The organism is Chitinilyticum piscinae, assembly GCF_015223195.1.
Taxonomy (GTDB): Bacteria; Pseudomonadota; Gammaproteobacteria; order Burkholderiales; family Chitinibacteraceae; genus Chitinilyticum; species Chitinilyticum piscinae.
Window position 1 is genome coordinate 169,623 of record NZ_JADFUA010000002.1, and the last position, 55,928, is coordinate 225,550.

At 61.2% G+C, this 55,928-nt stretch carries 58 protein-coding genes (1 of these 58 only partly in view); 40 read left to right on the plus strand and 18 right to left on the minus strand.

Annotated elements, in window-relative coordinates; translation table 11 throughout:
* Window positions 1-25: 25 nt before the first annotated feature.
* From INR99_RS04645 to INR99_RS04710, 14 genes are all read right to left on the minus strand, one after another.
* Complete coding sequence (locus INR99_RS04645; protein WP_194115161.1) at window positions 26-478, minus strand: hypothetical protein; 453 nt, start codon at window positions 476-478, stop codon at window positions 26-28.
* A gap of 73 nt (window positions 479-551) precedes the next feature.
* Complete coding sequence (locus tag INR99_RS04650; RefSeq protein WP_194115162.1) at window positions 552-995, minus strand: tellurite resistance TerB family protein; 444 nt, start codon at window positions 993-995, stop codon at window positions 552-554.
* Between the two features lie 356 nt (window positions 996-1,351).
* Complete coding sequence (locus INR99_RS04655; RefSeq protein ID WP_194115163.1) at window positions 1,352-2,098, minus strand: metallophosphoesterase family protein; 747 nt, start codon at window positions 2,096-2,098, stop codon at window positions 1,352-1,354.
* Window positions 2,099-2,104: 6 nt separating this feature from the next.
* A complete protein-coding gene (locus INR99_RS04660) occupies window positions 2,105-3,037 on the minus strand; it encodes a 2OG-Fe(II) oxygenase (protein WP_194115164.1) in 933 nt (310 codons plus the stop codon).
* 130 nt (window positions 3,038-3,167) lie between these two features.
* Complete coding sequence (locus INR99_RS04665) at window positions 3,168-3,899, minus strand: LytR/AlgR family response regulator transcription factor (protein ID WP_194115165.1); 732 nt, start codon at window positions 3,897-3,899, stop codon at window positions 3,168-3,170.
* Between the two features lie 81 nt (window positions 3,900-3,980).
* On the minus strand, window positions 3,981-5,060 hold the full coding sequence (locus INR99_RS04670; RefSeq protein WP_194115166.1) for a sensor histidine kinase: 1,080 nt from the start codon (window positions 5,058-5,060) through the stop codon (window positions 3,981-3,983).
* A 2-nt stretch (window positions 5,061-5,062) separates the two neighbouring features.
* Window positions 5,063-6,349 carry a hypothetical protein gene (locus INR99_RS04675; protein WP_194115167.1) on the minus strand — a complete coding sequence of 429 codons (1,287 nt, stop codon included), beginning with the start codon at window positions 6,347-6,349 and terminating at the stop codon, window positions 5,063-5,065.
* Between the two features lie 30 nt (window positions 6,350-6,379).
* A complete protein-coding gene (locus INR99_RS04680) occupies window positions 6,380-7,147 on the minus strand; it encodes an outer membrane lipoprotein-sorting protein (protein WP_194115168.1) in 768 nt (255 codons plus the stop codon).
* Between the two features lie 3 nt (window positions 7,148-7,150).
* Window positions 7,151-7,333 carry a LiaI-LiaF-like domain-containing protein gene (locus tag INR99_RS04685; protein ID WP_194115169.1) on the minus strand — a complete coding sequence of 61 codons (183 nt, stop codon included), beginning with the start codon at window positions 7,331-7,333 and terminating at the stop codon, window positions 7,151-7,153.
* Window positions 7,334-7,348: 15 nt separating this feature from the next.
* Window positions 7,349-8,737 carry an ABC transporter permease gene (locus INR99_RS04690; protein WP_194115170.1) on the minus strand — a complete coding sequence of 463 codons (1,389 nt, stop codon included), beginning with the start codon at window positions 8,735-8,737 and terminating at the stop codon, window positions 7,349-7,351.
* Complete coding sequence (locus tag INR99_RS04695; RefSeq protein ID WP_194115171.1) at window positions 8,734-9,435, minus strand: ABC transporter ATP-binding protein; 702 nt, start codon at window positions 9,433-9,435, stop codon at window positions 8,734-8,736. Before INR99_RS04695 ends, INR99_RS04690 begins: the two co-directional genes overlap by 4 nt.
* A 406-nt stretch (window positions 9,436-9,841) precedes the next feature.
* On the minus strand, window positions 9,842-10,798 hold the full coding sequence (locus INR99_RS04700; RefSeq protein WP_194115172.1) for an alpha/beta fold hydrolase: 957 nt from the start codon (window positions 10,796-10,798) through the stop codon (window positions 9,842-9,844).
* 52 nt (window positions 10,799-10,850) lie between these two features.
* Complete coding sequence (locus INR99_RS04705) at window positions 10,851-11,282, minus strand: GFA family protein (RefSeq protein ID WP_194115173.1); 432 nt, start codon at window positions 11,280-11,282, stop codon at window positions 10,851-10,853.
* Window positions 11,283-11,408: 126 nt separating this feature from the next.
* Window positions 11,409-11,765, minus strand: coding sequence for a hypothetical protein (locus INR99_RS04710; RefSeq protein ID WP_194115174.1), 357 nt, complete (start codon window positions 11,763-11,765; stop codon window positions 11,409-11,411).
* A gap of 180 nt (window positions 11,766-11,945) precedes the next feature.
* Here INR99_RS04710 and INR99_RS04715 point away from each other — a divergent pair, with 180 nt between their 5' ends.
* The 8 genes from INR99_RS04715 to INR99_RS04750 all read left to right on the plus strand — a co-directional run bounded on the left by INR99_RS04715 (window position 11,946) and on the right by INR99_RS04750 (window position 19,944).
* Window positions 11,946-12,515: an MFS transporter gene (locus INR99_RS04715; protein WP_194115175.1), complete on the plus strand. Its 570-nt coding sequence runs from the start codon at window positions 11,946-11,948 to the stop codon at window positions 12,513-12,515.
* Between the two features lie 60 nt (window positions 12,516-12,575).
* Window positions 12,576-13,457: an Hsp33 family molecular chaperone HslO gene (hslO, locus tag INR99_RS04720; RefSeq protein ID WP_194115176.1), complete on the plus strand. Its 882-nt coding sequence runs from the start codon at window positions 12,576-12,578 to the stop codon at window positions 13,455-13,457.
* A gap of 75 nt (window positions 13,458-13,532) precedes the next feature.
* Window positions 13,533-14,246 carry an AzlC family ABC transporter permease gene (locus INR99_RS04725; protein WP_308431442.1) on the plus strand — a complete coding sequence of 238 codons (714 nt, stop codon included), beginning with the start codon at window positions 13,533-13,535 and terminating at the stop codon, window positions 14,244-14,246.
* On the plus strand, window positions 14,243-14,560 hold the full coding sequence (locus INR99_RS04730; RefSeq protein ID WP_194115177.1) for an AzlD domain-containing protein: 318 nt from the start codon (window positions 14,243-14,245) through the stop codon (window positions 14,558-14,560). Before INR99_RS04725 ends, INR99_RS04730 begins: the two co-directional genes overlap by 4 nt.
* A gap of 167 nt (window positions 14,561-14,727) precedes the next feature.
* A complete protein-coding gene (locus tag INR99_RS04735; RefSeq protein ID WP_194115178.1) occupies window positions 14,728-15,906 on the plus strand; it encodes an efflux RND transporter periplasmic adaptor subunit in 1,179 nt (392 codons plus the stop codon).
* Window positions 15,906-17,858, plus strand: a complete 1,953-nt coding sequence (locus INR99_RS04740) for a MacB family efflux pump subunit (RefSeq protein WP_194115179.1) — start codon at window positions 15,906-15,908, stop codon at window positions 17,856-17,858. Before INR99_RS04735 ends, INR99_RS04740 begins: the two co-directional genes overlap by 1 nt.
* A gap of 59 nt (window positions 17,859-17,917) precedes the next feature.
* On the plus strand, window positions 17,918-19,285 hold the full coding sequence (locus INR99_RS04745; RefSeq protein ID WP_194115180.1) for a TolC family protein: 1,368 nt from the start codon (window positions 17,918-17,920) through the stop codon (window positions 19,283-19,285).
* Window positions 19,286-19,452: 167 nt separating this feature from the next.
* Complete coding sequence (locus INR99_RS04750; RefSeq protein ID WP_265588305.1) at window positions 19,453-19,944, plus strand: CinA family protein; 492 nt, start codon at window positions 19,453-19,455, stop codon at window positions 19,942-19,944.
* Window positions 19,945-19,968: 24 nt separating this feature from the next.
* Here the strand turns inward: INR99_RS04750 and INR99_RS04755 are convergent, their stop codons facing one another.
* Together INR99_RS04755 and INR99_RS04760 are read right to left on the minus strand one after the other, a co-directional pair.
* Complete coding sequence (locus tag INR99_RS04755) at window positions 19,969-20,346, minus strand: hypothetical protein (protein WP_194115181.1); 378 nt, start codon at window positions 20,344-20,346, stop codon at window positions 19,969-19,971.
* Window positions 20,347-20,419: 73 nt separating this feature from the next.
* Window positions 20,420-21,328, minus strand: coding sequence for a recombination-associated protein RdgC (locus INR99_RS04760; protein ID WP_194115182.1), 909 nt, complete (start codon window positions 21,326-21,328; stop codon window positions 20,420-20,422).
* A 166-nt stretch (window positions 21,329-21,494) separates the two neighbouring features.
* Here INR99_RS04760 and INR99_RS04765 point away from each other — a divergent pair, with 166 nt between their 5' ends.
* From INR99_RS04765 to INR99_RS04870, 22 genes are all read left to right on the plus strand, one after another.
* The gene (locus INR99_RS04765; protein WP_194115183.1) at window positions 21,495-22,481 is read left to right on the plus strand and encodes a Fe(3+) ABC transporter substrate-binding protein; all 987 of its coding nucleotides are present in this window, start codon (window positions 21,495-21,497) and stop codon (window positions 22,479-22,481) included.
* A 138-nt stretch (window positions 22,482-22,619) separates the two neighbouring features.
* Window positions 22,620-23,597 carry a DUF2157 domain-containing protein gene (locus INR99_RS04770; RefSeq protein ID WP_194115184.1) on the plus strand — a complete coding sequence of 326 codons (978 nt, stop codon included), beginning with the start codon at window positions 22,620-22,622 and terminating at the stop codon, window positions 23,595-23,597.
* Entirely contained in the window at window positions 23,594-24,604 is a 1,011-nt protein-coding gene (locus INR99_RS04775; RefSeq protein ID WP_194115185.1) for a DUF4401 domain-containing protein, read from the plus strand. The genes INR99_RS04770 and INR99_RS04775 overlap by 4 nt, the downstream gene beginning before the upstream one ends.
* Window positions 24,601-25,107, plus strand: a complete 507-nt coding sequence (locus INR99_RS04780; protein WP_194115186.1) for a GDYXXLXY domain-containing protein — start codon at window positions 24,601-24,603, stop codon at window positions 25,105-25,107. The genes INR99_RS04775 and INR99_RS04780 overlap by 4 nt, the downstream gene beginning before the upstream one ends.
* A 112-nt stretch (window positions 25,108-25,219) precedes the next feature.
* Window positions 25,220-26,824 carry an ABC transporter permease gene (locus INR99_RS04785; protein ID WP_194115187.1) on the plus strand — a complete coding sequence of 535 codons (1,605 nt, stop codon included), beginning with the start codon at window positions 25,220-25,222 and terminating at the stop codon, window positions 26,822-26,824.
* A gap of 87 nt (window positions 26,825-26,911) precedes the next feature.
* Entirely contained in the window at window positions 26,912-27,403 is a 492-nt protein-coding gene (locus tag INR99_RS04790) for a low molecular weight protein-tyrosine-phosphatase (RefSeq protein ID WP_228098086.1), read from the plus strand.
* A gap of 263 nt (window positions 27,404-27,666) precedes the next feature.
* Window positions 27,667-28,242 (plus strand): TMEM165/GDT1 family protein, encoded by a 576-nt coding sequence (locus tag INR99_RS04795; RefSeq protein WP_194115188.1) that lies wholly within the window; start codon window positions 27,667-27,669, stop codon window positions 28,240-28,242.
* 44 nt (window positions 28,243-28,286) lie between these two features.
* Window positions 28,287-29,597 carry an NCS2 family permease gene (locus INR99_RS04800; protein WP_194115189.1) on the plus strand — a complete coding sequence of 437 codons (1,311 nt, stop codon included), beginning with the start codon at window positions 28,287-28,289 and terminating at the stop codon, window positions 29,595-29,597.
* Between the two features lie 78 nt (window positions 29,598-29,675).
* On the plus strand, window positions 29,676-30,242 hold the full coding sequence (locus tag INR99_RS04805) for an adenine phosphoribosyltransferase (protein ID WP_194115190.1): 567 nt from the start codon (window positions 29,676-29,678) through the stop codon (window positions 30,240-30,242).
* A 49-nt stretch (window positions 30,243-30,291) separates the two neighbouring features.
* Window positions 30,292-30,846, plus strand: a complete 555-nt coding sequence (locus INR99_RS04810) for a hypoxanthine-guanine phosphoribosyltransferase (protein WP_194115191.1) — start codon at window positions 30,292-30,294, stop codon at window positions 30,844-30,846.
* 193 nt (window positions 30,847-31,039) lie between these two features.
* Window positions 31,040-32,080 (plus strand): GMP reductase, encoded by a 1,041-nt coding sequence (locus INR99_RS04815; protein WP_194115192.1) that lies wholly within the window; start codon window positions 31,040-31,042, stop codon window positions 32,078-32,080.
* Window positions 32,081-32,220: 140 nt separating this feature from the next.
* Window positions 32,221-33,861, plus strand: coding sequence for a hypothetical protein (locus INR99_RS04820; protein ID WP_194115193.1), 1,641 nt, complete (start codon window positions 32,221-32,223; stop codon window positions 33,859-33,861).
* 176 nt (window positions 33,862-34,037) lie between these two features.
* Window positions 34,038-35,285 (plus strand): serine hydroxymethyltransferase, encoded by a 1,248-nt coding sequence (gene glyA / locus INR99_RS04825; protein ID WP_194115194.1) that lies wholly within the window; start codon window positions 34,038-34,040, stop codon window positions 35,283-35,285.
* Between the two features lie 146 nt (window positions 35,286-35,431).
* A complete protein-coding gene (gene nrdR / locus INR99_RS04830; protein WP_194115195.1) occupies window positions 35,432-35,887 on the plus strand; it encodes a transcriptional regulator NrdR in 456 nt (151 codons plus the stop codon).
* 6 nt (window positions 35,888-35,893) lie between these two features.
* Window positions 35,894-37,033, plus strand: a complete 1,140-nt coding sequence (ribD, locus tag INR99_RS04835) for a bifunctional diaminohydroxyphosphoribosylaminopyrimidine deaminase/5-amino-6-(5-phosphoribosylamino)uracil reductase RibD (protein ID WP_194115196.1) — start codon at window positions 35,894-35,896, stop codon at window positions 37,031-37,033.
* On the plus strand, window positions 37,030-37,218 hold the full coding sequence (locus INR99_RS04840) for a YfgJ family double zinc ribbon protein (protein ID WP_194115197.1): 189 nt from the start codon (window positions 37,030-37,032) through the stop codon (window positions 37,216-37,218). The genes ribD and INR99_RS04840 overlap by 4 nt, the downstream gene beginning before the upstream one ends.
* Complete coding sequence (locus INR99_RS04845; protein ID WP_194115198.1) at window positions 37,219-37,830, plus strand: riboflavin synthase; 612 nt, start codon at window positions 37,219-37,221, stop codon at window positions 37,828-37,830.
* Window positions 37,827-38,930: a bifunctional 3,4-dihydroxy-2-butanone-4-phosphate synthase/GTP cyclohydrolase II gene (gene ribBA, locus INR99_RS04850; protein WP_194115199.1), complete on the plus strand. Its 1,104-nt coding sequence runs from the start codon at window positions 37,827-37,829 to the stop codon at window positions 38,928-38,930. Before INR99_RS04845 ends, ribBA begins: the two co-directional genes overlap by 4 nt.
* Before the next feature lie 63 nt (window positions 38,931-38,993).
* Window positions 38,994-39,467, plus strand: coding sequence for a 6,7-dimethyl-8-ribityllumazine synthase (gene ribH, locus INR99_RS04855; protein WP_194115200.1), 474 nt, complete (start codon window positions 38,994-38,996; stop codon window positions 39,465-39,467).
* The gene (gene nusB, locus INR99_RS04860) at window positions 39,464-39,955 is read left to right on the plus strand and encodes a transcription antitermination factor NusB (protein ID WP_194115201.1); all 492 of its coding nucleotides are present in this window, start codon (window positions 39,464-39,466) and stop codon (window positions 39,953-39,955) included. Before ribH ends, nusB begins: the two co-directional genes overlap by 4 nt.
* A 12-nt stretch (window positions 39,956-39,967) precedes the next feature.
* Complete coding sequence (gene thiL, locus INR99_RS04865; RefSeq protein ID WP_194115202.1) at window positions 39,968-40,921, plus strand: thiamine-phosphate kinase; 954 nt, start codon at window positions 39,968-39,970, stop codon at window positions 40,919-40,921.
* The gene (locus tag INR99_RS04870) at window positions 40,921-41,454 is read left to right on the plus strand and encodes a phosphatidylglycerophosphatase A family protein (protein WP_194115203.1); all 534 of its coding nucleotides are present in this window, start codon (window positions 40,921-40,923) and stop codon (window positions 41,452-41,454) included. Before thiL ends, INR99_RS04870 begins: the two co-directional genes overlap by 1 nt.
* 66 nt (window positions 41,455-41,520) lie before the next feature.
* Here INR99_RS04870 and bamC read toward each other — a convergent pair whose 3' ends face one another.
* Together bamC and dapA are read right to left on the minus strand one after the other, a co-directional pair.
* Window positions 41,521-42,693, minus strand: a complete 1,173-nt coding sequence (gene bamC, locus INR99_RS04875) for an NlpB/DapX family lipoprotein (protein WP_194115204.1) — start codon at window positions 42,691-42,693, stop codon at window positions 41,521-41,523.
* Window positions 42,694-42,756: 63 nt separating this feature from the next.
* Window positions 42,757-43,632, minus strand: a complete 876-nt coding sequence (gene dapA / locus INR99_RS04880) for a 4-hydroxy-tetrahydrodipicolinate synthase (protein ID WP_194115205.1) — start codon at window positions 43,630-43,632, stop codon at window positions 42,757-42,759.
* Between the two features lie 671 nt (window positions 43,633-44,303).
* Between dapA and nagE the strand changes: the two genes are divergently transcribed.
* The 10 genes from nagE to tilS form a co-directional block, all read left to right on the plus strand.
* A complete protein-coding gene (gene nagE, locus INR99_RS04885) occupies window positions 44,304-45,791 on the plus strand; it encodes an N-acetylglucosamine-specific PTS transporter subunit IIBC (protein ID WP_194115206.1) in 1,488 nt (495 codons plus the stop codon).
* A 23-nt stretch (window positions 45,792-45,814) separates the two neighbouring features.
* Window positions 45,815-46,318 carry a PTS sugar transporter subunit IIA gene (locus INR99_RS04890; RefSeq protein WP_194115207.1) on the plus strand — a complete coding sequence of 168 codons (504 nt, stop codon included), beginning with the start codon at window positions 45,815-45,817 and terminating at the stop codon, window positions 46,316-46,318.
* Between the two features lie 171 nt (window positions 46,319-46,489).
* Window positions 46,490-48,190 (plus strand): glutamine--tRNA ligase/YqeY domain fusion protein, encoded by a 1,701-nt coding sequence (locus INR99_RS04895; protein ID WP_194115208.1) that lies wholly within the window; start codon window positions 46,490-46,492, stop codon window positions 48,188-48,190.
* Complete coding sequence (locus INR99_RS04900; protein WP_194115209.1) at window positions 48,190-48,594, plus strand: hypothetical protein; 405 nt, start codon at window positions 48,190-48,192, stop codon at window positions 48,592-48,594. Before INR99_RS04895 ends, INR99_RS04900 begins: the two co-directional genes overlap by 1 nt.
* A gap of 73 nt (window positions 48,595-48,667) precedes the next feature.
* Window positions 48,668-50,386, plus strand: a complete 1,719-nt coding sequence (locus INR99_RS04905; protein WP_194115210.1) for an ABC transporter ATP-binding protein/permease — start codon at window positions 48,668-48,670, stop codon at window positions 50,384-50,386.
* Window positions 50,387-50,458: 72 nt separating this feature from the next.
* The gene (hemE, locus tag INR99_RS04910) at window positions 50,459-51,511 is read left to right on the plus strand and encodes a uroporphyrinogen decarboxylase (RefSeq protein ID WP_194115211.1); all 1,053 of its coding nucleotides are present in this window, start codon (window positions 50,459-50,461) and stop codon (window positions 51,509-51,511) included.
* A gap of 327 nt (window positions 51,512-51,838) precedes the next feature.
* Window positions 51,839-54,016, plus strand: a complete 2,178-nt coding sequence (locus tag INR99_RS04915) for a primosomal protein N' (RefSeq protein WP_194115212.1) — start codon at window positions 51,839-51,841, stop codon at window positions 54,014-54,016.
* Window positions 54,017-54,109: 93 nt separating this feature from the next.
* Entirely contained in the window at window positions 54,110-54,526 is a 417-nt protein-coding gene (gene fliW, locus INR99_RS04920; protein WP_194115213.1) for a flagellar assembly protein FliW, read from the plus strand.
* A gap of 211 nt (window positions 54,527-54,737) precedes the next feature.
* Window positions 54,738-55,706 (plus strand): acetyl-CoA carboxylase carboxyltransferase subunit alpha, encoded by a 969-nt coding sequence (locus INR99_RS04925; protein WP_194115214.1) that lies wholly within the window; start codon window positions 54,738-54,740, stop codon window positions 55,704-55,706.
* On the plus strand, window positions 55,675-55,928 hold the start of the coding sequence (gene tilS / locus INR99_RS04930) for a tRNA lysidine(34) synthetase TilS (RefSeq protein ID WP_194115215.1). The gene runs 1,129 nt beyond the window's last position; only the first 254 of its 1,383 coding nucleotides appear in the window; it begins with the start codon at window positions 55,675-55,677; its stop codon lies off the right edge, out of view. Before INR99_RS04925 ends, tilS begins: the two co-directional genes overlap by 32 nt.

Consider the following 55,928-nt stretch of genomic DNA (forward strand, 5'->3'; position numbering starts at 1 on the left):
CCACCATCTGCCGGTGTGCTTCGGTTTACGCGCGCGCTGCGCGCTGGTAGTGCAGGCACAGCGAGCTGTAGGTGTCCGGCTTGATCGCGGGCAGGCCAAAGGCATGCACATTGCCGTCGAGATCGCGAATTTCGATGCGGTAGCCGACAACAATGCCGGCGTCGGATTCGACCGGAATGATCTGGTTGCTGTGGACCGCGTGCCAGTTGAGCAGCGACCCGTCGCGCAGCTGAATGCCTTGCCCGGACAGGCTGAGCATCGGGCGAGTGCTGGCGAGCAGTTGCGGCAAGATGGTGAGTAGCGGGTAGGCAATGCAGCTGCCGCCCATCAGCAGGACCGCCAGACGGGCCAGCTGGTTGGGGGTGTCGCTGCCGATGCCGATGGCGAGGATGGCACTGCCCAGCAGTACGGCGCAGACCAGAATCAGGATGCGCTTGCCGCGGGCGGGGTAGATGTGGGTGGTATTGGGGATTGTCATTTTGATACTGGGGTGTGTATCGCCCCGTAGCCCATATGAGATAAGGATTCAAGGGCGATACATGTGGTGCAATTTACATCTTGTTCTTGATCAGCATGACTTCGATGATCGATACGGCTGTGGCCTGATCAAGTTCCAGTGCGGTCACGATGCGCTCCAGCACTTCTTTTTCGTCATCTTCCAGCTCGCCATCGGCCAGCACAATGTCCGCCACGCAGGCAAAGGCGGTCGGACGCAATTCTTTCGGGATGCCGCCAGCGCCAAGCTTTACCAGCTCCAGTGCACCCTTGCTTTCCAGGGTGGCGAAGGCTTTGTCGAACAGCTTTTCCAGCTTGCCATCATTGATTTCGTCGAACATTTTCAGACGTGCGATGTACGTCATGATCGAGCGGCCTTCCTGATTGGATACGCAGCCATCCGCACCGGCAGCGGCGATACACAGGTTGACGAATGCGCCCTGAACGCTTTCATCATTGGTTTTGGTAACCAGACCGAAGGCTTTGTCGAGCAGACCCATGAATTCATCTCCGAGGTAGTAGTTTTGGAGCGCACAGAATCACCCGACTTGGTGATGTAGTAAAGTGACGTTGGTTACATGTTGCTTAAATGAAATATTTAAGTAAGCAAATTAGTGTTTGCTATTGGATTTTTTCCGGGATTTGCGGGTTTGCTTGGGTGCCAACTGTCTTAATGTTGGATGCAAATCTTGGTTTCAGGAGTTTGGTTGGGGATGGCCCAGGCCTGCTGCAAGAAAAATGGAAGCCGGCGGCCTCCCGCGCAGGATGAGCTATGCATCCAGGCTTGTCCCCCCGCTTCAGGTTCGTGCTGCGACCAGTCCGAGCAATTGCCGGTTCATTTTACGCGGATTGCGCTTCAGCGCGGCATTCGCCCGGTGGTCAGCGCCACCGCCCAGTCGTTGCGACCATTCATGGCTGCCAGATCGGACATGGCCTCGTGGTCGTAGTCCACGGCGCGAAGCTCGGCACGCCAGAGGCCGTCGTATTGCTCCAGAATGGCGTAGCGGGCCGCCGGGCTGCCGGTTTCCATGCGGTGAAAATAGGGGCGGGCATCGTCGTAGGCCGGCAGGCCCACGCTGCCGGGATTGACCAGCAGCAATCCATCCAGCTCGACAATACGGGGGGTATGGGTATGCCCGCAAGCTATGACTTTCAATGGCTGTAGCTTGATACCCCCGAGTCGCTGGCGAATTTCATCGGGAGTGGCGGTGCGCGCCCCATCCGGATCGACGCTTTCCAGCAGGTAGTCATGGTCACTGGTCGGGGTGCCGTGGCAGAACAGTACTTCACCGACACGCTGGCTGGGTTTCAGCGAGGCCATCCAGCGCAAGTGTGTCGCGCTCAGTTCGCGCAGCGCGTATTCATCGGATGCGCCGTCCGCGTTCGGCACGTAATTCAGCAGTTGCCGCTCGTGGTTGCCGGCGAGCTGCAGCCAATCCTGCTGCAGCAGGAAATCCGCGGTTTCCGCCGGCAGCAGCGGGCCGGATACGCTGTCGCCCAGATTGACCACGCGGTTGGCCCCGCATGCACGGGCATCTGCCAGCACCGCCTGCAGTGCCGGCAGATTACCGTGAATATCGGAAACCAGCGCGATGCGAACCATGGGTGATCAGGCGCCGTTGCGCTGGGCTTCCTGCTCCAGCAGGTGCGGGAAGGGGCGTTCGCGTAGCCACTTGGTTGCGATCCATTTCTCGCCCTTGCGCACCGGTGCACCACCGTGCAGCGTCAGCGGGTCTACCTGGCTGCGACTGTTGCAGTATTCGAAATACACCGCCGAGCCCTTGCGCGGCGGAACAGCGACCCCCAGCTCGGGGAAGACCGTCTCGCCGCCTTCCTCCACGTCGTTCAGGTACATCACCAGGGTGGACACGCGCTGGCCGGCTGTACTCAGGTGCTGATTGCTGCCCGCGTCCTGCGGCGGGAAATAATCGTAATGCGGCTTGTATTCGGCACCGGGCTGGTAATTCAGGATCTGCATGTCCTCGGCGTGCGTGATCGGCCAGTGCATCAGCGCGGCCAGCCGCTCGTCGATGCGGGCGATGAAGTCATCTTCGCGCAGCCGAAAGAAGGTGCCGTGGCTGCTGCGGTCAGCAATCACCATGTCCTGCCCGGTGGTCGGGTCAACCGTCGCCGAGCGGGTCAGCTTGCTGCGCGACAGCGCGATCAGCTGGTCGCATTCCTCATGGCTGAGCACATTGTCAAACACCACCACCACCGGCTTGTCCATGCGCAAGGCCACGCGCACATCGCGATCGCCGGCGCGGATCACCGATTGATCCATGGGAATGCGCGGCTTTTCGTAGCGGTAGCCACTGGCCTGCGCCCGCTGCGCCGCCGCCGGGGCACCAGCCTGCGGCGCCACCGGCGCGCCGTCGATGCGGCCGGCTGACTGCAAGTAGTGATAGACGATCGCCCCGGCAAATAACGGATCGAACTGCTTGGCGACCATCGCATCGACCAGCGTCTGCGAGTTGCAGCCACGCTCGATGTTTTCCATGAGCCAGAATTCCCACTCCGGCGTCAGATGCGTAATCGTGTTCATCGGCAATCCTCCAGCAATGCTGTTTTGGTTTTGTGCCGCTATTGAACACCAGCCGCCGTAAACACGCACTTGCTTTCGATTTTGCAGTGCGCAAAATGCAGCTCGGGAGGCTTATCCTGGGATTGTGCTTTTACATCTGCCGGAACTGAGCTGCATAACTGCGACTGAGTGGTAGCGCGTCGTTGCGGTTTTTCAGATACACCAGCTGCCGGCCGAGCAGATCGCGCTCGATGCGGGCGATGGCTGCAAGGTTGACAATGGTGGCGCGGTGGATCTGGGCAAAGCGGCTGGCATCAAGCTGCGGCAGCAGATGCTTGAGCGGCGTGCGGATCAGGTGGCGCTCCTGCGCGGTGACCACTTCGGTGTATTTGTCGGTTGCCTGGAAAAACAGCACTTCATCGATGTGCACCAGCCGCGTCGTATCGGCAAGGCCCACGGACAGCCAGGTCAGCGGCGTCGGGGCATGTTGCTGCAGCTGGTCGAGCACGGCGGGCAGGTTGCTGTTTGCCGGTTGCTGTTGCTGCAGCTTGCTGATGCACTGGATCAGTCGCGCATCGCTCACCGGCTTGAGCAGGTAATCGATGGCCGAGGCTTCAAAGGCTGCCAGTGCGTAATCATCGTAGGCCGTCACGAATATCACCCGCGTACGCTGTGCGGCCTGTGCCACCTGCAGGCCGGTGAGCCCCGGCATGCGGATGTCCAGAAAGGCGTAATCCGGCTGTAGCCGGTTCAGTTCCGCCAGTGCCGCGACCCCATTTCCCGCTGTTGCGAGAATCTGCAGCTCGGGCCAGAGCTGTTGCAGGCGTTGCTGCAGATGGCAGCACAGGTGGGGTTCGTCGTCGGCAAGCAAGGCGGTTGGCATGGCTGAATCACAATGAAAGAATGCAGGATTGGCATCATCGCGCGTGGCGTCGGCCACGGCAAGCCGGCGGCTTCGCGGGTGTTACTGCATCACTTCACGCCGGTAGGGGACTTGCAGCTCGGCGCGTACGCCACTGGGCGCGTTGCCGAAGAGCTGCAGTTGCCCGGCCGTGCCGTACAGATTGGCCAATCGCTCGCGGATATTGGCCAGCCCCACGCCCTGGCCAGGGGCTGGGCTTAAGCCTATGCCGGTGTCGGTTACGCTGAGCCGCAGCAGGCCGTTGTCCTCGCGCGCCTGCACCGTGATCGTGCCACCGGCCAGTGCCGGCTCGATGCCGTGCTCGATGGCATTCTCGACCAGGGGTTGCAGCAGCAGTGGCGGCAGACTGGCATCGCGCAGGTGGTCGGGTACGTCAATCTGGTAGCGCAGTCGCTCGCCCAGCCGGATGCCGATAATCCCCAGCAGCGCTTCCAGCAGTGCTACCTCGTCACCCAGCGTGGTGCGTGCGCTGCGCGTGCGCCCCAGTGTGGCCCGCAGGTAATCGTTGAGGTGTTCGAGCATGATGCGCGCCAGTGCGGGGTCGCGGTCGATCAGGCTTTGGACATTCGCCAGCGTATTGAACAGGAAATGCGGCTCGATCTGCGCCTGCAGCATTGCCAGCTGCGCGGCCGTTTCGGCCTGTTTCAGTTCGGCGGCACGCTGCTGTTCGATTGCCAGTGCCAGCGTCGAGGCATGCAGCCGGTACAGCAGCACGAAAAAGGCGGTAGCGGCCAGCCCGATCAGCAGCGAGGAGCCCAGATTGCGCCACAGCCGCTCCGGGGGGGCGCTGTGCAGCGAGAGTAGATCCGGAGCCCCCAGTGCCTGTGAAAGCAGCAGCCCGCAGATCACGCCGAGCGGGGCAATCAGCAGCAGACGCCACAGCAGCAGCGGTCGTTCACCGACCAGCCGGCTGAAGCCGATATTCAGCGCCCATAGCGACAGGCCGATACTGTGTGACAGCAGCATGGCATCGTGCAGCGTGATGTGCGGATCAAGCAGCACTTCCAGCGCGCCGATCAGCGTATTGACCACCAGCAGGATGCCGAAATTGCGCAACCAGTAGCGCCAGTCGTGATGCGGCGGGCAGGGGGGCAAGCCAGAGAGGGGAGAGGAGGTCGTCATGGTCAGAAATAGTAGCGCAACATGGCCTGAATGGTCTGGCTTGCCGGCGACGCCCCGTAAACGCTGAACGCATCCCCTGTGCCGTATTGCCACTGGACAATCAGGTCGGCGTGTTCCAGATGATACATCGCCTGCAGCCAGACGAGGCTGCTCTGGTCGGTGAGGTCGTGGCGGATCATGGCCGCCAGTTCGCTCTGCGTGACCGGGAAATCCTGCCAGCTGGCATAGGTAAACAGCGCCTGCTCGGTGGTGAGTGCCTGCATGGTGCCTGCCCATGCGCGGTACATGCCGTAGGCCTGCCGGTCGTGCTGCAGCGCCTGCCATGCCTTGGCATCCGGCGCCGCGCTGCTGTACTGGTATTCGACGGTGACACTGAGCTTGTTGGCAAACGTCTGTGTCAGGCCGGTGGCGAGCTGGGACTGGAAGCGCTGCGGGCCAGCCACGCCCAGTGCCTGATCGATCTGGCTGGCAGCGCGCCCGCCGGCGTATTCGACGTAGAGCACCGTGGCATCGCTGGCGAGGAGGCTCAGGTTCATGCCAAGCTGCGGAGCCGCCCCCGATTCGGCGTAAATCAGCCCTTGCGGATTCAGCCAGTCATTGATGGCCTGGCTGAACACCAGCAAGCCGCGGTCGCTGGCATTGCTGGCGCCGAAATCCGCGCTGAATGGCGCCGTACTGCGCTGGTCGGCCAGTCTGGGGGAATACAGCGCGCTGACGCTGCCGCCATCCCACAGCCATTGCCCGCGCAGCATGCCGCTGCCGAGCCGGTTTTCGCGCAGGCTGGCCGGCGCGATCGAGGTGACCGAGCGTAATGCGCCAGCCTTGAAAAAATCGGTCGGGTTAAAGCCCGTCGCCACGCCGCTGCGCAGGTTTATCCGTCCCAGATCGTAGATTTGCGCCGGGTCGGGCTGCCAGCTCAGATAGGCTTCGCGCAGCGTATTCACCTGATTGTCTTCGTTCAGCCAGCCGCTCCAGCCCAGGTCCAGCCGGTCGGACAGCACGGCCCGCCAGTCCGGCGCGAAGCGCACGTCGGCATTCAGATCCAGCGACAGGCGTTGCTCTGCCTCCCAGCCGCTGGTGCGCTGATCCTGTCCGCCCGCCATCAGCTCGGCGAAGAACTGCCAGTCACGCGCCGGCGCGGCACTGGCCGTGCTGTTGTCCGCCAGTGCCAGCGCATCAAGCTCGCCGGCGGCCTGGGCAAGCGCAGGCCTGCCGGGCAGCAGTGCCAGCAAGAGCAGTGCGATGTTTGATACGTGGTGGCGTATGGGCTTGGGGTTTTTATTTTGCATGGCTTTCGGCTTTATACCCTGCTTTTTGGTTTAGTCCGGTTTGAAACGTGGCAGGTAGTCACGCTGCAGCCAGCTTTCCGGTACCTCCCGCCAGGCGTAGTCGGAAAAGCGCATCACCGTCACCCAGTTCGGGTCCAGTCCGTCGATGATCACTGTTTCGGTCGGGCGCTCGCGGCCGAGCTGGGACTGGTATTTGCGGTAATAGGCCGTTTTCAGCAGTTGCCCGCTTTCGGCGTAGAACCTGGCCTTCAGCGGACGCTGGTTGCCCGCATCCAGCCACATCTCGATGCGGTGGTAAGTGACATCCGCCGTTCTGGCCGTGAGATCGAGTTTGTGGCTCGCGCGGATCTGGCGATCGCCATCCTGGATGCTCTCCTCGCCGCCGTACTGGGCGCGATAGTCCAGCGCCAGATTCACCGTTACCACGTCGCCGTTGGCCGCCTGGCCCAGCAGGCGCTGCTGCGGCGAAATGCGGATGGTGCCTTTGCTGGACGGGTCGTAGAACCATAGTTCGTTGCCGTTTTTCAGCAGCAGCTTGCCGGTATCGCGAACCGGTGCGACAAAGCGCAGCAGGCTGCGGAACTGGCCACTCCGGTCGTCGGCGCGCGAGTAGATCGCCAGTGCGCTGGTGTCGATCTGCTTGCCGTTGCGGTATTCGATCAGCGTGGTCGTCAGGCCGAAGGGCTTGTCCGGATTGCGGATGGCATCGCTGGCAGCCAGCAGTTGCTGCGCATCGGGGGCGGCCAGCGCGCCGCCGGCGAGCAGCAAGCCGGCACACAGGGTCAGAATGCGGCGCATCGCTCATTCCTCCTTGTGCGAGTGCCGGCAGTGGCCGCGGCGCCACAGGCTGGCGATGCCTACTGCAATCAGGATCAGTGGCCAGCCGCGGGCGAGTAGCGCCGTGGTCCACCAGTCGAGTTCGGCGCCGAGGAAAAAGACGCCCAGTGCGATCAGGATGAGGCTATGCAGGGGAAAGCGTTGCATGATGGTTCTCCTTGTTTAGACATGACGCAGGGCGTCGACGATGTTCAGTTTTGCGGCGCGACGGGCCGGCCACCAGGCCGAGAGCGTGGCGACCAGCATCAGACCGAGTGCGGTTCTGCCGATCATGGCCGGCTCGCCCCACACGCGGATGGTCAGCGGCACCGGATCGACATTGCCCGGCGGCAGCCAGGTCAGCCCGGAATGGTTGACCGCGTAAGCCACTAGCAGCGCCAGCACGATCCCGCACAGGGCACCGACGGCCCCCAGCAATGCACCTTCGCAGACAAACAGCCGGCGGATGCCGCTGCGGCGCAGCCCCAGGGCGCGCAAGGTGCCGATTTCCACGGTGCGCTCGACCACCGCCATGCTCATGGTGTTGCTGACGGTAAACAGCACGATTGCACCAATCAGGATGGCGATAAAGCCGAGGATGGCCGCGAACATGCCGGTGATCTGGCCGTACTGCGGGTTGAGCGTGGCGAAGTCATGCACCTCCAGCGGCATGCCTTTGAGCGGGCCGGCCAGCAGCTCGGTCAGCCGGGCGCGTGCTGCCGGCATCTGCCCGGTGTGTTTCAGCTGCAGCACGATGGCGGTGACCTTGGGCGCGTCCTGGCCGTAGATCAGCCGCTGTGCCTGTTGCAGATGCAGCTGCACGGCCATATCGTCGTATTCCTTCACGCCCATGGCCTCGGCCTTGATGACATTCAGCCTGGCCACATTCGGCGCGCCGTGCGCATTGGCCGCGAGCAATTCGATCGCCGTGCGGCTGGCACTGCGCTCGGCCTGCGGCTGTTCCTGGGCCGATAGCGCCGTAATGTCCGCGGGGGCGGCAGCGCCGTCTGTTTCGCGGCGTTGAGCGCCCGGGCAATTCTGCACCTGCAGGGGCTCGCACAGCTGCAGCACGCGGGCAACGCCGGTGCCAATCACGGCGGCATCGCTGCGGCTGCCGGTCAGTGGCGAGGTCTTGGCGACACCGGGAAAGTCGTAATCGTTCCACTGCAGCATGGCGTTCTGGCCAGCGATATCGACACCGGCGCCGAACACGGTGCGCGACACACCGGCATCAAAATTGCCGGCAATCCCGCCCAGGCTTAGCCGGGGCGTAACCACCGTGAGCATGGGCGCCAGCACCGGGTCGTTCTGCAAGGTGGCGATGATGCGCGGGTAATCGGCAATGCCGTAGGCGGCCGGGTTGCCCGAGCCGTACAGGAAGTAATCGGTGTGCTGGATCTGCAGATGGCCGCTGCCGCGCACGAAGTCGGTCTGCAGCCCCAGATTGATATTGCGGCTATAGCCACCGAACAGCAGGATGGCCGAAACACCGATCATCATGGCCAGCAAGGTGGTGAGCGAGCGGCGACGGTTGCGCAGCAGATTGCGCAGCGCGAGCGAGAAGGCATTCATGCGGCAAGCTCCGGAGTGCGTTGTTCGATGCCGGTGATGCGCCCGTCGCGGATGAACACCGCGTCATCGGCCATCGCCAGCACATTCGGGTCATGCGAGGAAAACACGAAGCTCATCCGCCGCTCGCACTGCAGATTGCGCATCAGCTCCAGAATCGCCGCGCCGGTATGGCTATCGAGATTTGCGGTCGGCTCATCGGCCATCACCAGCGCCGGATTGGTCGCCAGCGCCCGCGCAATCGCCACGCGCTGGCGCTGCCCGCCGGAGAGCTGGCCGGGCAGATTCTTCGCGCGGTCGGCCAGCCCCACGGCATCCAGCAGATCCTGCACGCGGCGCTGGCGTTCGCGGGTGTCCACACCGGTCAACAGCAGCGGGTATTCGATGTTCTCATAGGCATTCAGCACCGGAATCAGATTGAAATTCTGGAAAATGAAACCGATGTGGCGCGCGCGGAAATCGGCCAGCGCGTCGTCTTGCAGCGCCAGCACATTCTCGCCGGCTACCGTCAGCGTGCCGGAATCGGGTTGGTCGATGCAGCCGATCAGATTCAGCAGCGTGGTCTTGCCGCTGCCCGAGGGACCCGAGAGCACGGTAAAGCGCCCGCTGGCGATGGTGAGGGTAATTTCGGACAGCGCCGGAACCTCGACGGCATCCAGCCGGTAATGCTTGCTGACCTGTTTGAGAATGACGGAAGACATGCGAGCCTCGCGGATGGGGAATGAGGCCACTGTATGCCGGTCGGGTAAAGCCGTCCGGGGCTTGCGATAAGCTGCCTGCAGAGCGGATGAAGTGCATGGTGGCGGGATGAGCTGCAGCGGCCAAGGCTGCTGAGACCCCGTCAACGCTGAGGCGCCGAGGGCGCCTTAGTGCGGTCAGCACAAGCGCTTCAGGAGCTGACGCACGAAAACCGCCATCGCGTACATATGTCCCGTTTTTACCAGATCAGGACCGACCTATCACGGCAGCGGCCTGCGGTGGCACCGCTGCCGCTCGATTCGCTGCAGAGCCAGATCAAGGCTGGCCCATATGTTCATCGCCGGCCGGATGGTGGATGGCTAGGCCAGATTGCCGGCGCTCACCTCGGAAAATTGCGGTGGACCCGGACTAGGGGGCTGAATGCCCCGGGCGCTCCGCCAGAAAGTCCAGCAACAAGCGGTTGACCTGCCCGGCACATTCTTCATGCACGGCATGACCGCAGCCCGGGAATACGGCCAGTTGTGCCCGGGGCAGTTTCTGCTGGATGGTGGCGGCCTGCGCGACAGGCAGGTAGCGATCATCCTGCCCCCAGATGATCAGCGTTTCGCTGCGGGTCGAGGGCATGGCGGCCATGGTGAGCATCCAGTCCGAATCACGGACCAGATGATATTGTGCGCGCCGGTTTTCCCGGAATGTCAGTGGCACATGGGTCTGCCCGACCAGCGCGTCGCTGACGTACTCCGGCCGGGAATATGCTTCCTCGATGCCTTTGCGCACATCGCTTTGTCGCAACAGCTTGGAGAACACCTCGCCGATCACCGGGTAGGTCATCAGCTGCCATTCGGTCTTGTAGGGGGTGTCGAGTGCCCGGGGGGCCAGCAGCACCAGCTTCTCTACCCGTTCGGGGTAGCGCTGGGCGAAATACAGCGCCCAGCCGCCGCCGAAGGAATGCCCGACCAGGCTGACTTTCTCCAAATGCTGCTGGTCAAGGTATTCGCGGATTGCTTCGGCCATCAGTGGCAAATCGTAGCGTTCCGGTGGCTGTTGCACCTGTGTATAGCCATGCCCGGGCATGTCGAAGGCATATACCGCATGCTGCTGTGCCAGCGCCGGTATGGTATCGCGGAAGCTGTTGAGCCAGGTGCCGGCGCCATGAATCAACAGCACGGGCGAGCCGCCGCCCGTCTGCACCTGATTGAAGATGTAGTGCGGGGCTGTCAGCGACTGCGCGCCGAGCTGGCGAAGGTATGCGATTTGCGGGGCCTCTTCGGCGGGATGGTAGGCAAAAGCGATCAGCAGTAGTGCGGCGACCAGCAGCAGCAGCGCAGCACCGCTCCCGCGCAACAGTATGCGTACGATGCTCATGATGAACACTCCGGATCAGGGGGCGGGAAGAGAATAGGCGGGGCACTGGGGCTTAGGTCGCCGCAGCCGGTGCTTTCGGCGGTTGCGGCTGCTGCTCGATCCGTTCCAGCTGCGGATCAAGGCAGGCCCATTTAGGCGCGCTGGAGGCCCAGATATTCATGGTTGGCCGGATGCTGGATGGGTCATCCAGATTGCCTGCGCGCACTACGGCAAATTGCGGGCGGGCCGAGGAGCGGGCAAATAGCTGCGTGCCGCACGCCGGGCAGAACTGGCGGGTGATCTGGTTGCCGCTGTCGGCCGTCTTGACGTAGCCCTTTACCTCGCCGGTGATCTGCAAGGCATCACTGTCGACCATCAGGTTGACCGAGCCATTCGCGGCCAGATGCTGGCAATCGCGGCACCAGCAAATCCGGGTTGCAAGGGGCTCGCGCGTCAGGGTGAAGTGTACTGCGCCACACAGGCAGCGACCGCTGCGTTCGCTCATGGTTTGCTCCACGAAGGATTGGGGTAAGCAAACAGTCTAAAGCAATCGCCGCTGCCGGTGATGACCGTTCTTGCGCTTTTCTGCCGTTTGTTCCGGATGCGGGAGTCGTCTTCAGGAACCCTGGTGTCAGCCCTCTGGCCCGATCCGCCCGCGCGCTTTCAGGCGCTCTGCGTGCACCCAGCCTGAAGCATCCTCGCCGGTTTTCGGGTTGACGTACATCACCGAGAACCAGCCTTGTACGGCGGAGTAGGCGATGAGTTCATCGCCCGGAATGACAAAGAGGGTCTTGCTGCGGCACTGCGCATCCGGTGCCGTGTGGAAATACAGCCGGCCTTGACCCGTGACGGCGAAGCTGAGTGGCGGGCGGATGTAGCCTTCATGTTCGCTGGCCGCTTTGGCCAGACGGGCACAATCGGCGGCCAGTGAGGGGGACATTGCACCAAGGGCGGTGATGAGCAGCAGGGCTCGGGGCAGGGTTTGCATGGAAAGTCTCGCTGGATAACGTACTTAAACTGAACGTCGTGCGTGGGGATTAGTGCCCGTTCTGCTCTGGTCGGTCAAGCACCGGGATGGACTGAGCGATGCTTTGTGGTTCAGAGAAGACCGGATGCGGATAAAATGGGAGGTGCCGGTGCATGCTGCCCGGCTGTTTCGGGGATTGCCGTGACTACCATTGTTATCGTCAGAAAGGCCGGCCAGATTGCGATTGCCGGCGACAGCCAGTCCACGTTTGGCGATACGCGCTTGTCAGCCGGAGATGACTGCCACTGGGACAAGATTTTTGCCGCGCAGGGCGGTTTTTTTGCGATTTCCGGCAGTGCCGCGCACGATCTGGTGCTGAAATCGCTGCTGGCCAAGAGCCGGAAGCTTGATTTTTCCAGCCGGCCCGCCATCTTCGAATCATTCCGCAAGCTGCATCCCAAGCTCAAAGACCAGTTTTTCCTCAAGCCCGACGTGGATGAGGATGATCCGTATGAATCCAGCCAGATGACCGTGCTGGTGGCCAACCCGCATGGCATTTTTGCCGTGTTCAGCATGCGCGAGGTGTACGAATACCAGCGCTTCTGGGCGATTGGGTCGGGCGCCGATTTCGCCATCGGTGCGATGAGCGCGGTGTATGACAACCCGCAGCTCGATGCCGAGGCCATTGCGCGAATCGGCGTGACGGCGGGCTGCGAGTTCGACATCAATTCGAGCCTGCCGATGAGCTGCCATGTTTTACACGGGGTATGAGGCTGTAGTTATTTTGAATACTGATTTGCGTGGCTATACGTCATGCTGTATGGAGCTGTAATGCACGACATTCTGGAGCGTTTCCTGTTCGACCATGCCGCGGTGCGCGGTGAGACCGTGGTGCTGCGCGAGTCCTATGCCGAGGTGCTGGCGCGTCACCCGTATCCGCCAGTACTGGCTCGCTTGCTGGGTGAACTGCTGGCGGCCGGGGAATTGCTGGTGGCCACGCTGAAATTCGACGGTACGCTGATTCTGCAACTGCACGGCAAGGGGCATCTGAAGCTGGCGGTGGTCGAGGTGACCGGCGAGAAAACGCTGCGCGCCACGGCCCGCTGGGATGGCGAAATTCCGGATGTGTCGCTGGCCGAGCTGCTGGGGCAGGGCGGGCGTTTCGTGATCACCATCGATCCCAAGGACGGCGAGCCGTATCAGGGCATTGTCGGTTTTGATAAGGGTGAATCGGTGGCGACCATCATCGAGCATTACATGCAGCGTTCGGCCCAGATCGACACCCGCGTGTGGCTGGCTTGTGACGGAACGACGGCCAGCGGGCTGATGCTGCAGAAAATGCCGCTGGAAGGCGGTTCGGGTGCTGAAGACGAAGATGCCTGGCCGCGCGTGCAGCGTCTGGCCGAGACCATTACCAGCGAGGAATTGCTGACGCTGGCGCCCCGCGAGATGCTGCACCGACTGTTCCACGAAGAAACCGTGCGCATGTTCGATCCGAGCACGCCAACCTTCAAATGCACCTGCTCGCGCGAACGGGTGGGCAGCATGATGGAAATGGTCGGCCGCGAGGAAGTCGATGGCGTGCTGGCCGAGCGCGGCAATGTCGAGATCGTCTGTGATTTCTGCGGCAAGCATTATCATTTCGACGCGGTCGACGTGGCCCAGCTGTTTGCCGGGGAAGGCGTCAAGCCGGGCAATCGCCGTTTGCAGTAAGCCCGGCTGCCATCGCGGCCAAGACAGCCGCGCTTGGCCCTGTTACAGTCGTCCTCCTGTTTTCGGGGAGTGACCGTGACCAATCGACATCATCTGTTTGCCGGCATGCTGGCAATGCTGCCGCTGATGGTGGGTGTGCTGCCCTTTGGCCTTTTGTTCGGCACACTGGCAGTGAATGCCGGACTGACGGGCTGGCAGGGCTTTGGCATGTCGGCAATTGTGTTTGCCGGATCGGCGCAATTCATCGGCGTCACCCTGCTTGCCAGTGGCGTGAGTGTGCCGGTGCTGCTGGCCACTACGCTGGTCATCAATTTGCGCCATGTCCTGTATTCCGCCAGTGTGCAGCCGGGGGTACAGCACTGGCCGCGCCGCTGGCGCTGGCTGTTGAGCTTCATGCTCACCGACGAACTGTTTGCCGTATTCAACCTGCGTCTGCAAAACCACGGTGGCGGTGCTGATACACGCTGGTTCCTGCTGGGGAACAGCATCGCCATGTACGGTACCTGGCTGGCATCCACCGTGCTGGGCATCGTGCTTGGCCAGCAGATCCCCGATCTGTCGCACTGGGGGCTGGAATTCGCGATGGTGGCAACCTTCGCCGCCATTGTGGGTACCCAGCTCACCCAGCACAGCATGGTGGCGGCAGCGCTGGCGGCCGGGGCGGGGGCGATGCTGCTGCGCGGCATGCCCTACAAGCTCGACCTGATTCTGGCTTCGCTGGCTGGTATCGTGGCCGGTCTGCTGGCCGAGCGTCTGCCTGCGCGCACTGTGACGGAGGTGCAGCCATGACCATCTGGCTGATCCTGCTGGCGATGGGGCTGATCACTTTTGCCCTGCGCGCATCCTTTGTGCTGCCTGGCGACCGGCTGCGTCTGCCGCCGCTTTTCAAGCGCGCGCTGCGCTATGTGCCGGTGGCCGTATTGACGGCGCTGATCGTGCCGATGGCGCTCGCTCCGGCTGGCGCCCTGATGCTCGACTGGCGCAATCCGGCGCTGGCTGGGATGCTGGCCGCGCTGCTGATTGCCCGCTACACCGGCCGCACGTTATTGGCGATGCTGGCCAGTTTTGCACTGTACCTGCTCTGGCTCAGGCTGCTGGCCTGAAGCGCAGTTCACGCGCCGAGTGTGACTATGACACGGAAATGCTGCGCCAGGCGGAGTAAATTCCGGTAAAGCGTGCTGCCGCACCCGGTGGGTGGGCGGCTTTGCGCTTACCATGCTGCAGTATGACCGTCTTGGCCGGAGTTCCCGGCCTGCTTCGCGAGGGTGAAATGGGTGTATTGAGTCGAATCCGCCGTGGCTGGCAGAAACTTGGCCGCTGGCGCTGGGTGTTGCTGGTTATGGTTCTGCTGGCGGGCTGGTGGGGGTTCGGGCGCAGCAAGCAAGATCCGGCCAGCCAGGTGATTACCAGCCCGGTGGCGCGTGGTAATGTCGAAGTCAGCGTGCTGGCGACCGGCGTGGTCGAAGCCGAGAAAACCGTCGAGGTCGGTGCGCAGGCCTCGGGCCAGATCAAGCGTCTGGCTGTACAACTGGGCGATCGGGTGAAAAAGGGCGACCTGCTGGCGGAAATTGATCCCGAAGTGTCACAGAATGCGCTGGATGAGGCGCTGGCCAATATCGACAGCCTGAAAATCCAGCAGACGATCAAGCAGCTGTCGGTGGAGGAGGCGCGCCAGGAATACGAGCGCCAGCAGCTGATGATGAGTGGCGATGCCACGCCGAAAAAAGACGTGGATTCGGCGCTGACCGCCTTGAAAACCCGCGAGGCCGAGCTCAGGCAGCTTGCCACGCAGTTGCGGCAGGCCGAGCTCAAGCGCGCCACCGCGCAGGCCAATCTGGGTTACACGCGGATTGTCGCGCCAATGGATGGCGTGGTGGTCTCGATTGCCACCAGGGAAGGTCAGACGGTCAATGCCATTCAGACTGCGCCCACGATCCTGACACTGGCCAATCTGGATATGATGAAGGTGAAAGCCCAGGTGGCCGAAGCCGATGTCGTGCGCCTCAAGGCCGGTACACCACTGTACTTCAGCGTATTGGGCGCCCCGGAAAAACGCTTCGAGGCCAGGGTGCTCGGCATCGAGCCGCTGCCGCAGACCATCAATAATGCCATTTTCTACAACGCCCTGTTCCAGGTGCCCAACGAGCAGGGTCTGCTCCGCCCGCAGATGACGGCACAAGTGACCTTTGTGCTGGATGCGGCCAAGCAGGTGCTGACTGTTCCGGTGGGGGCGCTGTCGCCAGCCAAGGGTTCGAAGGCGACGGTCACGGTATTGGGGGCGGACGGCAAACTCGCCAGTCGTCAGGTCGAGGTTGGGCTGCGTGGCAATGTCACAGCCGAAATCCGCAGCGGCCTCAGGGATGGCGAGCGGGTGGTGATTGGTGGCGGTGATGCTGCTACCGGTTCGCAGGGCAGTGGCCGGCCGATGCCGGGGCCCGGGGTGCACTGATGAGTGCCGTGCTCATCGAGCTGCGCGGGCTGTGTCGCAGCTTCCCTGCGGGTGATGAAGATATTCTCATCCTTGATGACATTAATCTGAGCATTGCCCGCGGGGAGATGGTGGCCATCATCGGCCAGTCCGGTTCGGGCAAGTCGACACTGATGAATATTCTGGGCGGGCTGGATAGCCCCTCCAGTGGTTCCTACCGCTTTGCCGGCCGTGAGGTCGGCGAGCTGGCGGCAGACGAGCTGGCTGCTTTGCGTCGCGATCATTTCGGTTTCATCTTCCAGCGCTACCACCTGCTGGGCGCACTAAGCGCGACTGAAAACGTGGCCGTGCCGGCTGTCTATGCCGGTCTGCCGCAGTCCGAGCGCAAGGCGCGTGCCGCCCAATTGCTGACACGGCTGGGGCTGGCCGAGCGGCTGGAGTACAAGCCGCGTCAGCTCTCGGGAGGGCAGCAGCAGCGGGTCTCGATCGCGCGTGCGCTGATGAATGGCGGCGAGGTGATTCTCGCCGACGAGCCGACCGGTGCGCTGGATTCGAAAAGCGGCGAGGATGTGCTGCAGATCCTGCGCGAGCTGCACGAGCATGGCCACACCGTGATTCTGGTGACGCACGACAGCAAGGTGGCAGCGCAGGCCGACCGCATCATCGAAATTCGCGACGGACGCATTCTCTCCGACATGGCCAATCCCGTCGCTGATCCGGTGCGGCTGGCTCCCGATGCGCCACCGCCCGCCTGTCACGCCAGTGCACCGCAGGCGCTGCTGGGCCAGTGGCGCGAAGCATTCGCGATGGCCTTGCGCGCCCTGCTGGCCAACCGCATGCGCAGCCTGCTCACGATGCTGGGCATCATCATCGGTATTGCCTCGGTGGTGTCGATCATGGCGCTGGGGGAGGGGATGGAGCGCAAGGTGCTCGACAATTTTGCCGGGCTGGGAGTCAACAATATCTCGGTCTATCCCGGCGCCTATCCCGGTGACGACAAGGCGGCCAGCATCAAGACGCTGAATGAAAACGACCTGCAGCAACTGGCCCGTGAACCCTATCTTGATGGCGTGACGCCCTTTTCGCAGCGCGGGGCCCGGTTGCGCGCCGGCAGTGTGGATGTGAATGCCACGGTGCAGGGGGTTGCGCCGGACTACTTCCGCATCCGTAATCAGGGGATCAAGGAGGGCGTGGCCTTTTCCGCCGAGGATGTGCGGCGACAGGCTCAGGTGGCGGTGATCGGCGAAAAGACCCGTGAGCGCCTCTTCGGGCAGATGGGCGGTGTCGGGCAGATCATTCTCGTCGGTAATATTCCGGTTCAGGTGATCGGCGTGGCCGAGGCGAAGTCCTCGGGCTTCGGATTCGGTGATTCGCTCGACATCTGGCTGCCCTACAGCACGGCGGGCAGCCGCCTGTTTGGCCAGCTGCATTTCTCCAGCCTCACTGTGCAGGTGCGCGATGGCCTGCCGGTCAAAGCCGCGGAAGCCGCGCTGCAGAAACGCTTGGAAAGCCTGCACGGGCGACGGGATTTCTTCACCCACACCATGGAAGACATGATGAAGAACTTCGAGAGCACGGCGAGCAGCATCAAGCTCTTCCTGCTGATGATCGGGGTGATTTCGCTGGTGGTGGGGGGGATTGGCGTGATGAACATCATGCTGGTGTCCGTCACCGAGCGTACCCACGAAATCGGCATCCGCATGGCCGTGGGGGCGCGACAGTCCGATATCCGCAGCCAGTTCCTGATCGAGGCTGTGGTCGTGTGTCTGCTGGGGGCGGGGATTGGTATCGGCTTGTCGGCGCTGCTGGGTGCAGCGGTGAATGCCATTTTCCAGGATTTTCAGATGCTGCTTACGACTGGTGCTATTGGGACTGCCGTCTTGTGTGCCAGCGGGATCGGCATTGTGTTCGGCTTCCTGCCGGCACGACGGGCTGCACAGCTGGCGCCGATCGAAGCGCTGGTGCGCGAGTAGGTGGGTATATGATTCAACGCTCCGAAAATAAAAGCTCAATGATTTATAGGGGTTTGGGTATGTGGCCAGCTTTGCTGGTCACAGGGCTGCTGAGTGCCTGTGCCAACCCCGACTGGCAGCAACCGCCGCTGGAGTTGCCGCAGCAGTGGGATGCCGCGGCAAGCCCCGGAACCCATGCGGCGGCGGGTAGCGATGTCGCGTTCTGGCAAGGGTATGGCGACGCGCAGCTTGAGCAGCTGTTGCAAATGGCGATGCTGCAGAACAATGATCTGGCGGCGGCGGCTGTCCGCCTGCGCAAGGCAGGCCTTGCTGTGGACCAGCGCGGGCAGGATCGGTTGCCCAATGTGACGCTGGGTGCTTCTTCGGGCAGCAGCTGGACGGTCGATCCGACTCGGCATGCTAGTGACAATTTCAGCACCAGCTTGGGGGTGTCGTGGGAAATTGATCTGTGGGGGCGGCTCGCCGACCAGCAGGCCGCCGCCCGCTGGCGGCAGACCGCCAGCCGCGCCGAACTGGACGCTTTGCAGATCAGCATCCGCAGCGAAGTGGCCATTGCCTACTGGACGATTGCCCGTGATCAGGAGACCGTGGCGCAGGCCGAGGAAGAGCTGGAGCGTGCCCGGCAATTGCAGCAACAGGTCGAGCAGCGCTATGCCGCCGGCGTGGTGTCGGGGCTGGATCGCACCCAGGCGAGGGCGAATGTCATTCAGCAGCAGAACCGCCTGGCCAGCACACGTCTGAGTCTGGCCAAGAGTCGCTGGGCGCTGGGGATTCTGCTGAACCAGCGGCCGGAAAGCACCAGCACTGTGAGCGCCATGCTGCCTGCCCATTTCCCGACTGTGCCAGCCGGCCTGCCGGTTGAGCTGCTGGATCGCCGCCCCGATCTGGCTGCAGCCACAGCCACCCTGCGCGCGGCATTCAGTGACCAGCAGGCGAGCCGCAAGAGCTGGTATCCGACGCTATCGCTGACTGGCACGTTGGGCAGCAACAGTACCGATCTGGTCAATCTGCTGGCCAATCCGGCAGCGTCGCTGGGAGCCGGCCTGGCTTTGCCATTCATCCAGTGGAATGAAATGCAGACTGCGCTCAAGGTTAACGAAGCAGATTACGAGCTTGCTGTAATCAGTTACCGCCAGAAACTGCTCGGCGCGTTGCAGGAGGTGGAGAGCGCGCTGGCTACGCGCAGTCAACTCCTCGAACAGTTGCCGCGCAGTGAACAGCTGTATGCCGACAATCGTAAAAGCGAAGCCCAGACGCTGCTGCGCTATCAGGCAGGCGCTGCATCCTTCGAGTCGGTACTCAACGCACAGACCCGCCGCAAGGCGGCCGAGCTGGAGTGGCTGCAGGATCGCTACCAGCTGGCACTGGCCAGCGTGCAGGTCTACAAGGTACTCGGTGGGGAGCCGGTAAATCGCCTGACTGACTGAATTTATAGCGCACCTGCCTGATCCAATTACTAGGTGACAATGTAAGCGAAGGCTCATAAATCATCGGCGTAACCGTGCAAGGTGTGATTCTCCAGCCCCATGCAACGAACTCAGCCGGTGAGCCAAGTGTCGCTGCGTTAAAATTGTTTTTTTATGTCGGGGCAAAGATGATGGTGGATCTTGAGCAACTGGCTGGCCAGATCGGCCAGTTCTTACTTGCGCGCGGTGAAACGGTCACTGCCGCAGAGTCCTGCACCGGCGGCCTGATTGCTGCCGCACTGACCGCCGTGGGGGGCTCTTCGGGGTGGTTCGAGCGTGGCTATGTCACCTATTCCAATCTTGCCAAGAGCGAGATGCTCGATGTTCCGGCGGCCTTTATCGAAGGTCTGGGTGCGGTCAGCGAGCCCGTGGTCGCGGCCATGGTGCAGGGGGCGTGCGAGCGGGCCGGGGCGCAATGGGGTATTGCGGTTTCCGGCGTTGCCGGCCCCGGCGGCGGCTCGCCCGACAAGCCGGTGGGCACGGTCTGGCTGGCGTGGGCCACCCCGCAGGGCATTGTCACGGAGCGGCAGGTGTTCAGCGGTGACCGGGCGCAGATCCGCGAGGCTACGGTCAGGCACGCACTGCTGCGGCTGGAGGATTTGCTGCAACAGGCGCGCTGAAAGGTCAGCGCCGAGTCGGTCCGATCAGCCCTGTGCGCTCATGATTTTGATCAGCCAGGCAAATATCAGCGGGAAGCTGGTTAGCGTCAGCAGCCAGCCGCGCCAGAAGAGTTTCCACAGCCAGCCTTCGCTTGCGCGCTGGCGAAAGGCATAAAACGGCGCCAGCACCGCAAAGCTGAGTACCACCCCTGACAACCAGGCCTTGTCGGCGTGTTCGGCGGGTGCCGGCCAGGCCAGTGCGAAGCCGACCAGAATGCCGGTGACGCCTATGCCGGTCAGCCAGCGTTTTTCCTTGCGTCCGGCCAGCATCATGATCGCGGCGAAGGTGGCAAACAGTACCAGCGCGCCACCGAGGCTGAACACGATGGCGCCCAGCACGGTCAGACTGCTCCAGATTTCCATGGTTGATCCTGGGGTATGTTGCTGCGGAGCTTATTGAATAAAGTCCGCAGTCGATTACTGTGTTGTGTATGGGTCAGGCTGGCAGCTCGCCACCCAAGGCTTCGATCAGTGCCGGGATAAACTGGCGCAACTCACCAATGGTGAGCGCAAAGCTGCCATCAAACAGCGCTTCCTGGCTGTCGGCATCGGCGTTTTTCAGGTCATCCTGCAACACGTCGAGCATGGCCAGCCGCTTGATTTCCAGCTTCTCGGTGAGCTGGAAACTGATGCGCTCATTCCAGCTCATGCCCATTCTGGTGACGAGCTTGCCGCTTTCCAGGTGTTTGCGGACTTCGTCGGCGTTCAGGTCCTGGCGAGTGAAGCGTGCGACCGCGCCATCATCGCCCGGGAAGCGCAGCTCGCAATCGGCATCCAGCGTGAAATCATCGGGTGCTTCCTGCTCCAGCCAGATGGTCATCGCCGTTTGTGGTGTGGTGCTGGTTTGCAGCAGGCGCGTGGGCAGGCTGCCCAGTGCTTCGCGCAGATCCGCCAGCAGGTTTTCGGCGCGGCTGGCCGAGGCGCTTTCGACCAGTACCAGATTCTGCTGCAGATCGATAATCGCGCGCTGCGCGCCCTGTTTGGTAAAGGCGCGTGGCAGCAGTTCTTCGGCGACCCGCTCGCGGATTTCCTTGGCTTCCTTGCGGCCGACCTTGCGGGCCTCTTCTTCCTCGATGTGGCGGATGCGTTCTTCGGCTTCCTGGCGTACCACGATCCCCGGCAGCAGCTTGGTTTCTGTCTTCAGTTGCACCAGCACGGCGTCCTGACGGGCATAAATCAGCTCATCCGGGGCATGTTTGGCCGGTGCGGTCCAGCCGGCACTGGCAAGATCCATGCTGCCACAGGGAACAAAAGGCTTTTTCTCCAGGCAGGCACGAACTGAATCGGCGGTCATGCCGTGATCGGGGTTGAGGCGATAGATCTGCAGGTTGCGGAACCACAGCATGCGGTCAGTCCTTGTACTTCGAAATGTCGGGGGCTGATTGTAGCGGCTGACGACGGAGCAGGGAACTTCGGCGCAAGGGTGGGTTCTTACTGTTCACTTCTTGAGAAGCATTAGCATTAAGATTATCATTCACCTTCAACACCCAAACCGAGTGAAGCTGCGCACCATGAAAACGACCGCACTGATTGTCCTGGCCCTGCTGGCCGGCACCGCCTCCGCCGAATCCGTTACCGTGTACTCCGCCCGTAACGAACAACTGATCAAGCCGCTGTTTGATGCCTTTACCAAAGAAACCGGCGTCGAAGTCAAACTGCACAGCGACAAGGAAGGGCCGCTGCTGGAGCGCCTGAAAGCCGAGGGCAGCAATACCCCGGCCGATGTGCTGATTACCGTGGATGCCGGCAATCTGTGGCAGGCGTCGAATATGGGGCTGCTGCGTACGATCAAATCACCGGCGCTGGAGAGCAATATCCCGGCGCATCTGCGTGATCCCAAGGGGGAGTGGTATGGCCTGTCCGTGCGTGCGCGCACCATCATGTTCAACAAGACGCAGGTGAAGGCGGATCAGCTCTCCACCTACGCCGATCTGGCCGATCCGAAATGGAAGGGCAAGCTGTGCCTGCGCACCAGCAAGAAGGTCTACAACCAGTCGCTGGTTGCCACCATGATCGAAGAGCTGGGCGAGAAGAAAACCGAAGCCATCGTGCGTGGCTGGGTGGCCAATCTGGCGACCGACGTGTTTGCCGATGACACCGCGCTGATCAAGGCGATTGCCGCCGGCCAGTGCCAGGTGGGCATTGCCAATACCTATTATCTGGGCCGTATCCTGGACAAGGAAAAGGATTACCCGGTCACTGTATTCTGGGCTGACCAAAAGGGGCAGGGCACGCACGTGAACGTGTCCGGTGCCGGGGTAACCCGCCATGCCAAGAATGCAGCTGGGGCGCAGAAGCTGATCGAATGGCTGTCGTCCGACAAGGCCCAGTTCATTTATACCGACAAGGATCTGGAATATCCGGCCAACCCGAAAATCCAGCCGGATTCGGTGATCAAGTCCTGGGGGCCGTTCAAGCAGGACACGATCAATGTGGCCAAGGCCGGTCAGTTGCAAGCCGAAGCAACCAAATTGATGGATCGCGCTGGTTACCGTTGATCGGCTATTGCTGACGCGACCGTAACGTTGCATTTTCTGCACGCTTTCCGTGCAAACACTGAGCCCGGTTCTACCGGGCTTTTTGTTGCCGGCACATGCGCGTAGCCTGCAGGCTGTTGCGTGCGACGGAGAACCGCAATGAATGATTCAGACGTTCCGACGGCCGAGCAGCGATTGCTGGGCGGTCAGCTCGGCCATGCCGCCTACCTGGCGCAGGCGCGCGCGGACGGCTTGCTGCCTGATCATGCCCGCTGGCAGGCCTGGGCCTGGCAGTTGCCAGCTCTGGCCGGACTGCTGTGTGTGATTGCCGGCTTGATCATGCTGTTTGCGTCGAACTGGCTGCTCTGGCCCAGACTGCTGCAGGTGGGGGGCGCCCAGGCGGTCTGGCTGCTGGCGGTGACCTGCTGGTGGCGCTGGCGCGAACAGGCAGCGGGGCGCTGGGCGGCGTTTGCGGCTGCCGCACTCACCGGCGTGTGGCTGGCCGTGATCGGCCAGGCCTACCAGACTGGCGCCGATGCCTGGCAGCTGTTTGCCGTGTGGACGCTGCTGGCGCTGCCCTGGGCGCTCTGGGCTCGACTGGAGGCCTTGTGGATGCTGTGGCTGGCGCTGGCTAGCGTGAGCCTGCTGCTCTTCAGCGATGCCACACTGCGCTGGCGCTGGTTTTCTCATACCTCCGCGCTCTGGCCCTTGCATCTGCTGTGGCTGGTGGCTGGGTGGTGGGTGACCTTCCGTCGTCCTGCCACAGGCTGGTTTGCCTATGTGGTGGTGCTGGCGGCATCACTGGTGATCGCCTGGCCGGCCTGGGCTGCCCTGCTGGATTTCAGCTGGCGTGCGAATGAACTGCAACACTGGCTGCTGCTGCCCGCACCCTTGCCTGTGCTGGTCTGGCTGCTCGTCAATGGCGTTCTTATCGCCCGTTTTGCCCGGGCAGGCTCACTATTCTGGCTGGCATGTCCGGCGTATTCCTTCTGGATCGGCCTGTTGCTGCTGATCGGCCGCCACATTGATGGCGAGGGTGGTTTGATGTTGCTGGCCCTGTTTGCCGTCGGCAGCTTTGCAGGAATCGGCGTGGGGCTGCGCCGGGCGGCACAATTGCGCAGCGGAGGTGAGGCGTGAGCACGATCTCGATGAAACAGGGGCTACCGCTGGCCGTGCGCGGCTTGCAGGGAGTGGGGGCGTGGATCTGCGCCATCTTGCTGATGGTCGCGATTGCTGTCGGGCCGGTCATGATGAGCGGTGAACATTCCGTGCTGGTGCTGGCGCCTCTGTTTGCCGCCGGTGGCTACTGGCTGGCCGCGCGCAATGACGACGGTTTTCTTGCCGATCTGGGCGTGCCGCTGTGCATGGCGGGGTTGGGGCTGCTGCCGCTGGTGCTGGAGCAACTGGGCGTGCGGCAGCATGACTGGTGGGACAGTCTTGATTATGTGTACGCCGGACCGTCGCTGCTGGTCTGGTGGTTTGCCCGCAACCGGCAGCTGCAGTTTGTGGCCGCACTGGTGCTGGCGATGATTGGCTGGTACTGGTTGGGTGGTCGTGAGCCCTGGTACGGGTATGACTCTGCAGGCCTTGTTTATGCTGGTGTTTTGAGGGATACCCTTGTTGTTGTGCTGCTGGCCTGGTGGTGGCTGCTGCCACCTTCCTGGGGAGAGCGACTGGCGGCATTGCGCTGGGCGCTGGGGCTGGTGGCGCTTGGCATGACGCTGGGCGGGATTGACAGTTTTCTGCGCCCGGAAGGTAGCGGTGCCGGTGCAGTGGGTGGAACCTTGCTGCAAGTGCTGCAATTCGGCATGCCGCCGGCGCTGGCCTTGCTGGGCGTGATGGCCTACGGCATTCGGCGCGAACAACTGCCGCTGCGCTGGCTGGCGCCCTGGTTGGCCGTGTTGCCGCTGGTGCTGATGAGCCCGCTGTTTCTCTACCCGCTGCTCTTTCTGTGGCTGGCAATGCTGGTGCCTGGCCGCCACCGGCTGCTGAATGGCCTGGGTGGCGCCGGTGCGGTGTATGCCTTCAGCCGTTTCTATTACCTGCTGGACTGGCCGCTGCTGCTCAAAGGGGTGGTGCTGCTGGGCGCGGGCAGTGTGCTTTTGCTGTTGGCGTGGGTGTTGCGCCGGGGGAGTCAGGCATGAAACGTTATCTGCTTCCATTGCTCGCGATTGTGGGCACGCTGTTGATCCTCAATAGCGTGGTCTGGCGGCATGAGCGCTTGCTGGCCAGTGGTGCAACCGTGTACCTGCCGCTGGCGCCGGTTGATCCGCGCTCCTTGCTGCAGGGTGACTATATGGCTCTGGATTACGAGCTGACCCGTCGTGTCGCCGATGCGCTGCAGGCCAATGCCGACCAGTCCTGGCCCGAAAGTGGCACACTCTTTGTCGTGCTGCGCCCTGATGCGGCCGGTGTGGCAAGGGCGCAGCGGGTCAGTACTGCTCAGCCGGAGTTGCTGGCGGGCGAATACCTGCTGCAGGTCCGGCTGGAATACGGAACCCAGGTGCGTCTGCCGAGTCATTCCTTTTTCTTTGCCGAAGGCGAGGGCGGGCATTTTGCTGCCGCCCGATATGCGATACTGCGCCTCTCGCCGGACGGGCGCAGTCTGCTTGCCGGGCTGGCCGATGCGCGCAAGCAGCCTCTGTAACCGGGGGCGCGGCCTAATGGGCGATCAGGGCGAGTTCGTGGCGCGATGCTTCGCAGCCTGCCGCTTGGACAGGTATTTTCTTCAATTCCATTAGCGATTCCATAGTTACTGCATGACCCGTTCTTTTGCCCTGAAGGGGCCGCTCTATCTTCTGCCGATTGTCCTGCTAACACTGGTGCCGCTGCTGGTGGTGCTGGCGTCGTTTCTCAACCCGCAACCCGAAGTCTGGGGGCATTTGCGTGAATTCGTGCTGCCGCGCGTGTTGCTCAATACGCTATGGCTGGTGCTCGGCGCATCCTGCGGAGTGCTGCTGCTGGGTGTGCCACTGGCGTGGCTGACGGCGGCCTGCGAGTTTCCGGGGCGCCGCTGGCTGAGCTGGGCGTTGATGCTGCCGCTGGCAATGCCGGCGTATGTACTGGCCTTCGTGCAGGTAGGGTTGCTCGATTTCACCGGCCCGCTGCAGTCGCTGCTGCGGCAGTGGTTCGGCACGTCGGCATGGTTCCCGCCGATCCGCTCGACCGGTGGCGTGATCCTGGTTTTGACGCTGTCCTTTTACCCGTATGTGTATCTGCTGGCACGCAATGCGTTCATGACGCAGGGCGCGCGCGCCATCGAGGCCGCGCAGATGCTCGGGCTGACCCGCTGGCAAGCTTTCTGGCGCGTCGCATTGCCACTGGCCAGACCCTGGATTGCCGGTGGTGTCATGCTGGCACTGATGGAAACACTGGCCGACTTCGGCACGGTTTCGGTGTTCAATTACGACACCTTCACCACCGCGATCTACAAGGCGTGGTTTGCGCTGTTCAATCTGCCGGCAGCGGCACAGCTGGCATCGCTGCTGGTCATGATCGTGCTGGTATTGGCTGTGCTTGAACAGCAGCAGCGTGGCCGTCGGCAGTACAGCAGCCGCATGGCCGCGCCGCAGCGCATTGCTTTGCGGGGCTGGCGTGGCTGGTTTGCCAGCGCATTTGCCAGCGTGGTCCTGCTGATTGCCTTCGTGATCCCCTTCATCCAGCTCTTGCTGTGGGCCAAAGGGGTCTGGGCAGACGATTTCGACGAGCGCTATCCCGGTTTCATCGGCCGCTCGCTGCTGCTGGGGTTGCTGGCGGCAGGGTTGCTGGTCGTGCTGGCGCTGTGGCTGAGCTTTGTGCAGCGCCGCTATAAGGGTATGGGCGTGCAGCTCATGGGAAAACTGGCTGTGCTGGGCTATGCGGTGCCGGGTACCGTGCTTGCCGTTGGCGTATTCATTCCGGTGGCCTGGCTGGACAATGTCCTGTTGGCCTGGATCAGGCCACTGGGCTTCAGCGGCAGCGAGTTGCTCAAGGGCAGCATTCTGGTCATGCTGCTGGCGCTGGCCGCACGCTTTCTGGCGGTGGCTTTCCAGCCCGTCGATGCCGCCATGCAGCGCATTACGCGCAATCAGGAAGATGCCGCGCGCTCGCTGGGCTGCAACGGGCGCGGCCTGCTGCTGCGCTTGTACGTGCCGCTGCTGCGCGGTGGCCTGTTCACTGCCGCGCTGATGGCCTTTGTCGATGTGATGAAGGAAATGCCGATCACGCTGATGACTCGTCCCTTCGGCTGGAACACGCTGGCGGTGCGCGTCTTCGAGATGACCTCGGAGGGGATGTGGGATCGCGCCGCGCTGCCCAGTCTTTTCATCGTGCTGGCCGGGCTTTTGCCGGTGATACTGCTGGTGCGCCAGACCGATGGTCACTGATTGCCACGCATGCTTTGGCATACATCAGGTCAGCCCCAGTCCACCGCCGCTAAAATGAATGTTTTGCCCTGATTCTGGAGTATTTGCATGAGCCAGCCTGAATTCCGCATCCTTATGGTCTGCACCGGCAACATCTGCCGCAGTCCGACCGCCGATGGCGTGATGCGCCATGTGGTCGAGCAAGCGGGGCTGGCTGGCCGTGTCGAAGTCGATTCGGCAGGTACCAGCAGCTATCACGTCGGCGAGGAGCCCGATACCCGTGCGCAGCAGCATGCCAGAAAGCGGGGCTACGACCTTTCGCCACTGCGTGCCCGGCAGGTCCGGCGAGACGATTTCACCCGCTTCGACCTGATTCTGGCCATGGATGGCAGCCACATGGACGTACTGCGCCAGCGCTGCCCGGCCGATGAACAGCATCGTCTGTTCATGTTCATGGACTTTGCCAGCCAGCGTCGCGGTGCCGAAGTGCCCGATCCGTATTACGGCGGTGCCGCCGGTTTTGAAGAGGTGCTGGACATGGTCGAGGATGCCTGTGCCGGCCTGCTTGCGCATGTCGACACGGCACTGAAAAGCCGTTGACAGCTACAAGTCACTGATCCGGTGCGGGATAACCACAAGTTGGTGCTTTGCCTAACAAGCAGGTAACATCCGCTTTTTGCCCTTCGGGGGAGTAGTCACCCGCGGTGTATAGCGGGGGGCGCGTCAACAGACTTGCTGCTTTGCAGCATGGCGCGTCCAGCCGGAATGCCGGCCTGACCAGACCCGAGGTGCGTCGCCGCAGATCCGGGGTGGGGTGCGGTGTCGTGCCTCGTCGTCTTCCCGCCCCCGGAGTCATACTCTTCATGGACGCTCTTCTCGTCTCCACCAGCGTGGTGGCCATTGCCGAAATCGGTGACAAGACCCAGTTGCTGTCGCTGATCCTTGCCGCACGCTTCCGTCGCCCGCTGCCGATTGTCTTCGGCATTTTTGTCGCGACCATCCTCAATCATTTCATGGCTGGCTGGCTGGGCCAGTTTGTGGCAGGTTTTTTCACGCCCGAAGTGCTGCGCTGGGTGATCGGCATCAGCTTCCTGGCGATTGCTGCATGGGCACTGATCCCCGACGAAATGGAAGAGGGCGAAGCCGTTGTCAAGCCCTATGGCGCCTTTATTGCAACCGTGATCGCCTTCTTTCTGGCTGAGATGGGTGACAAAACGCAAGTCGCCACGGTCGCGCTCGCGGTCAAATATCACCCGTTGTGGCAAGTGGTGGTCGGCACCACGATCGGCATGATGCTGGCCAATGTGCCGGCTGTGTTGCTGGGGAACTGGATTTCGACCCGCATGCATTATCTGCGGTTGGTGCGGTTTGCCGCTGCCGCGCTGTTTGCCATACTGGGTCTTTTGGCGCTGTTCAACGTGGGGCAGCTGACCGGCTGACGATTTCAACAACAAAAGTCGTATCAATCCTAGGAGGGGCAGCAATGCTCGAGTCGTTTTTCAAGCTGAAGGAGCACGGCACGACGGTGAGAACCGAAGTGCTGGCCGGTTTCACCACGTTCCTGACGATGGCCTACATCATCTTCGTGAACCCGGACATCCTGTCCAAGACCGGCATGGATTTCAATGCCGTGTTCGTCGCCACCTGCCTGGCTGCTGCGCTGGGTACCGCCATCATGGGTCTGGTGGCCAACTACCCGATCGCGCTCGCTCCGGGCATGGGCCTGAATGCCTACTTCACCTTTACTGTGGTGATGGGTATGGGGATGAGCTGGCAGGCCGCGCTGGGAGCGGTATTCATTTCCGGTATCGTGTTCCTGATCGTCAGCCTCTTCAAGCTGCGCGAGGCGCTGGTTAACGCCATTCCGCATTCGCTCAAGCTGGCCATTTCGGCCGGTGTGGGCATGTTCCTGGCCATCATCGGCCTGAAGAGTGCTGGTGTGGTCGTCGATCATCCTGCCACCCTGGTGACGCTGGGCAACCTGGCTGATCCGAAAGTGCTGCTGGGTATCTTCGGCTTCTTCCTGATTGTGGCGCTGGAATACCGCAAGATTACCGGCTCGATCATCATCGGCGTGCTGACCGTCACCGTATTGGCGATTGCCTTGGGGCTCCAGAAATTCAATGGCGTATTTGCACCGATTCCGTCGATGGCCCCGACTTTCCTGCAAATGGATTTTTCCACCCTGCTGAGCCCGTCCGGCGTGTTCAATGGCGCGCTGCTTGGGGTGATTTTCGTCTTTTTCTTTGTTGACCTGTTCGACACGACCGGTACGCTGGTTGGCGTATCGCACCGTGCCGGCCTGCTCGACAAGGACGGCAAACTGCCGCGCCTGAAGAAGGCGCTGCTGGCCGATTCCGTGGCAATTACTGCCGGTGCCGCAATGGGCACTTCGTCGACCACCGCCTACATCGAATCCGCTGCGGGTACCGCAGTGGGTGGGCGTACCGGGCTGACCGCCGTGGTGGTTGCCGGCCTGTTCCTGATGGCGCTGTTCCTGTCGCCGCTTGCTGGATCGGTTCCGGCGTATGCCACCGCGCCGGCGCTGTGCTATGTGGCGGTGCTGATGACGCGCGGTCTGGCTGAAATCGAATGGGATGACCTGACCGAAGCTGCGCCGGCAGTCATGACGGCCTTTGCCATGCCGTTCACCTTTTCGATCGCCGACGGGATTGCCTTCGGTTTCATCAGCTACGTGGTGATCAAGGCGCTGGCGGGGCGTTTCCGTGATCTGAGCCCGGCGGTGGTGATCATTGCCGCGTTGTGGGTGATCAAGTTCGCCTTCTTCCATTAAGCCGCTACAGGCTGGTTCGGGGTGGCGGGGATGTCCGGCCGCTCCGGCTTGCAGCATGATTCAGCAGGAATTCCGCTAATGCGTTCCGACACCCCAGGCAGTGATCTGCCGTATTCCGACTACATCCGCTCGCGGATTCGCACCGTGCCGGACTGGCCGCTGCCCGGCGTGCAGTTTCGCGACATTACGCCGCTGCTGCAGGATAAAAAGACCTTTCGCGTGCTGGTTGATATCTTCGTGCACCGCTACATGGATCAGCAGCTGGATCTGGTCGCCGGGGTAGATGCCCGCGGTTTCATCCTGGGGGCTGTTATTGCCTACGAGCTGAATCTCGGTTTTGTACCGGTGCGCAAGAAGGGTAAATTACCCTTTACAACGATTGCCGAAGAGTATGAACTGGAATACGGCTCGGCCACGGTCGAGCTGCACGCCGATGCCTGCCAGCCCGGACAGCGCGTGTTGCTCATTGATGACCTGGTGGCTACCGGGGGGACCATGATTGCTGCGGCGAAACTGCTGCAGCGCATCGGCGCCGAGGTGGTGGAAGCCGCCGCCATCGTCGATCTGCCCGAGCTCGGTGGCTCGAAACTGGTGCGCGAGCAGGGCATCAAATTGTTTACCGTCTGTGATTTTGCCGGCCATTGAGCGGCAGCCGATCAACCACTGATACAACCGTCCACGAAAGGATATGGCCATGACCATGGAACTCCCCGAAGCCCGTACGATTCTCGATAACGCCGACTGTCTGCACGACGAAGCCGAAGTGCTGGCCGCGCTGGATGCCATGGGCCAGGAAATGACCGCGAAGCTGGCCGACAGCAATCCGATTGTCTACACGGTGCTCAATGGTGGCCTGATCGTTTCCGGCCACCTGCTGCCGCGACTGCGTTTTCCGCTGGAAATGTCCTACATGCATGCCACCCGCTACCGCCACGAAACCAGCGGTGGCGAGCTCGACTGGAAGGTCAAGCCGCGCGAGGACATGAAAGGACGCACCGTCGTGATCGTCGATGACATTCTCGACGAGGGACACACCCTGGCCGCGATCATCGATTACTGCCAGAAGCAGGGTGCGGCGCACGTCTATGTGGCCGTGCTGATCGACAAGAAGCACGACCGCAAGGCCGACGGCGTGCAGGCCGATTTCGTCGGCATGGAAGTCGAGGACCGCTTCCTGTTCGGTTGCGGCATGGATTACCAGGGCTATTGGCGCAACACGCTGGCCATCTACGCGGTGAAAGGCCTGTAAATCAGGCGTTTGCGCCAGATCAGCAAAGCGTGAATAGTGCCTCGCCAGCACCCGGAAACGCGCGTATTGTTTGCAGGAACACAGCCACCTTGCCTCGCTGCCGGTGGCTGTTTTCACGTCCGCCTGCGGCGGCATACCTTGTGATCCATCGGTATGCACGCCTGCAATTTCGAGTGTTTTAGAGGAATACGTCATGCATATCGAACAGGAAGTGAAACTGGACTTCAAGGACGTGCTGATTCGCCCCAAGCGCAGCACGCTTGCCTCGCGCAGCGAAGTCGATATCACCCGCGAATACACCTTCCTGCATTCCGGCAAGCGCTATCAGGGTATCCCGCTGATCGCTGCCAATATGGACACCGTCGGCACCATGGCGATGGCGCGTGCCTTTGCCGAGCAGCAACTGTCCGTCGCGCTGCACAAACATTATCCGGTTGACGAACTGGTGTCCTTCTTTACTGCGCTGCCGGTCAAGAGCAATGCCTTTTACAGCATGGGCATCGGGGCTTCCGACTACGCCAAATTCCAGGACGTCATGACCCGGGCGCCTGGCGCGGTTGAGTATGTCTGCATTGATGTCGCCAATGGTTACTCCGAGCAGTTTGTTGCCTTTGTGAAGAAGGTGCGTACGGCCTGGCCGCAACTGGTCATCATGGCTGGCAATGTGGTGACGGGTGACATGACCGAGGAGCTGATCCTGGCCGGTGTGGACATCGTCAAGGTTGGCATTGGCCCGGGGAGCGTGTGCACCACGCGCAAGATGACCGGGGTCGGTTATCCGCAGCTTTCGGCCGTGATCGAATGTGCCGATGCGGCGCACGGACTGGGCGGGCTGATCTGCTCCGACGGGGGGTGTACCGTGCCGGGGGATCTGGCCAAGGCCTTTGGTGGCGGGGCGGATTTCGTCATGCTGGGCGGCATGCTGGCCGGCCATGACGAAACCGAGGGGGATGTGGTTGAAAAGGACGGCGCGCAGTTCAAGCGCTTCTACGGCATGTCCAGTCGCGTGGCGATGGAAAAATACGCCGGTGGCGTTGCCGAATACCGGGCCAGCGAAGGCAAGGAGGTGCTGATTCCCTACCGCGGGCCGGTGGTGAACAGCTTGCAGGACATGCTGGGGGGCATCCGTTCGGCGTGCACCTATGTGGGCGCGAAAAAACTCAAGGAGCTATCCAAGCGAACCACTTTCATTCGTGTGACGCAACAGATCAACGAAGTCTTCGGCAAAAGCTGAGTTTTCCATATATACAATGGTGGGTATGCCATTAATGGCATTGCAATCAAAGGGTATGCGTCGCATACCCTTTTTGTTTCCGGCTGGTGATGTGCGCTGTTTGGTCTAAGCTGTAAGGTATCCCTGACCGGAGCGCCACCATGTCCGAGCCTGTTGTCCGTCATTTCCGTCAGATCCTGATCTGGCCGCTGCAATTGATGCCGCTGGGGCACGGCCAGATGGGGCGGCACTGGGAGCTGATGCACGCTGCCGTGCAGAAGCCCGGCTCGCCGTGGGAGGCGCGCAGCACGGAGTTTGACTGCCCGCCTGAGGAGTTCCAGGAGCGCCATTACCGCGAATTCGTGACCTTCCTGCCGTATGTGCAGCGTTTTCTCTATGGTGAAGGCACGACCGAGGCTGCGGATGCGGCCTCGTGGGGGCGTTCGCCGCTGCACGTATTCCGCCGCACCGACATCAAAACCGTGCGCATGACTTACAAGGATGGCTGCCGCTGGGATTTCCGCGTGGCGCACATCGATCTGTATTTCTTTTTCGATATTGATGTTGCCATTCTGGCCTTCGAGATCATGGCCGACGACATGCCCTTGCGCCGCGCGCAGGATGCGATGTTCCGGCTGGGGCGGGCCTTTCCGGCGCAGTGGGATGAGGAGGAGCATGCCAGCAACTGCCCGACGCTGGTCGAATGGCTGGATCAGCACGGGCAGGTTTTGTGCGAATCGGATTATCAGGATCGCCGTGCCTTTCTGGCGCATGTGGGTGAATTCCGCTCCACACGCATGGCCGCGCACTGGGATCATCTGCTGCATCCGCTCGTGCCGCACCATTCGGACGAAGAGGGCGCGATCCGCTATCGCCAGCTTGAATATCACCGCATGCCGCTGATGGCCTATCTGTCGTTTGACGACCCCTTTGCCCTGCGTGACGAGGATTTCTACCGGCTGGGGATGGTGACCAAGCCCGGGGACGGTGATGCCTTGCCGTATTCGCCCAAGGTGTTTGACGATTTCGAGCGGCAGTGCTGTTATGACCGCTTCTGGGTGCCCGAGCGCCGGCATCCGGCAACCTCGACCCGCATGATGTGCAACGGGCATGCCTTTGTGCTGGTTGGCATGCACGGCAATGCCTTTTTTTCCGACCCGCGCACCGGTGCGCTGGGGCAGTTCCGGCACCAGCATTTCCTGCTGACCATGGTAGCGCACTTCCACAAGGCCTCGTTGCTGTTGCTGCGCGACCGGCTGGCCGTGGCGATGTCGCAGCTGAATATCCGCAACGAGATCTCGGTGCGGTTTTTCAAGCGCGAGATCCGCCAGTGTCTGGAGGGTTTTCTGCGCTTCAACCAGCGCTACTGGTTCCGCGAAGTATCCAATCAGGTGCTGACCGATCAGCTGTTCCAGATGCTGCGCCGGCATCTGGACACCGAAAGCCTGTATGTCGATGTGCGTGATTCGGTGCAAGGCATGAATCAGTATCTGGAAAACGATGATCTGCGCCGCCAGGCCGATACGGTGGTGCGCCTGACGGTGGTGACCATTCTGGGGATGATCGGAACCACGGTGACCGGTTTCCTGGGCATGAATCTGTTCGACTACGCCAGCCAGCCGGGCGCGGTGAAATTCGGCATTTTCATGCTGGCCTTCCTGCCGATTACGCTGTTGACCTTCCTGACCGTGGTGCGCTCGCGCCAGCTCTCGGAGTTTCTCGACGGCATGGCCGATCAGCGGCTGCGCTGGCCGGCCAAGCTGCTGCTGCTGGGGAGGGTGTTTGGTCGTTTGCGGCGGTAACGGGGTATGCTCTTGATTGTCTCTTTTTGATTTGGTTTAAGGCTTATAGGGTTGTGGGTATGTGGTATGCGGTCGGCTGAATGCGCGTCATGCCGCGATGAACAGAGCGAAACAAGAAATGGTTCCGCTCATGTTAGAATCCGGCTTTGATTTTTTTGACTGCGGAAAGCCCAGCCATGTTCTCCAAATCTGTCACCATCGAAAACTACGATCCCGAACTCGCCGCCGCCATGGCAGGCGAAGTTGTTCGCCAGCACGAGCACATCGAGCTGATCGCCTCGGAAAACTACACCAGCCCGGCCGTCATGGAAGCACAAGGCTCCCAGCTGACCAACAAGTATGCCGAAGGCTATCCGGGCAAGCGTTTCTATGGTGGCTGTGAACATGTTGACGTGATCGAGCAGCTGGCGATTGACCGTGTGAAGGCGCTGTTCGGCGCGGAATATGCCAACGTGCAGCCGCACTCCGGCTCGCAAGCCAATCAGGCCGTGTACTTCTCGATCCTGAAGCCGGGCGACACCGTGATGGGCATGAACCTGGGCCACGGCGGTCACCTGACCCACGGCTCGCCGGCCAACCTGTCGGGCAAGCTGTTCAATATCGTGGCTTACGGCCTCGATGAAAACGAAGAAATCGACTACGACGACATGGAGCGCGTGGCGCTGGAAACCAAGCCGAAGCTGATCATCGGTGGCGCTTCCGCTTATGCCCTGCGTTTTGACTGGGCGCGCATGCGCGAAATCGCCGACAAGGTTGGCGCTTACTTCATGGTCGACATGGCGCACTACGCCGGCCTGATCGCTGCCGGCGTGTATCCGAACCCGGTTCCGCACGCGCACTTCGTGACCTCGACCACCCACAAGACCCTGCGTGGTCCGCGTGGCGGCATCATCCTGGCCAAGGCCGAGTTCGAGAAGTCGCTGAACTCCAATGTGTTCCCGACCCTGCAGGGCGGCCCGCTGATGCACGTGATCGCCGGCAAGGCGGTGGCGTTCAAGGAAGCTGCGACTGAGGAATTCAAGGCTTACCAGAAACAGGTGCTGCTGAACGCCGCTGCCATGGCCAAGACCCTGGCCGAGCGTGGCCTGCGCATCATTTCCGGCCGCACCGAGAGCCACGTGTTCCTGGTTGACCTGCGTCCGAAGGGCCTGACCGGTAAGGCGGCCGATGCCTATCTGGGCAAGGCGCACATCACTGTGAACAAGAACGCCATCCCGAACGATCCGGAAAGCCCGTTCGTGACCTCCGGTATCCGCATCGGCGCTCCGGCGATCACCACCCGCGGCTTCAAGGAAGAAGAAGCCATCCAGGTGGCGCACCTGATTGCTGATGTGCTCGACAATCCGGAAGACGAAGCCAATCTGGCTGCCGTTGCCGAGAAGGTGAAGGCACTGACCGCACGCTTCCCGGTTTACGGCGCGTAACCCGGTTTGCGCCGGCCAAGCCGGCGCAGCTGCAAGGGGTGGGCCTGCCGGCTCACCCTTTTGGTTTTTCTGCATTGCATTGCTTGCATATTGCCGGTAAAACCCCAACTGTTCTTTGACTGATCTTTGCCCGGGAGCTGCATCCCATGAAGTGCCCATTCTGCGGTTCGCCTGATACCCAGGTCGTCGATTCGCGCGTGTCCGATGAAGGCGATGCGGTACGCCGCCGGCGCCGTTGCAATGTCTGCGACAAACGCTTCACCACCTTCGAAACCGCCGAGGTGCGTCCGCCGCAGGTGGTCAAACAGAATGGCCAGCGGGTCGAGTTCGATCGCGAGAAAATCCGCGTCAGTTTCCAGCGCGCGCTGCACAAGCGCCCCGTTCCTACCCAGTTGGTCGACGAAGCCATTGCCCGCATCAATCAGAAAGTGCTGGCGCTGGGCGAACGTGAAGTTCCCAGCCGCCAGCTTGGCGAAATGGTGATGACCGAGCTGGCCAAGCTCGACAAGGTTGCCTATATCCGCTTTGCCTCGGTCTACCGTTCCTTCTCCGATGTGGATGATTTCCGCGATGTGATCCGCGAAGTCAGCAAGAAGGACTGATTGCCCATGCCGGTGAATGCAGCGGAGTTTACTGCGCAAGATCATGGGTATATGCAGCGAGCTATTGATATAGCTGCCTTGGGGCTATATACCACCACACCCAATCCGCGTGTCGGCTGCGTCATCGTGCGCGATGGCCACGTCGTCGGTGAGGGCTGGCACGCCCGTGCCGGCGAGCCGCATGCCGAAGTCCATGCGCTGCGGCAGGCAGGTGAACTCGCACGCGGTGCGACGGCCTATGTCACGCTTGAGCCGTGCAGCCATCATGGCCGCACGCCGCCGTGCGCCGATGCGCTGCTGGCGGCAGGTGTGGCGCGGGTGATTGCGGCCATGCGCGATCCGAACCCGCTGGTGGCGGGGCGTGGCCTGGCGCGCCTGGCTGCAGCTGGCGTCGCGGTGGCCAGCGGCCTGCTGCAAGCGCAGGCGCTGGCGCAGAATGCCGGCTTTATCTCGCGCATGGTGCGACAGCGTCCGTGGCTACGCCTGAAGACGGCTTGCAGCCTCGACGGGCGTACCGCGCTGGCGAATGGCGAATCGAAATGGATTACCGGTGCAGCGGCGCGCGCCGATGTGCAGCGCTGGCGCGCCCGGTCCTGCGCCATGCTTACCGGCATCGGTACGGTGCTGGCAGATGATCCGCAGCTGACGGTGCGGGATTTTCCCGTTGAGCGCCAGCCGCTCAGGGTAGTGCTGGATCGCGAGTTGCGCACACCGCCTTCGGCGAAGCTGTTGGCAATGCCGGGTGTGCTGCTGTTTACCGCCGCTCAGGATGCCACTCGTCAGGCAGCATTGCGCGAGCGCGGCGCGGAAATCGTCATGCTGCCTGTTGCCGGTAATCGCCTGCCGCTGGCCATGGTATTGGCTGCGCTGGCACAGCGCGGCTGTAATGAGGTGATGCTCGAAGCCGGGGCCACGCTGGCGGGGAGTGCCCTGCGCGCCGGGCTGGTTGACGAACTGCTGCTGTACCAGGCCCCAGTGCTGCTGGGAGATCCTGGGCGGGGTGTTGCCAGTCTGGAACTGGCCAGCATGCAGGACAAACTGGTACCGCGTGTGATCGAGCGGCGCATGCTGGGGGATGATTTGCGCACCCACATGCTGTTTACCCCGTATGAACATCTGCTGGCATCGGCAAAGGAGGCTGCATGAGTGATGGACTGATTCCCTGCCCGGACTGTGGCAAGCCGCTGGAGGTGATGAAAGCCTGCGGCGCAATCCAGTATTTTTGCCCGCATTGCAATGAACTGAAGTCGGGCAAGCGTGTGCGTGCCGCGCAGGCGCCGCAACAAGACACGCCGGCTGCGCCGGATGCCACCCCAAACCAAGGAGGCTGAATGTTTACAGGTATTGTCCAGGCAGTCGGAACGATTGCCGAAGTGGCGCCATTTGCCGGTGGTGTCCGTCTGACGCTGCAGGCCGGCGGGCTTGATCTCTCCGATGTGCAGCTCGGGGACAGCATCGCGCATAACGGTGCCTGCATGACGGTGATCGAGCTGTTTGAAGGTGGCTACCGGATCGATGTGTCTGATGAATCACTGCGCTGCACGGTGGGCCTCGATCAGGCCGGTCGTCGCGTGAATCTCGAAAAGGCCATGCGTCTTGGCGACATGCTGGGCGGCCATCTGGTCTCCGGCCATGTCGATGGGGTGGGCAGGGTGGTGAGTTTTGATCCGGTGGGCGACAACCGCGAGCTGGTGGTGCATGCGCCGCAGTCGCTGGCCAAATACCTGGCGGTGAAAGGTTCTGTGGTGGTCAATGGCGTCTCGCTGACGACGAATTTCGTGCGCGATGTGGCAGACGCTTGCGAATTCTCGATCAACCTCATTCCGCATACGCTGAGCGTGACCACGCTGGGCGGCATTCAAGCTGGTGACCAGGTCAATCTGGAAATCGACCTGATCGCCCGCTATGTCGAGCGCATGGTAAGCCTGGAGCACGCGCGATGACCGTACCCATTTCCCCGGTGCAGGACATTGTCGCCGAGCTGCGCGCCGGCCGCATGGTGGTGCTGGTTGATGAAGAAGACCGCGAAAACGAAGGCGATCTGGTTCTGGCGGCGGATTTTGTTACGCCGGAGGCGATCAACTTCATGGCCAAGTACGGGCGCGGCCTGATTTGCCTGACGCTGACCGCTGATCGCTGCCGTCAGCTGGGGCTGGCGCCGATGGTCAAGCAGAATGCATCGTCCTTTGGTACCAATTTCACCGCCTCGATCGAGGCGGCAGAAGGGGTTTCGACCGGGATTTCCGCGCACGACCGCGCGCTGACGATCCGCAAGGCGGTGGCCATTGATGCCCGCGCCTGCGATCTGGTATCGCCGGGGCATGTGTTCCCCATCCAGGCCCAGCCCGGCGGGGTGCTGGTGCGGGCAGGGCATACCGAGGCAGGTTGCGATCTGGCTGCGATGGCCGGGCTGACGCCGGCGTCGGTTATCTGCGAGATCATGAACGACGATGGCACGATGTCGCGTCTGCCACAGTTGCTGGAATTCGCCGCGGAACACCAGCTCAAGATCGGCACGATTGCCGACCTGATCCACTACCGCAGCCGTACCGAAACCCTGATCGAATGCATGGGGCGGCGGATGATTACGACGGTGGCGGGCGAGTTCGAGCTGGTGGCCTACCGCGACAAGATGAACAATGCGACCCATCTGGCGCTGGTCAAGGGAAACATTGATCCACAGGCCGATACCCTGGTGCGTGTGCATGAGCCGCTGTCGGCCATGGACTGGATCGATCTGGGTAGCAGCGCTCACTCCTGGGGGGTGAAACCCGCGCTGGAAACCATCGCCGCAGCCGGTTGTGGTGTGGTGGTGCTGCTGCACAAGGCCGAAACCGGCGAGGATCTGTTGGCGCGGGCGCTGCCGGAGCTGGGGCTGGCTGCACCGAAGAAATGGGATATGCGCACCTACGGAATTGGCGCGCAGATGCTGCGCCACCTGGGGGTAGGCAAAATGAAGATCATGAGCCCGTCCCGGCGCATGCCCAGCATGGCCGGCTTCGGACTGGAAGTGACCGGCTTCGTTCCGCCGGATCACGCCTGATTCACTGATTAACCGGCAGGTGGCGGCGCCGCCTGCACCGATTCAACAACAAGGATAATGACCATGACACTGGCTCAACAGGTGCCCTATATCGCACCGAATCTGGATGGCAAGGATTTGCGCATCGGCATCGTGATGGCGCGCTTCAATACGCCGGTCTGCGAAGGCTTGCGCGATGCCTGCCTGGCCGAACTGGCCGCGCTGGGTGTCGATATGCAGGATGTGCTGCTGATGACCGTGCCTGGCGCGCTGGAAATACCGCTGGTACTGCAATCGCTGGCAGAAAGTGATCGCTACGACGCGCTGATCGCGCTGGGGGCGGTGATTCGCGGTGAAACCTATCACTTCGAGCTGGTAGCCAATGAATCGGGTTCCGGCATCACCCGTGTTGCGCTGGATTGTGCCATTCCGGTGGCCAATGCCGTGCTGACCACGGAAACCGATGAGCAGGCCGAAGTGCGCATGGTGGAAAAAGGCCGTGATGCGGCCCGTGTTGCCGTGGAAATGGCCAATCTGCAAAAGGCGCTGCAAGCATGAGCGAGAACCAGACCCCCGAACAGAAGCCTGCAAAGCCGAAATCCGCCCGCCGCCGCGCGCGCGAATTTGCCGTGCAGGGCGTTTACCAATGGCTGCTGACCGGTGAAACCGCGCACAGCATCGATCGCTTTCTGCATGACAGCAGCACCAGCTATGGCCGTGCCGATGCCGAGCTGCTGAAAACCACGCTGTTTGGCGCGATCAAGGAGGCAGAAACGCTGAAGACCGCGCTGCGCCCGCACGTTGATCGTCCGATGGATGAAGTCAGCCCGGTCGAGTGTGCCGTACTGCTGGTCGCTGGTTTCGAGATCGTGCACATGCCCGAGACCCCGTATCCGGTCATCATCAACGAAGCGATCGAGCTGGCGAAGACCTTTGGTGGTGTCGACGGGCACAAGTTCGTCAATGGCGTGCTCGATCGTCTGGCCAGCCATGTGCGCGAAGAAGAGTTCGTCAGCCTGCGCCAGCGCAAGCCACGCAGCGCGTAAGCGGAGCCGGGTTTGAACGAATTCGGTCTGATTGCGCGCTATTTCACTCGCCCGGCGGCCAATGCCGATCTGGGGGTGGGGGATGATTGCGCGCTGATGCGCGTGCGCGAGGGCATGCAACTGGCGGTGTCGGTCGACATGCTGGTCAGCGGGCGCCATTTCTTTGCCGATGTCGATCCGCAAAGTCTTGGGCACAAGGCGCTGGCCGTGAATTTGTCCGACCTCGCTGCCATGGGGGCAGAGCCGCGCTGGTTTACGCTCTCGCTGGCGCTGCCGGAGCTCGACGAGGGCTGGCTGGCCGGCTTCAGTGCCGGCCTGCATGCACTGGCGGACCAGCATGGCATTTCGCTGGTCGGTGGTGATACGACCAAGGGGCCGCTGACGCTGTCGATCCAGGTTGCCGGTGAGTTGCCGGCCGGTAGCGCGCTGCTGCGCAGTGCTGGCCAGCCCGGCGATGATTTGTGGGTGTCTGGCGAGCTGGGCGCCGCGGCAGCCGCAGTCATGCATGGCTGCGGCCGGTTCCGACTTCCCGACACCGAATGCCGGGCAGCCTATCGACGGCTTGAATGGCCGACGCCTCGCGTTGAACTCGGGCTGGCCTTGCGCGGCGTGGCGCATGCTGCGCTGGATATCTCGGATGGACTCGCCGGGGACTTGCGCCATATCTGCGCCCGATCTGCCTGCGGTGCAGAGCTGTGGCTGGAAGCATTGCCTGCCAGTGACTGTCTGGCCGTACTGCCCGAGACGCTGCGTCGCGAGGCGTTGCTGTCAGGGGGGGACGATTACGAGCTGTGTTTCAGTGCCCCGGCTGTGCAGCGCGAACATCTTGCTGCGCTGGCCGCAGAACTGGGTGTGCCGCTGACGCGCATCGGCAGGTTGGTTGCCGGGAGTGGTGTGCAGGTGCTGCTGCACGGCGAGGATATCTGCTGGCAGCACGGTGGCTTCGATCATTTTGGTGCTGCTTGATGAGTGCAGGCAAGCCACGGTCGGTGCGCCCACCGGCCGGTTTTCTTTGGCAGAGTCCGGCACACTTCATTGCACTGGGCTTGGGTAGCGGGCTGATCTATCCTGCTCCTGGGACCTGGGGTACAGTGATGGGTGTTGCTCTGTATCCCTTGATTGTCTTGCTGTATGGGCTGATACCCATGGGCTTGCCCTTGCCGGTCTGGGTATTGCTGCTGTCCTTGCTGGTCTTCCTGCTGGGCTGTCATTGTGCCGAGCGTGCCGGGCGGGCGCTGGGGGTGTCGGATCACGGCAGTATCGTGATCGATGAGATTGTCGCAATCTGGCTGGTATTGCTGGTGGTGCCCGCGACGCTGGCTGGTTGGCTGGCCGCGTTTGTCGCGTTCCGCATTTTCGATATTGCCAAGCCCTGGCCGATTCGCTGGCTGGATGCTCGCGTCAAGGGCGGATTCGGGGTGATGGTCGACGATATACTGGCAGCTGGCTTTGCAGTGCTGGTTTTGCTGGCGGTGCAGCAGTTTTTTCCGCTGACTTGAGCGGTGGTGGTATGCAGAAAGAAAAAGGACAGCGTTTGCTGTCCTTTTTCTTTGCTGAGATGCGAGCTACTTGAGTTGCATCTGCAGGGCCGTCAGCAGCTTCTGTTCCAGAGCCGGGTTGGCTGGGGTGCCGGCATTGGGCTTAAGCTTGACGCGGGTGCCGCTGCCTTCCTGAGTCAGGGTCATGGTGTATTCCGGCGGCGGAGTCTTGGTGTCCTGCTTGGTGCTCTTCCAGAACGCCAGCGAAGACATCCAGTTGCTGCTCTCCTTTTCCTTGCCGATGTCGAGTTCAGCCTGACGGATCAGGTAGCTGCCCTCGGCACGGTTGCGGTCGTAGACCACGAAACCGCTGCGTTCGACGGCAAGGCCGACACGGCGCCATGCGCGATCGAAGGTGTCGGCCAGCAGCAGCGTGCCATTGCTGTCAACGCGCGCCTGGGGCTCGCGTGCCTTGGCTGCGGCATCGCCATTCACGACGACTTTCTGTGCGGCATCCTTGTCGTAACCGAGCTGTTGCAGTGCCAGTGCCAGCATCTGGGCTTCCAGATCCGGGTCGGCGGGCCGCGGTGTCCAGATGGTGGAGGTTTCACCCTGCACATTACTGTCACCACCGCCCTTCATCTCGGTGCTGCCATCACGGAAGACTTCGACCAGCCCGTGGTGCGTGATGTAGACCTCGGTGGTGCCTGGTTCACGGCCCGGCTCGACGCGGGTGCGGTAACTATCCATTTCGCCGGTGGAAAGGAAGCGGCCTGCCACCTTGTTCAGCAACTTGGTCAGAAAATCCGGCGGCAGATTGGCGCGGTTTTCCAGCCAGTCGGTTTCCATCACGCCCAGGGTCGGATTATCCGTAGCCAGCAGGAAGCCCTGGCCGATCCAGAATTCGCGCAGGTCAGCCCAGACTTTGTCGGGAGATTTGTTCACCACCAGCCAGCGCTGTGCACCGGCACGCTCCAGCTTGGCTTTCGGTGCATCCGGCATCACTTGCTGCGGGCCGCTGGCCTGGCTGGTGCGGACATAATCCTTGGCGCTGGTCTGGCTGCGGCTGAGCGTGTAATTCGCATTGCCAGCCGGAGTGGTCAGATCCGGCGGTACTTCCAGCGGGTTTTTGTTGATGTTGTCGCTGCCGGAGCGGTAATCAACCTTGCTTTGCAGCATCAGCTGATCGGACGAGCAGGCAGTCAGTGCGATCGCGGCGGCGACCGGCAGGAGTTTCAGGGCTTTGCTAGGAGAACGCATCAGTTTTCAGGCCTTGTCTAACTCGAAAAAACCACCCGTTCGGGGTGGTCGCGGGGCATCCTATCACGCCAGGGCAGCTTGCTGCATGGCGGCGTGAACCACTGGCTGGTTCTGCTCGGACAGGCGGGTGAGTGGCAGGCGGATGCCGGGGCCGATTCTGCCCAGCTGTTCGAGTGCCCACTTCACCGGAATCGGGTTGGCTTCGACGAACAGATGCTTGTGCAGCCCCTGCAGGGTGTCATCGATGGTTCGGGCGGCGGCAATATCGCCGGCCAGAGCCAGTCGACACATCTCGCTCATCGCCTTGGGGGCGACATTGGCGGTCACGGAAATGGTGCCGTGCCCACCCAGACGGATGAATTCCAGTGTGGTGGCATCATCACCGCTCAGCAGTGCAAAGCCCTCGGGCAGGCGAGCCGCCAGATCAGCTGCTCGATCAAGATTGCCGGTGGCATCCTTGATCCCGACGATGCCGTCAATGGCGGCAAGGCGCAGTACCGTGTCGTTGCTCATGTCGGTGATGGTGCGACCGGGAACGTTGTAGAGCAGTGTCGGCAGGCCGCCTTCTTCAGCGATGGCCTTGAAGTGCAGATACAGCCCTTCCTGGGTCGGCTTGTTGTAATACGGTACAACGGAGAGGCCAAAGTCAGCGCCAACAGCCTTGGCCTGCTTGGACAGATGAATGGCTTCCCGGGTGGAGTTGGCGCCTGTGCCGGCGATGACCGGGACGCGGCCTGCGGCTTGTTCGACGACAACTCGGATCAGCTCGATATGCTCTTCCACCGATACGGTGGGTGATTCGCCGGTCGTGCCTACGGCGACCAGCGCATTGGTGCCCTGTCCGATGTGCCAGTCAACGAGTTGGCGCAAGGCGGGGAAATCCAGAGAACCATCACTGTGCATGGGCGAAACCAGTGCAACCAGACTACCAGTAAGCATGACTCTGACTACCGTGTGAGGAAGTAAACCTGCATTCTAACCGAGCACGAAGGTGCGGCAAAGCATTCGACTGTCCGTAAAAGCTTTCGGAATCTGTAGTCACTTGGGGGGCAGGTACGGGGCAGGAGGCTCTGCTTTCGTTAGCGGGTGCTAATGTAAACAAATGTTGCAAATGGTCAGAAAGTGATTCGCGGCTTGCTGTGTTTGCGCTGCCTCAAGAAGATGAAGGCTGCGAGGTGTAAATCTCTCACTGGTTGCGGCGTCACCCGGTATCAACGAGGTGAGGTCGGCGGGCTGGAAATCAAGCCTGTGTGATGTAGTTCACTGAGTGTCGGCTACGTTTTTCTGGTGTATTCGGGGGGCGTGGGGTTGCTGACTGTTGGATTTTGTCAGTCTGCAGCTGGAAACTTGGGTGGTCTCGTTGTTTAGGATTGATTGGCAATGAATAATTGCGTCAGGATTTGTGCTCCAAGCACGGTTCTGAGCAGAGCCCGACAACTTGTCTTTACTTATGAAAACAGGAGGAAGCGAACGACGTGGTTGTGCCGGCAAACAATTGCCACATGACAGCTGTTTAGTTTGTGGGCGTCTCGGGCAGCTTGGCTTGCCAGAACGATGCCCGGCAAGTTTCTCAGAAACTTCGTTTCGTAATTCTTAATGAGGAAATCAAAGTGAGCGTACTAGGCTATTTGCAGAAAATCGGTCGCGCGCTGATGGTGCCGGTGGCAGTTCTTCCGGCGGCAGCGATTCTGATGGGTATCGGTTACTGGATTGATCCGGATGGCTGGGGGGCAAGCAATGCCCTGGCAGCTTTCCTGATTCAGGCTGGTGCCGCGATTATTGACCAGATGCCGATCCTGTTTGCGGTTGGTGTCGCCTACGGCATGTCGAAGGATAAGGACGGTGCAGCTGCACTGGCTGGTCTGGTTGGCTTCCTGGTTGTAACCACGCTGCTGAAGCCGGGCACTGTTGCCCAGATTCAGGGCATCCCGGTTGATCAGGTTCCGGCTGCATTCAAGAAGATCAACAACCAGTTCGTCGGTATTCTCTGCGGTGTTATCGCTGCCGAGTTGTACAACCGCTTCAGCGGTGTCGAACTGCACAAGGCACTGGCGTTCTTCTCTGGCCGCCGTCTGGTGCCGATCGTGACCTCCGTGGTGATGATTGTTGTTTCCTTCATCCTGATGGCTGTATGGCCGCACATCTACGGTGGCCTGGTTCACTTTGGTGAATCCATCGTCAGCCTGAAGGCTGTCGGTGCCGGTATCTATGCCTTCTTCAACCGTCTGCTGATTCCGGTTGGTCTGCACCATGCGCTGAACAGCGTATTCTGGTTCGACGTGGCTGGCATCAACGACATCCCGAACTTCCTGGGTGGCGCCAAGGCTCTGGCTGAAGGCAAGGCTGTTCAGGGTGTGACCGGTATGTATCAGGCTGGTTTCTTCCCGATCATGATGTTCGGTCTGCCGGGTGCTGCGCTGGCGATTTACCGTGCTGCCAAGCCGGAAAACCGCGCTCGCGTCGGTTCCATCATGCTGGCTGCTGCGATCACTTCCTTCTTCACCGGTGTAACCGAGCCGCTGGAATTCGCCTTCATGTTCGTGGCACCGGTACTGTATGTACTGCACGCGCTGCTGACAGGTGTTTCCGTGTTCATCGCCGCACAGATGCAGTGGATTGCCGGCTTCGGCTTCTCCGCCGGTCTGGTTGACTTCGTGCTCTCCAGCCGCAATCCGCTGGCGCAGAACATGATCATGCTGGTGGTGCAAGGTCTGGTGTTCTTCGCGATCTACTACTTCTCGTTCACTGCCGTCATCAAGATGCTGAACCTGAAGACTCCGGGTCGTGAAGACGACGAAGTGGCTCCGGTCGCTGCTGCTCCGGTTGCCACTGGTGGCAACGAAACCGAGAACCTGGCGCATGCCTACCTGGCCGCAATCGGTGGTGCTGCCAACGTAACTGACATTGATGCGTGTATTACCCGTCTGCGTCTGACGCTGGGTGATGCTGCCAAGGTTGACGAGGCTGCAGCCAAGCGTGCCGGTGCTAGCGGTGTGGTGAAGCTGAATGCGACCAACGTTCAGATCATCATCGGGCCGAAGGCCGAGCTGGTTGCTGCCGCCATGCGCAATCTGGTGGGTAACTCCGCAAAAAAGTAATTGAGGCCGCATCATCGGCGCCGGTGGCAACACCGCCGGCCGCCGGTGGCTCTGCTGCAGTTGCTGCCGGGATCGTGCTGCTGGCTCCGGTCAGTGGTGAGGTTGTCGCGCTGGAAGATGTGCCCGATGCGGCCTTCGCCAGCAAGGCAGTGGGGGATGGCGTGGCCATCCGCCCGACCGGCAAGACCGTGGTAGCGCCTGCCGATGGTGTTCTGGCCAAAATCTTCAATACCAACCATGCGTTCGCGCTGGTGTGTGATAGCGGTGCCGAACTGATCGTTCATATCGGCATTGAGACGGTCAAACTGGGAGGTCAGGGCTTTACTCGTCTGGCCGAGCAGGGAAGCCGCGTGAAGGCCGGTGATCCGGTTCTGGAACTGGATCTGGATTATCTGGCAGCCAATGCTGCTTCGATCATCAGTCCGGTAGTGCTGAGCAATTCCGACGATTTTGCCGGGATCGCCCAGCAGGCCAGTGGTCAGGTGGAGGCCGGCAAGTCCGTGCTCTACACGATCAAGGCCAAATAAGTCTGGCTGACTGAAAAAGCCGATTGCAGGATGAGGGCGGACTTCGGTTCGCCCTTGTTCTTTTTGCCGGTGCGGTGATGCAATTGCTGCAGCATAAGTAGGGTACTGGCAGCGGTTGCGGCGCTTTTTCGCTACAATCACGCCTTTGTTATGCATCCTAACGAGCGACCGATGAGCAACGAGGCGCCTGCAGCAACTCCCGCAATCAATCATTTCATCCGCACCATCATCGACAATGATCTGGCCAGCGGCAAACACAGCGCCATCCAGACGCGCTTCCCGCCGGAGCCCAACGGCTATCTGCATGTGGGGCATGCCAAGTCCATTTGCCTGAACTTTGGTCTGGCTCGGGACTACAACGGTCTGTGCAATCTGCGCATGGACGATACCAATCCCGAGAAGGAAGAAGACGAGTACGTCAACGCGATTCGCGAAGATGTCAGCTGGCTGGGTTTTGACTGGGCTGGCGAGGTCCGCTATGCCTCGGATTACTTCCAGCAGCTCTACGACTACGCCGAAGAATTGATCCAGGCCGGCAAGGCGTTTGTGTGCGAACTCAATGCCGAAGAAATGCGCGCCCACCGCGGTGATTTCACCACGCCGGGCAAGAACAGCCCGTACCGCGAACGCAGCATCGAGGAAAACCTCGACCTGTTCCGCCGCATGAAGGCCGGCGAATTTCCGGATGGCAGCAAGACGCTGCGCCTGAAGATCGACATGGCCTCGCCCAACCTCAATCTGCGTGATCCGGTGATCTACCGCATTCGCCGTGCGCATCATCACCGCACCGGTGACGCGTGGTGCATCTACCCGATGTACGACTACACGCATTGCATCTCGGATGCGATCGAAGGCATCACGCACAGTCTGTGTACGCTGGAATTCGAAGCGCACCGGCCGCTGTATGACTGGGTGCTCGACAATATTTCCATCGGCTGTCATCCGCAACAGATCGAATTTTCGCGCCTTGAGCTACTGTCCTCCGTCACCTCGAAGCGCAAGCTCAACCAGCTGGTGACCGAAGGTCTGGTCAGTGGCTGGGACGATCCGCGCATGCCGACCATTTCGGGCATGCGTCGCCGTGGTTATTCTCCGGAAGGCATTCGCCTGTTTGCGCAGCGTTGCGGTATTTCCAAGTCGGAGAACATCATCGAGTTTTCCGTGCTCGAAGGTGCGGTGCGTGAAGAGCTGGAAGCCAGCAGCCCGCGCGTGATGGCCGTACTGAATCCGATCAAGGTCACGCTCACCAATTTCGAGCCGGGCGTGACCGGTTCGCGCAGTGCGCCATTCCACCCGCATCATCCCGAATTTGGCGAGCGTGAAGTGCCGCTGGCGCGCGAAATCTGGATCGAGCGTGACGATTTTGCCGAAGACCCGCCCAAGGGCTGGCAGCGTCTGTTCCCCGGCGGTGAAGTGCGCCTGCGCTACTCCTACGTCATCAAGTGCGACGAAGTGATCAAGGATGCAGCCGGTAACGTCGTCGAACTGAAGTGTTCGCTCGACCCGGACACGCTGGGGCAGAACCCGGTCGGCCGCAAGGTCAAGGGCGTGATTCACTGGGTATCCGCCGAGCATGCGGTTGAAGCCGAGGTCCGCCTCTATGACCGGCTGTTTACCGAGGATCGCCCGGACGCTATCCGCGGCGAAGATGGCCAGTATCTGGATTTCAAGCAGTTCATCAACGCCGACTCACTCACTGTCGTGACAGGTTATATCGAACCGGTGGTGAACGATCTGGCGCCGGAATCGCGCTACCAGTTCGAGCGCCTGGGTTATTTCGTGACGGATCGCCGTGATCATGTACCGGGCCAGAAGATCGTCTTCAACCGCACTGTCACGCTCAAGGATTCCTGGGCGAAGGAGAGCAAATAATGCGCGCACTTGCTGGTCTGACTTTGCTAATGGCAATGCTGTCGCCGCTGGCCCAGGCCGAGACGGCCTCGGCACCGGCACAAGCCGCGAAGCCCATTTTTGTCGGCAAGCCCGGCGAGGCGCCCGTGCCGGTGGTCTACCGCTGGCTGAGCGACCGGATTGCCGACGAGAATGGCCTCTTTGGCTACCCGAAGCTGGTACTGACCCAGACCGGCAAGGGCGAGGATATCCGCAGCGTGGACGTGACCGTGGTGATGGACGGCTTGCCGGATGATGCGGTGAAAACCCAGCGCTATCAGCTCAGACTCGATTTTGTGGCTGAGGCTTGGCAGATCGCCGCTGCCCGTCAGGACTGGCAATGCCGGCGTGCTGGCAAGGGTTGGACACAACGACCCTGTCAATAATGGGTATCTTGTTGGGGGCCTTTCTGATTGTGGTCTCCATTTGAATTAGGCGTTTGGGTATAGCGAGGTACGGATGACGCAGCAAGCTCAGGTAGTCCAGACCACCCCGATGCGGGAGTTGCTGCCGCATTTCTGGGAATTGGCCAGACCTTTCTGGCGTTCCGAGGAAAAATGGAAGGCTTGGGGCTTGCTCTCCGTCGTGATTGGCCTGTCACTGTTTCTGGTATGGCTCAATGTCCAGTTCAATGACGTCTACAAGGTCATGTATGACGCCATGCAGGCCTACGATGGCAAGAAGTTCTGGGAATCGATCACCCGCTTCAGCATTCTGGCCGCGATCAACATTGTCTCCTTTGTACACATGGTCTATTTCCGGCAGATGCTGGAGATCAAATGGCGCCGCTGGCTCACGCAGGAGCTGACCTGGCGCTGGTTGCGCGGGCAGAATTACTATCGCATGCAGCTGACTGACAAGTCGACGGATAACCCCGACCAGCGGATTGCGGAAGACTGTGGTCAATTCGTGCAGCTCACCCTCAAGCTGGGACTGGGGCTGCTGACCTCGGTGGTGACCTTCTGCGCCTTTGCCCCGATTCTCTGGCGCCTATCGGGTGGGGCCAATTTCGGCTTCCTGTTTGGAATGAATCTGCACGTCCCTGGCTATTTGCTCTGGATCGCGATTGTCTATGCGCTGTTCGGTTCCGTGCTGGCGGCCTGGGTGGGGCACAAGCTGGTTGGCCTGAACTTCCTGCAGCAAAAGCGCGAGGCGGATTTCCGCTATTCACTGATCCGGGTTCGCGACAATGCGGAGTCGATCGCGCTGTATGGCGGCGAAGAATACGAGAAAGCTCCGCTGCGCAACCGCTTCGGCATGGTGGTCGACAATTTCTGGACCATCATGCGTTTCGAGAAACGCGTGAATGCGTTTTCCAGCTTCTGGGCACAATTGGCAATCATTTTCCCGCTGGTCATTTCTGCCCCCCGGTTTTTTGCCAAGCAGATCAGTCTTGGCGATGTCATGCAGATATCCTCCGCGTTCGGCAAGGTTTACGATTCGCTGGAATTCTTCATCGACAGTTTCAAGGTGCTGGCGGTCTGGAAGGCCGTCATCGACCGTCTGGCAACCTTCAATCGCAGCCTTGCCGCTGCCGAGCAGTTGCAGGTTCCTCAGCCGGAAGTCATTCCCCATGGTCTGGCGCTGACGGAAATGTCGGTCAGCCAGCCGGACGGCTATCCTCTGGTTCGGGAACTGAGCCTGCAATTGCAACCCGGTGAACGCCTGCTGGTGCGTGGCCCTTCGGGAACGGGCAAGAGCACACTGCTGCGCGCCCTTGCGGGCATCTGGCCGTATTGCAGTGGCATGTTCGGGTATTCACGGACGGGGGGCGTGTTGTTCCTGTCACAGCGGCCATATTTGCCGCTGGGTAGTCTGCGCGACGCGCTGCGTTATCCGCAGGCAACATTGCCCGTTTCGGACGATGAGTTACTGGAAATGCTGCGCGCGGTCGGGCTTTCGCATCTCGCCCACCGTTTGTCCGACGAGGAAAACTGGTCGCAGATACTCAGTGGTGGCGAACAGCAGCGTGTGGCGGTTGTCCGTGCCTTGCTGGTAAAACCGGCCCTGCTGGTACTCGACGAGGCAACCAGTGCCGTGGATGAGCCGGCAGAGCGCAGGATGTATCAGTTGCTGCTTGAGCACATGCCTCAGAGCATCGTGATCAGCGTGGGACACCGTAGTACGCTGGCCGAGCACCACAACCGATTCCTGGATTTGCAGCCCCGTTCGGCCTGAGCCGATGGCGGCGCTGTTTGATTGACCGGCCCGGAGCCTGTGCCCGGGCTTTTGTTTAATAAGAAGGTTTTCATGCTCAAGAACGATACATTCCTGCGCGCGCTGCTGCGTCAGCCTGTTGATTACACCCCGGTCTGGCTGATGCGCCAGGCTGGTCGCTACCTGCCGGAATACTGTGCGACGCGCAAGCAGGCCGGATCCTTCCTGCAGCTGTGCAAATCGAAAGAGCTGGCGACCGAAGTCACGCTGCAGCCGCTGGAGCGTTTTCCGCTGGATGCGGCCATCCTGTTTTCCGACATCCTCACCGTACCCGATGCGATGGGGTTGGGCTTGTATTTTGCCGAAGGCGAAGGCCCCAAGTTCGAGCGTCCCCTGCGTGATGAGGCCGCGATCAAGGCGCTGGTGGTACCGGACATGCGCGAGCTGCGGTACGTGTTCGATGCGGTGTCGAGCATCCGTACTGCGCTGGATAACCGTGTGCCGCTGATCGGCTTTTCTGGCAGCCCCTTTACGCTGGCTTGCTACATGATCGAGGGAGGCGGTTCGGATGACTTCAGGCGGGTGAAAACGATGATGTATGACCGTCCCGACTTGCTACATCATATTCTCGAGATCAATGCCCGTACGGTAACCGAATATCTGAATACCCAGATCGAATGTGGTGCCCAGGCCGTCCAGATTTTCGACACCTGGGGCGGGGCGCTGGCCTACGGCAAATACCAGGAATTCTCGCTGGCTTATATGGCGAAGATTGTCGCCGGCCTCAAGCGCGAGCATGACGGGCAGCGTATCCCCGTGATTCTGTTCACCAAAGGCGGTGGCCAGTGGCTGGAAGATCTGGCAGCTACCGGTTGTGATGCGCTGGGGCTGGACTGGACCGTGAATCTTGCCGATGCACGCCGCCGCGTCGGTGACAAGGTCGCGCTGCAGGGCAACTTTGATCCCAATGCATTGTTTGCCCAGCCCGCAGCGATCGAGCTGGAAGTGAAACGCTTGCTTGCTGACTACGGAAACGGGAGTGGCCATGTGTTCAATCTTGGGCATGGCATCTCGCAATTCACCAATCCGGAGCATGTCGCGGCACTGGTGCAGACCGTCCATGCACACTCAAAAACTTACAAATAATCGAATTATTCGTAATCCTGTTATTTTTCATTGGGATGCACCGGTTTGATGAGGAAATTCATCAGCAATGCATCCCAAGTTATGCACACCGTTGGTGCAAGGTGCACAGTCTTGTCAATAGGGTGGAAAAAAAACTTGTAAAGCGTTGCTTTTTTGCAAGCAATTGATTTTAAAGAAAATTTTATTTCGATTATTTTTTGGGCAATCTAGTGCAAGTGCTGGTCTGCTTGGCGTTTTTACCGTTTTGCTCAGACTCTCCACAAAGTTATCCACAGAATCTGTGAATAAGATGTTACGTTGCAACAAACGCGATTGCATGAAAGAAAAATGACAGAAAAATGTCTGCAGGTTGCGCTGGATGTGCCGCTGGATCGACTGTTCAGCTATGGCGCGGGCGAGTTCAATCCGCAGATCGGTGAGCGGGTTCTGGTTCCATTCGGTCCCCGCCGGCTGTCGGGGATCGTGCTGGCGACCGGGGCAGATCCGGGAGAGTACGCCGGAAAGTTGCGCTCGATTCTGGCCTGTCCTGCCGATATGCCGCCGCTGCCTGAGCAGGTGCTGGCGCTGTGCCGTTTTGTTGCCAGTTATTACCATCACCCCCTGGGGGCGGTGCTGGCCGCTGCAGTCCCGGTGGTGTTCCGGGGAACGGCCAGCTTCAGCCCACCAGACCCGGAGTATCTCTATCAGGCTGGTGATCTGCAGGCCTTGCTGAGCGCAATTGGTTCGCGTGCACCTGCTCGACTGAAGGTGGCCGAATTGCTGGCTGTACCGGTTACGGCCGGCCAGTTGCGCAGCGCCAATCCCGCTGCCATGCGCTGGGTGCGTGACTGGCAGGCCGCAGGTTTCGTGCAAACCACCACAGCAGAAGCGGATTCTGCCGGAGAGACTTTGTTGCTGGGCCCCCAGCCCCCGCTGAATGCCGAGCAGCAGGCTGCCGTTGCGGCGATCGCTGCGGCTACCGGCTTTGCGCCCTTTTTGTTATATGGCATTACCGGCAGCGGCAAGACCGAAGTTTATCTGCAGGCGATTGCCAGCCAGCTTGCTGCTGGCAGGCAAGTGCTGGTGCTGGTGCCGGAAATCAATCTTACCCCGCAGCTGGAACAGCGGTTCCGGCAGCGCTTCCCGGCCGTGCTCCTTGCCAGCCTGCACAGCGGGCTGAATGACCGTCAGCGCGCGCTGGCTTGGCTCGATGCGACGCAAGGGCGGGCGAAAATCGTGCTCGGAACGCGTCTATCCGTATTCACACCGTTGCCGCAGCTGGGACTGATCGTGGTCGACGAAGAACATGATCCGTCCTACAAGCAACAAGACGGTGTGCGCTACTCGGCGCGCGATGTGGCCGTTTACCGGGCGCGGCAGTCACGCGTGCCGGTGGTGCTTGGCTCGGCGACGCCATCGCTGGAAACCTGGCAGAATGCGCAAGCCAAGCGCTATACCTTGTTACCCTTGACTCGGCGCGCGGTTAAGGACGCCACCCTCCCGGCAATACGCCTGCTTCCCGTCAAAAAGATCCGTGCTGCCGAGGGCTTGCATCCGCTGGCGCGGGAGGCGGTCGAGCGAGCCCTGCAGGCCGGGCGGCAGGCGCTGGTCTTCATCAACCGGCGTGGTTATGCGCCCGTGCTGGCGTGTACCGAGTGTGGCTGGATGGCCAGTTGTCGCCACTGCGCCGCACGGTTGGTGCTGCATCTGGGGGAATCACGCCTGCGCTGCCATCATTGCGGCTTCGAAGAGGCGGTGACGCCCGCCTGTCCGGATTGCGGCAATCACGATCTGCAGCCGGTGGGGCACGGCACGCAGCGTCTGGAAGACATCGTCGCCAAGCAGTTCCCGGGGGCGAGGGTGTTGCGCATTGACCGTGACAGCACCCGCCGCAAGGGTGAGCTGGATGCAGCACTCAAGCAGGTGCACGATGGGGACGCCGATATACTGATTGGTACGCAGATGCTGGCCAAGGGGCACGATTTTCCGCGTCTGTCCTGTGTGGTGATTCTCAATGCCGATACGGGGCTCTACAGCATGGATTTTCGTGCCGAGGAGCGGCTGTTTGCGCTGCTGACCCAGGTGGCCGGTCGCGCCGGACGGCACGGGCAGGGCGGAGAGGTGCTGATCCAGACGCTGTTCGAGGATCACCCTTTCTATGCGCAGCTGCTGGATGGTGATTATGCGCGGCTGGCGCAACGGCTGCTGGCCGAGCGCCGGCAGTTGCGACTGCCACCCTTCACGCAGTGGGCCATTCTGCGTGCCGAAGCGCCGCAGCTGCCGCGGGTACAGGCTTTTCTCGATGCGGCGCGACTGGCATTTCCTCATCTGCGCGGGCTGGTCGTGCACGAGCCGGTTGCGGCCAGCATGACCCGTCGGGCAGGCCATGAGCGTATGCAACTGCTGCTTGTTGCCGACACCCGCGCCGTGCTGCATCAGGCGATGGACGAGGCATTGCCGCGGATCGCTGCGCTTCCCGATAGCCAGATACGCTGGTCGCTGGATGTGGATCCGCTCGAAGTGTGACGAGTAAGTCAGTTCCGGGCGCTTGTGCTTGGGCTGCCGGGCGGTTTGCTCTATGCTGGGCTTCACGCATTTTCTGATCCGGAGAGTAAGCCCATGCAGCAATTCAGTACCCCGTTTGGCACTATCGACGTTGATCCTGCTACCGTGATCGATTTTCCGCTGGGCTTGCCCGGTTTCGAACAATGCCATCGTTTCAAGCTGCTGCATGAAGAGCGCGATGCCCCCACCGTGTACTGGCTGCAGTCGCTGGATGATGCCGAAGTCTGCTTCAGCGTGATCGAGGCTGACCGGCTGGGCTTGAACTATCAGGTGAAGCTCAGTGACGAAGAGTGCGCGCTGATCGCGCTCGATGATGCATCGCAGGCGCAACTGCTGCTGATGCTCGCCCGTGATGATGCATCCGACAAGGTCAAGGCACTGACCCAATCACCTCTGGTGCTGAATCTGCAAGCACGCAAGGGCATGCAGAAGGCCGGGTTACGTGCGCAGATCGTGCTGACCAATGATTGATTGCTCGGGCTGGGCCGGATCCATCGTGGGGCCGGCACGCTCCCTTGGAGGCTGCGGCCGCCCTGGGTGAGATCCTGTCTGTGGTGCTGCGAGGTCAGTGCGCCGGTCGAGAGGATTGGTATCAGTTGCTGGCTTACGGTATTATGGCGGGATTTTGCGTTTGCCCGCTGCGGGCAGATCTGGTCGCTTGCGCCCTGGAGATGAGCTAGCTATGAAAACCACTTTTCTCGACTTCGAGCAGCCGATTGCCGAGCTGGAAAACAAGATCGAGGAACTGCGCTTTGTGCAGGACGATTCTGCCGTCGACATTTCGGTGGAGATCTCGCACCTGGAAAAGAAAAGCCAGGAACTGACCAAAACCATCTACGCCAAGCTGTCGCCCTGGCAGATTTCGCAGGTATCGCGCCATCCGCAGCGCCCCTATACGCTGGACTACCTCAGCGGCATCTTCACCGATTTCGAAGAGCTGCATGGCGATCGTGCGTTTGCCGATGATCCCGCTATTGTGGGCGGCATTGCGCGGTTCAATGGTCAGTCTGTCATGGTTATCGGCCACCAGAAGGGGCGTGATACCAAGGAAAAGATCTTCCGCAATTTCGGCATGCCGCGTCCGGAAGGCTATCGCAAGGCGCTGCGCCTGATGAAGCTGGCCGAGAAATTCAATCTGCCGGTGATTACCTTTATCGACACCCCGGGTGCTTACCCCGGGATCGGTGCCGAGGAACGCGGCCAGTCCGAAGCCATCGGCCGCAATCTTTACGAAATGGCCAAGCTGCGCGTGCCGGTGATCTGCACCGTGATTGGCGAAGGTGGTTCCGGCGGTGCGCTGGCGATTGCTGTCGGCGATACCGTGCAGATGCTGCAGTATTCGACCTATTCGGTGATTTCGCCGGAAGGCTGCGCCTCCATTCTGTTCAAGACCGCCGAGCGTGCACCGGATGCCGCTGAAATGCTGGGCATCACCGCCAACCGCCTCAAATCGCTGGGGCTGGTCGACAAGGTCATCAACGAGCCGGTTGGTGGAGCGCACCGCAATCCGGTGCAGATGATGGCATCGATGAAAAAAGCCATTGCCGATGCCCTGCGTGCCCAGCAGGAAAAATCCATCGACGACCTGCTCGAAGCACGTTTTGACCGTCTGATGAGCTATGGCCAGTTCAAGGAAGAAGCCATCGCCTGATGCCCTGGCGGGACGGCTGGCCGACTGGTTGCGCCGCCGCCTGCCTGATTCCGCTGGCGCCCACGGTCAGCCACTGCGCCTCTGCGTCGCCTTGTCCGGTGGACTGGATTCCATCGTGCTGCTGGATCTGCTGCAGTGCGTGGTCACTGATTTTCCCGTTCACCTCTGTGCAGTACACGTGCATCACGGCCTGCAGGCACAGGCCGATGAGTGGGTGGCCTT

Excerpts from the sequence above, each read along its gene's own strand:
- INR99_RS04645 (WP_194115161.1), bottom strand. The coding sequence starts at position 478 with ATGACAATCCCCAATACCACCCACATCTACCCCGCCCGCGGCAAGCGC.
- INR99_RS04650 (WP_194115162.1), bottom strand. The coding sequence starts at position 995 with ATGGGTCTGCTCGACAAAGCCTTCGGTCTGGTTACCAAAACCAATGAT.
- INR99_RS04655 (WP_194115163.1), bottom strand. The coding sequence starts at position 2,098 with ATGGTTCGCATCGCGCTGGTTTCCGATATTCACGGTAATCTGCCGGCA.
- INR99_RS04660 (WP_194115164.1), bottom strand. The coding sequence starts at position 3,037 with ATGAACACGATTACGCATCTGACGCCGGAGTGGGAATTCTGGCTCATG.
- INR99_RS04665 (WP_194115165.1), bottom strand. The coding sequence starts at position 3,899 with ATGCCAACCGCCTTGCTTGCCGACGACGAACCCCACCTGTGCTGCCAT.
- INR99_RS04670 (WP_194115166.1), bottom strand. The coding sequence starts at position 5,060 with ATGACGACCTCCTCTCCCCTCTCTGGCTTGCCCCCCTGCCCGCCGCAT.
- INR99_RS04675 (WP_194115167.1), bottom strand. The coding sequence starts at position 6,349 with ATGCAAAATAAAAACCCCAAGCCCATACGCCACCACGTATCAAACATC.
- INR99_RS04680 (WP_194115168.1), bottom strand. The coding sequence starts at position 7,147 with ATGCGCCGCATTCTGACCCTGTGTGCCGGCTTGCTGCTCGCCGGCGGC.
- INR99_RS04685 (WP_194115169.1), bottom strand. The coding sequence starts at position 7,333 with ATGCAACGCTTTCCCCTGCATAGCCTCATCCTGATCGCACTGGGCGTC.
- INR99_RS04690 (WP_194115170.1), bottom strand. The coding sequence starts at position 8,737 with ATGAATGCCTTCTCGCTCGCGCTGCGCAATCTGCTGCGCAACCGTCGC.
- INR99_RS04695 (WP_194115171.1), bottom strand. The coding sequence starts at position 9,435 with ATGTCTTCCGTCATTCTCAAACAGGTCAGCAAGCATTACCGGCTGGAT.
- INR99_RS04700 (WP_194115172.1), bottom strand. The coding sequence starts at position 10,798 with ATGAGCATCGTACGCATACTGTTGCGCGGGAGCGGTGCTGCGCTGCTG.
- INR99_RS04705 (WP_194115173.1), bottom strand. The coding sequence starts at position 11,282 with ATGAGCGAACGCAGCGGTCGCTGCCTGTGTGGCGCAGTACACTTCACC.
- INR99_RS04710 (WP_194115174.1), bottom strand. The coding sequence starts at position 11,765 with ATGCAAACCCTGCCCCGAGCCCTGCTGCTCATCACCGCCCTTGGTGCA.
- hslO (WP_194115176.1), top strand. The coding sequence starts at position 12,576 with ATGCACGACATTCTGGAGCGTTTCCTGTTCGACCATGCCGCGGTGCGC.
- INR99_RS04730 (WP_194115177.1), top strand. The coding sequence starts at position 14,243 with ATGACCATCTGGCTGATCCTGCTGGCGATGGGGCTGATCACTTTTGCC.
- INR99_RS04735 (WP_194115178.1), top strand. The coding sequence starts at position 14,728 with ATGGGTGTATTGAGTCGAATCCGCCGTGGCTGGCAGAAACTTGGCCGC.
- INR99_RS04740 (WP_194115179.1), top strand. The coding sequence starts at position 15,906 with ATGAGTGCCGTGCTCATCGAGCTGCGCGGGCTGTGTCGCAGCTTCCCT.
- INR99_RS04745 (WP_194115180.1), top strand. The coding sequence starts at position 17,918 with ATGTGGCCAGCTTTGCTGGTCACAGGGCTGCTGAGTGCCTGTGCCAAC.
- INR99_RS04750 (WP_265588305.1), top strand. The coding sequence starts at position 19,453 with ATGATGGTGGATCTTGAGCAACTGGCTGGCCAGATCGGCCAGTTCTTA.
- INR99_RS04755 (WP_194115181.1), bottom strand. The coding sequence starts at position 20,346 with ATGGAAATCTGGAGCAGTCTGACCGTGCTGGGCGCCATCGTGTTCAGC.
- INR99_RS04760 (WP_194115182.1), bottom strand. The coding sequence starts at position 21,328 with ATGCTGTGGTTCCGCAACCTGCAGATCTATCGCCTCAACCCCGATCAC.
- INR99_RS04765 (WP_194115183.1), top strand. The coding sequence starts at position 21,495 with ATGAAAACGACCGCACTGATTGTCCTGGCCCTGCTGGCCGGCACCGCC.
- INR99_RS04770 (WP_194115184.1), top strand. The coding sequence starts at position 22,620 with ATGAATGATTCAGACGTTCCGACGGCCGAGCAGCGATTGCTGGGCGGT.
- INR99_RS04780 (WP_194115186.1), top strand. The coding sequence starts at position 24,601 with ATGAAACGTTATCTGCTTCCATTGCTCGCGATTGTGGGCACGCTGTTG.
- INR99_RS04785 (WP_194115187.1), top strand. The coding sequence starts at position 25,220 with ATGACCCGTTCTTTTGCCCTGAAGGGGCCGCTCTATCTTCTGCCGATT.
- INR99_RS04790 (WP_228098086.1), top strand. The coding sequence starts at position 26,912 with ATGAGCCAGCCTGAATTCCGCATCCTTATGGTCTGCACCGGCAACATC.
- INR99_RS04795 (WP_194115188.1), top strand. The coding sequence starts at position 27,667 with ATGGACGCTCTTCTCGTCTCCACCAGCGTGGTGGCCATTGCCGAAATC.
- INR99_RS04800 (WP_194115189.1), top strand. The coding sequence starts at position 28,287 with ATGCTCGAGTCGTTTTTCAAGCTGAAGGAGCACGGCACGACGGTGAGA.
- INR99_RS04805 (WP_194115190.1), top strand. The coding sequence starts at position 29,676 with ATGCGTTCCGACACCCCAGGCAGTGATCTGCCGTATTCCGACTACATC.
- INR99_RS04810 (WP_194115191.1), top strand. The coding sequence starts at position 30,292 with ATGACCATGGAACTCCCCGAAGCCCGTACGATTCTCGATAACGCCGAC.
- INR99_RS04815 (WP_194115192.1), top strand. The coding sequence starts at position 31,040 with ATGCATATCGAACAGGAAGTGAAACTGGACTTCAAGGACGTGCTGATT.
- INR99_RS04820 (WP_194115193.1), top strand. The coding sequence starts at position 32,221 with ATGTCCGAGCCTGTTGTCCGTCATTTCCGTCAGATCCTGATCTGGCCG.
- glyA (WP_194115194.1), top strand. The coding sequence starts at position 34,038 with ATGTTCTCCAAATCTGTCACCATCGAAAACTACGATCCCGAACTCGCC.
- nrdR (WP_194115195.1), top strand. The coding sequence starts at position 35,432 with ATGAAGTGCCCATTCTGCGGTTCGCCTGATACCCAGGTCGTCGATTCG.
- ribD (WP_194115196.1), top strand. The coding sequence starts at position 35,894 with ATGCCGGTGAATGCAGCGGAGTTTACTGCGCAAGATCATGGGTATATG.
- INR99_RS04840 (WP_194115197.1), top strand. The coding sequence starts at position 37,030 with ATGAGTGATGGACTGATTCCCTGCCCGGACTGTGGCAAGCCGCTGGAG.
- INR99_RS04845 (WP_194115198.1), top strand. The coding sequence starts at position 37,219 with ATGTTTACAGGTATTGTCCAGGCAGTCGGAACGATTGCCGAAGTGGCG.
- ribBA (WP_194115199.1), top strand. The coding sequence starts at position 37,827 with ATGACCGTACCCATTTCCCCGGTGCAGGACATTGTCGCCGAGCTGCGC.
- ribH (WP_194115200.1), top strand. The coding sequence starts at position 38,994 with ATGACACTGGCTCAACAGGTGCCCTATATCGCACCGAATCTGGATGGC.
- nusB (WP_194115201.1), top strand. The coding sequence starts at position 39,464 with ATGAGCGAGAACCAGACCCCCGAACAGAAGCCTGCAAAGCCGAAATCC.
- INR99_RS04870 (WP_194115203.1), top strand. The coding sequence starts at position 40,921 with ATGAGTGCAGGCAAGCCACGGTCGGTGCGCCCACCGGCCGGTTTTCTT.
- bamC (WP_194115204.1), bottom strand. The coding sequence starts at position 42,693 with ATGCGTTCTCCTAGCAAAGCCCTGAAACTCCTGCCGGTCGCCGCCGCG.
- dapA (WP_194115205.1), bottom strand. The coding sequence starts at position 43,632 with ATGCTTACTGGTAGTCTGGTTGCACTGGTTTCGCCCATGCACAGTGAT.
- INR99_RS04895 (WP_194115208.1), top strand. The coding sequence starts at position 46,490 with ATGAGCAACGAGGCGCCTGCAGCAACTCCCGCAATCAATCATTTCATC.
- INR99_RS04900 (WP_194115209.1), top strand. The coding sequence starts at position 48,190 with ATGCGCGCACTTGCTGGTCTGACTTTGCTAATGGCAATGCTGTCGCCG.
- INR99_RS04905 (WP_194115210.1), top strand. The coding sequence starts at position 48,668 with ATGACGCAGCAAGCTCAGGTAGTCCAGACCACCCCGATGCGGGAGTTG.
- hemE (WP_194115211.1), top strand. The coding sequence starts at position 50,459 with ATGCTCAAGAACGATACATTCCTGCGCGCGCTGCTGCGTCAGCCTGTT.
- INR99_RS04915 (WP_194115212.1), top strand. The coding sequence starts at position 51,839 with ATGACAGAAAAATGTCTGCAGGTTGCGCTGGATGTGCCGCTGGATCGA.
- fliW (WP_194115213.1), top strand. The coding sequence starts at position 54,110 with ATGCAGCAATTCAGTACCCCGTTTGGCACTATCGACGTTGATCCTGCT.
- INR99_RS04925 (WP_194115214.1), top strand. The coding sequence starts at position 54,738 with ATGAAAACCACTTTTCTCGACTTCGAGCAGCCGATTGCCGAGCTGGAA.